Genomic DNA, 44410 nt, shown 5'->3' on the forward strand with positions numbered 1-44410 from the left:
CGCTTTATGGGGTAAGGGGATTTTGTGTCTGCGACATTTCTGTTGTGCAAGAAATATGTACAATAAAATGAATTTTGTCGCTTTGCAAGCAAAATCCCACTAAACCCTATAGGTTGCGGATTTGAGGTTTAGAGACAAGAAAAAGCCCTCCATTTGCAGTTTTGGGCTGAATATTTTACAGAATTGAATAGAGAAGACAATAGAGACAGATGCTGATTGTTAGTATATTTTATTTTTATTGCACTTATAAATGTGTCGCAAACAAAATAGTTTAAATCACATAACTTATTGATAACCAACAATATAAACAATCATAACGATTAAAAATATTCCCTTGTCAAGTAGCATTCTGGTCAAAAAGGTCAATGTCATTGTTGGTCAATTTATAAGAAGTATTGGTCATTTTTTTCTATAGTATAATATAAATAATTATTTATATTATACTATAGGCTTTTTGACCTATCCCCCGAAGGATTTTGACCAACAATGACATTGACCTTTATGACCGCTTTTCTAAAATTCTGAGTCACAAGCCTTCATTTTCTTCAAAATCAGTCTAAATGCAGCAATTGATTTCCGAAATATCGTTATAAAGCACTATCAGTCAGACACTTACAGACACCCCTAAAAAATCTGTAGCGGAAAAATTTGTTTTCAACTCCAAATTGTTGTACCTTTGCACCAGCAATCGAAAGAAAGCTTCTCTTGTACCAGATGTCGGTCTTAATAGACGACAGGCGCCAGTCGTCAATGACAACCGAAATAAGGGCAAGAAACGAGGCTTCTGGGAAATTGAAATATCAACCATCTAAACACACAAAGTATGATTAACTACAGCATTACCATACGCTCAGTGAACAGTAACCTCATTGCCGATGCCGAGTTCAACCTCGTAGCCAGCCGCAGCGCTCAGGCTGCAGTCATCAAGGCCATCAAGGAGGGCAAAGCCAACGTGGACATCAGCACTCCAACTACTTCTGGCGACGGTTCAGATGGTGGTGGCTCTAACCCAAGCGGTGGCACTCCTGCAGGAGGTAACACCGAGCAGAGCGGCGGCACCAGCCAAGGCACCGGTTCCAACCCAAGCGGCGACAATAAGGGCGACGCTGGACAGGACGGCAGCGGCGAGGACAACGAACTGTAGAAGGGAAATTACCCCCCTGTGAAACACACAAAGAATTTAAGTTTAACCTTTAAAATTGAATCAAAATGAGTAAGATGAAAGCAGACACTTGGAAGACCATTCTTCAAATCGCCATCAGCATTCTTACGGCACTTGCCACTTCGCTGGGCGTTACAAGTTGTATGGGATAAAGGAAAGATATTGCGTTCAAGCAAATCATAATAAAAGTTTTCAACTGTTTAAATTAATAGTATGTTTTCATAAAGCAAGCCCTCAGCTGTGATAGCTGGGGAGGTCGTTGTTTTATGACATGATATCCCCTTTTGTCTGAGCATGCTATGATGGCATTGGCTATATATTAAATATCAAATCCCATGTCTCGCACAAGTTGCTTGACTACATTGACTTTGACGGTTGAAGCATCCTCTTTATCATAGAGAAGAAGTAAAACCACTTGACCATTTTCTACATCAGTAAGAATATTGAAAGTAATGACTCTTGCTCCACCTGATTTTCCTTTGCCTTTAGCTTTGATTGCCATACGGATTTTGCGTATGTTTTTTGTAATCTCATCACCTTGCAGAGGGTTGTCCTTAATACTTTCGAGAAATTCCTTGTAGTCTTGTTTAAAACTTGGGTATTTCTTAGCAAGACGTTTTGCTTCTTTTGCAAAGTCGTCAGAAACCGATACTATAATATTACAACTCATCAAGCAAACTATCTGCAGATTGAAGTTTACGCTTTCCAGCAATGGCTTCCTTTACCTCTGTCAAAGCGTTTCTGAGTTCTTTCATCAAGTCGCGCGATGAATCAATACTATGACTTCCGTCATCGGGGAAGATGCGGAAATTTCCTGCACGCGATTTTAGGACTACGTGCTCTCCTGCTTTTGCCAAATTCAGATACTTTGTCTGATTAGTGCGAAAGTCTCTTGTGCTAATTACAACCATAATTCTATATATTTGTTTACGATGCAAAGAAAGTGCTACCTTTCTTCTGCAAAGATACGGTTTTTTATTGAAACTGCAATCAAAATGGTAACCAAATTAACATTATTTGGTTACCAAATAAGCTCTACAAGGGGTAATGGATATGGTTCAAGTATATGAGTCATAATAGGTATCTTCATTATCGCAATCTTAAATGACAAGTTGGACTGAAATCCCGACTTGATGACTGCATATTTCATCATATTTTGTGAAAATTCATATAGAGATGAGCAAAATATATAAATTTCTGAGCACTTTTATTATTTTTTTCTTACCTTTGCAAACAACTATGTGCTCGTTTCTCAGGAAATAGCACATTTAAATATCAACTGAATAACGGAAAAGATGAAATATGCTTTAGTTACAGGAGCGTCAAGAGGTATTGGAAAAGCCGTGGCTTTACGACTTGCCAAACGGGGCTTCTGCACAATTATCAATTACTTGAACAACCATGAGGCGGCGGAACAGGTAAAACGGGAAATTGAACAAGAGGGCGGCTATGCTGAACTCCTGCCCTTTGATGCGTCTCAGCCTCAACAAATAGAGGCTGCTATAGACCAATGGGAATCTGCGCATCCTGACGAGTGGATCTCCATACTGGTAAATAATGCTGGCATCAGAAGGGATAATGTCATGTTCATGATGTCCAACGATGACTGGCACGATGTCCTCGACACCAACCTCAACGGGTTCTTCTACATCACCCGCAGACTCTTGAAACACATGATGCCCCGCAGACATGGCGGTCGTATCATCAATATGGCTTCGCTCTCGGGAATCAAGGGAATGGCTGGACAGGTAAACTATAGCGCTGCGAAGGCTGCGCTCATCGGAGCTACCAAGGCGCTGGCACAGGAGGTGGCGCCCCGCAACATCACGGTGAATGCTGTGGCTCCGGGATTCATCGCTACAGACATGACTAAGGAGTTGCCTGAAGATGAACTGAAAAAGATGATTCCTGCGGGAAGATTTGGCAAGGCAGAAGAAGTGGCTGCCTTAGTTGATTTCCTTGCCTCTGACGAAGCGGCATACATCACAGGAGAAGTCATCAACATCAATGGGGGGCTCTACACATAATATATATATACTACAAGATAAATGGAAAGAAGAGTTGTCATTACAGGAATGGGTATCTGGTCGTGCCTTGGCACAGATCTGGATACTGTCAAGGAATCATTATACGCAGGAAAATCGGGTATCGGAATCCAACCGGAACGATTGGAATACGGCTACCGTTCGGCTTTGACCGGTATAGTGGAGGAACCTGTCATTACCAAACAAATGCTCGACCGCCATACGCGTGCCGGAATGTCTGAAGAGGCTAAATATGCCTATATGGCAAGTGTTCAGGCTTTTCAGCAAGCCGAGATTTCGGATGAGTATCTCCGGGAAAATGAGGTGGGATGTATTTTCGGCAACGATTCTTCTGCCAAACCCGTCATCGAAGCTGCCAAAATCATGGATGAGAAACATGATTCTGCCATGCTCGGATATGGGATCATCTTCCAGTCGATGAACTCTACCGTCAACATGAATCTCAGTACCATCTTCCATCTCCGGGGAATCAACTTCACGGTCAGCTCGGCATGTGCCAGCGGAAGTCATTCCATCGGCTTGGGATATATGATGATCAAACAGGGCTTGCAGGAGATGGTGCTCTGTGGCGGTGCGCAGGAAACCAATTATTACTCCATGGCTTCCTTTGATGCGCTCAGCGCCTTCTCTATCCGCATGGACGAACCTGCCAAGGCAAGCCGTCCTTTCGACCGAGACCGCGATGGACTCATTCCAAGTGGTGGAGCTGCCTCTCTGGTACTGGAGGATTACGAGCATGCCAAAGCACGAGGCGCCAACATTCTTGCGGAAGTGGTGGGATATGGTTTCTCCAGCAATGGTGGGGGAATCAGTCAGCCATCAGACGAGGGAAGTGTCGTCGCCATGAGCCGTGCGCTGAAATCAGCCAACGTGACGGAAGAGGATATTGACTACATCAACGCTCATGCCACCAGTACACGACAAGGCGATATGTATGAAGCTATCGCCCTCGACAGAATGTTCAACGGCAAACATGCGCTGATTTCTTCTACCAAGGGAATGACTGGGCACGAATGCTGGATGGCGGGAGCTTCGGAGATCGTTTACAGTACGCTGATGATGCAGAACCATTTCGTGGCTCCTAACGTGAACTTTGAAAATCCAGACGAATATTCCGAAAAACTCAATATTGCGACAAAGACGGTAGATACGGAAATCAATACCGTACTGAGCAACAGTTTCGGTTTCGGAGGAACCAACTCGGCTCTGGTCATCAGAAAATTCAAGGAATAACTATTTCTGAAAAGAAAAATATGCAATCATTATGAATCTATTCAAGTCAGAAAGCGACCGCTATTCTCAGGAGCAGTTATCTGCCCGGGAAGCTCAGCGACAAGCAGAATTCATCGCATGGGGACCCGTCATCTTCCAGGTTTCCAGACTCATGCTGAAATGGGGTATTCTGGAGGAAATCAGAAACAGTCATGACGGACTGACCCTGGAAGAACTGGAAGGGAAAACCCGCCTCTCCCAGTATGCGCTCAAGATTTTGCTGGAAGCTTCGCTTAGTGCTGGTATCATACTGATAGACAAGGATTCTGACCGCTATACGATTTCGAAGACGGGGTGGTTTCTGCTCACGGATGCTGCTACCCGGGTAAATATCGACTTCAATCATGATGTGAATTACCAGGGATTGTTTTATCTGGATGAAGCCTTGGAGACCGGGAAACCTGCCGGGCTGAAGACTTTAGGCAACTGGCCTACCATCTACGAGGGATTATCTCAGCTTTCTCCGCAGGTACTGGAGAGCTGGCTCAATTTTGATCACTTCTATAGTGACCATTCTTTCGACAAGGCGCTGGAAATCATTTTCTCCAAAGATACGAAACATCTGATGGATGTGGGTGGAAATACAGGGGAATTTGCGCTCCGTTGTGTGGATGGCAACCCACAGGTAAATGTCACCATCGTTGATCTGCCCGGACAGATAAGAATGATGAAGAAGAATATTGAGGGGAAAAAGGGAGCTGACAGAATCCATGGTTTTCCTACGGATATTCTGAAAACAGAAAACCAGTTCCCTACCCTGAAAGAGATGGCTCCTGCAGAACAGGGCGACAACTGGGATGCGATCTGGATGAGCCAGTTCTTAGACTGCTTTTCGGAGGAAGAAATATACAGCATTCTGGCAAGAGTGAGCCAAGTGATGTCGGAGGATACTACCTTATACATCATGGAGACTTTCTGGGACCGGCAGAAATACGAGACGGCTTCGCTCTGCCTGACCATGACAAGTGTCTATTTCACGGTCATGGCGAATGGAAACAGTAAGATGTATCATTCCGACGACATGATCAGACAGATAGAACGTGCCGGACTCAAGGTAGTAGCCATCCACGACGGAATAGGTCACGGCCATTCGATACTGGAAGTAAAAACAAGAAAGTAAACATTCATATAAAATTCGAACTATCACATGGAAAGAAAAGAAATAGAAGAAAAAGTAAGAAACTTCCTCATTGAGGATTTGGAGATTGATGAAGAAAAGATTGCTCCTGAAGCTAAATTGAAGGATGACTTAGGCATAGACAGCCTTGACTTCGTAGATATTGTGGTAATCGTGGAGAAGAACTTCGGATTCAAAATCAAACCAGAAGAAATGCAAGGGGTTACTACCCTCACCCAGTTCTGTGATTATATCGAGAGTAAAGTGGGATAAAAGGGGAAGTGAAGAAGAATACGACTTTCGGTAATGCCTGGATGCATCGCCAACTCATCAACATGCTCAGGTTCGTGGACGAGCGTTTCATCTATGTTTTCGCATGGACGATGATCATGCCCGTCTGTTTACTGCTAAATACCAACCACAGCCGCAGCCATGCTTACCGGTTTTTCCGAAACCGTATCGGTTGGGGCAGATGGAGCTCTGCATGGCACACTTACCTCAACCATTGCCTGTTTGCCACGGTTGTGATAGACCGGTTTGCCATGTTTGCCGGCAAAAGGTTTGATATTGAGCAGGAGGGTACCGAATATCTGAGAGAGCTGGCTTTTCAGGACGATGGTTTCCTGATGTTCAGTTCACACATCGGCTGTTATGAGGTGGCTGGCTATTCTCTGACTCCGCCTGGAAAACGCTACAACGCACTTGTATATGGTGGCGAAAAAGACAGGATTATGGAAGGAAGACAGAAACAATTTTCTGAGCACAATATCACGATGATTCCTGTAAAAGAGGACATGAGCCATCTGTTCAAAATCAACGAGGCTCTGGTCAACCAGGAGATTGTCAGTATGCCTGCCGACCGGGTGATGGGTTCCTCGAAAACCATTCCAACAGAGTTTTTAGGCAAAACGGCTCATTTCCCATTAGGTCCATTCGCAGTTGCTACGATGCGCAACCTGGAAGTTTTAGCCATCAACGTGATTCGTATTTCCAGAAAGAAGTACAAGATCTTTGTGGTGCCCCTCGCCTATGACAAGCAGGCATCCCGGAAACAAAAGATGGAGCAACTTGCCAAGAAATATGCAGAAGAGCTGGAACGTCTTGTACGACAATATCCAGACCAATGGTACAACTTTTACGATTTCTGGGCAGATAAAAATGCAGAACCATCCATCACATGATGTAATCAAGATAAAGATATGAATTCAGATATAGATAATCCGGAAGGATTGGAACTCAGCCAAATAGATATACACGAGCTTCTGCCTCAACAAGAGCCGTTTGTCATGATAGACCGGCTCGTCTATTGCGATAAAACCGTCACACTTGCAGAGACAGAAATCAGGAACGACGATATCTTTGTTGAGAATGGACACCTTTCTGCATCTGGCCTGATAGAGAATATTGCACAGACTTGTGCAGCACGGATTGGATATTACAACTATATTCATAAGAAAGGAATCCAGATTGGTTTTATCGGGGCCATACGCAATATGGACATTCTACAGCTTCCACCTGTGGGGGAAATCCTCACCACCCGTGTAGAAGTGAAAGAAGAAGTCTTCGGAATGACCTTAGCAGAGGCAACCGTTTCCTGGAGAAATCAGGTTTACGTAACGACTGAAATGAAAATTGCCGTTAAAGAGTAAAAAGAAAGAAAGATGAAAGAACTGAAAGAATCCAAAGAATTTGAAATACGTTTCAGCGAAGTCGATTCGATGAACGTAGTTTGGCATGGTTCCTACCCACTCTATTTCGAGGATGCCCGCGAGGCTTTCGGCAAGAAATACGGGCTGGAATACATGACTTTCTTCGATCATGGCTATTTTGCTCCTATCGTAGAACTCAGTTTTCACTATAAGAAGCCTATCAGATATGGAATGCGTCCACGCATCGACATCATCTATCGCCCTACTGAAGCGGCAAAGATTGTGTTCGATTACGAAATCCACGATCAGGAAGACAATTCTCTTATCGCAACAGGTCATTCCGTACAGGTTTTCATGGATTTGAATTACCAGCTCGTCTGGGACAATCCGCCCTTCTATCAAGAATGGAAAGAGAAACAATTGGCAAATGACAAATGACAAATGACAAATGAGGTTGAATCATGGCTTACATTATAGCAGATAATATTATTTCTCCATTAGGGGAAACATCCGAGGAAAATTACCTGTCAGTAAAAGCTGGCAGGTCGGGCATCCGTGCTTATGAGCCTGGAACATGCAATATTCCAGAAGGATTCTACGCCTCTCTGCTATTCGAAGACTTCGAGACTTTGGCCCTAAGATCTGCACAAAAAGCCATTGCTAATGCGCAACTTGAACTGAAAGGAAAGCGCACAGCTTTTATTCTCAGTTCTACGAAAGGAAATATTGAGGAAAATATTTCCTTGGCAGATTCTGAGCAAAGAATAGCCAGCCAGTTGGGAATAGACTCCAAACCTATTGTCGTTTGTAATGCTTGTATTTCCGGACTATCTGCCTTGATTTTGGGCAACAGACTGATAGATTCAGGCCTGTATGATGCTGCCATCGTATGTGGTTGCGATACGCCCCGGCAATTCATCCTGTCCGGTTTCCAATCCTTAAAAGCGCTTTCCCCTGAGCCTTGTCGCCCATTTGACATGGAACGGATGGGACTCAATTTAGGCGAAGCTGCTGCTACCCTTATTCTGAGCAAAAATCCTATCCAGGGAAATTCCTGGCGAATGGGGGATGGTTTCATCAGAAATGACGCTTTCCATATCAGCACCCCCTCCAAAACTGCAGATGGTCTGTATCTGTCCCTCCAAAGAACTTTGGAATCCTTCACGAAAGAGATTTCATCCACTTGCAAACAGATAGACCTGAAAGAGCATCTGGCTTTCATCAATGCTCATGGTACAGCCACGCTTTTCAATGACCAGATGGAATCTGTTGCCATCGGAAGAGCAGGACTGTCAGATCTGCCCGCCAATGCCTACAAAAGTTTCTGGGGGCATACGATGGGAGCTGCCGGCATTCTCGAAACCATCATCAGCATGAAAGCAATTGATGATGATACGATTTTGGGAACCAGAGGTTTTTCTGAACTGGGAGTGTCCGGGAAAATGAATATCTGTGCAGAAAACCGACCGACAGACAAGAAAGGCTTCATCAAGATGTTGTCTGGATTCGGAGGTTGTAATGCTACAATATGGGCAGCCCAAAAACCAGAAAGAGAGAATATCGCTTTATCGCAAATTGAACAACAGAATCGTGAATTCACGACCACTCACACGATAAGGATTACGCCCGAAGAGGTGATATTGGACCAACGGAAACTTTGGGAAGGAAAGAAGGAACTGGGGGAACAGGAAGGACAGGAACATCATTCTCTCCTGACGACTCTCTACAAACAGATGATAGGCAATTATCCGAAATTCTACAAAATGGATGGACTCAGCCGCCTGGGATTTGTGGCTTCTGAAATCCTGTTGAATGCAGAAAAGGGAGATACGGACGTAGAAAGGAGAGAAGAGGAAGGGGAAAGGCTACTGGAGGAAAGGGCAATCATCTTTTTCAACCATTCCTCTTCCATCGCCTCTGACAGGAACTATAAGGAATCTATAAACGATAAAAACAATTATTTCCCAAGTCCATCCATCTTCGTTTATACGTTGCCCAACATCGTAACGGGCGAGATTGCCATCAGGAATCATTTTCATGGTGAAACCTCCTTCTTCATCCTGCCCGATAAAGACGAAAGGATGATGGAGGAAATCCTACAGGCATCCTGTCGGGACGCTCAAAGCAAGAGTTTCCTGACAGGTTGGATTGATTATGAAGACGAAAGGCATTTCGAAGCGGATCTGAAGATCAAGAAAATGAGAAATTACAAATGAGAAATAAAATATTAAAATCATATAAATAAAATCGTATGGAAGAATTGATTAAAGAACTCAAGGAGGAAATCATAGAGGCATTAAACCTCGAGGAAATGACTCCTGAAGATATTGATGAGAACGATGCGCTCTTTGGAGACGGACTGGGGCTGGACTCGATTGATGCGCTGGAACTCATCGTCTTGCTGGATAAAAAATATGGAATTAAGTTGGCTAACCCTGCTGAAGGTAAGGCTATTTTCAAAAGTATTGCCACGATTGCAGACTATGTGAGCAAGAACAGAAAGAAATGAATATTGCTATCACAGGCGAAGGCATTATTTCTGCCATCGGCACCAATAAAGAGGAAGTGTTGCAGTCTCTGCTCGCCCATAAGTCGGGAATCAAAGAGATGCTATTTCTACAGTCGGTTCATCACGAACTGCCTGTAGGAGAGGTCGCTTTGTCTAATGAGCAAATGAAAAAACGGCTCGGCATTCCAGAAAAACAACTGATGAGCCGCACAGAACTCATGGGAATTCTTGCCATCCGGCAAGCCCTGGAGGATGCTGGAATCGACCTTTCTGCTGTCTCTGCTTCCAACAAGAAGATCGTCCTCGTTTCAGGAACGACGGTTGGCGGAATGGACCTTACGGAACAGAGTTTCAACCCACTCTACGAGCAATTTCAGTCACAGCAGGAAACAAAGGTGGAAGAACTGGCTTTTCTCAACCACCACGATGGAGGCAACTGCACACAGAAGATTGCTGATTATTTCAGAAATGAATCGGCAACAGGACAAAGTGGATTTGATGAATTGACCACCATCTCTACAGCCTGTTCTTCTGCCGCCAACGCCATCATGTTGGGAGCCAAACTATTAGAAACCGGTGAAGCAGACATCGTTGTTGCCGGAGGTTCAGAAGCTCTTTCCCGCTTCCATCTCAACGGTTTCAATTCCCTGATGATTCTCGACAAGAAGCGCTGCCGCCCGTTTGATGCAACCCGCGCAGGATTGAACTTGGGAGAAGGCGCTGCATTCGTAGTCTTGGAATCAGAATCTGCAGCCCGCCATCAGGGGAAAACGCCCCATGCTTACCTTACCGGTTATGGCAATGCCTGCGATGCGTACCATCAGACCGCTTCGTCTGAGAATGGAGAAGGAGCTTTCCTGGCGATGAAAGAAGCCTTGAATATGGCACACATAAAACCGGAAGACATCCAATATGTAAATGCACATGGTACAGGAACTCCCAATAATGACCAGAGCGAATCCGAATCTCTCAAACGGTTATTTGGCAGGAAGATGCCTTTAATTTCAAGTACGAAATCATTTACCGGACATACTACCAGCGCCTCGGGAAGCATAGAGGCGGTCATCTGTCTGCTTGCCATGCAGCATCATTTCATCCCAGCCAATCTCGGTTGGGAAAAACAGATGGAAAACGGTATTATTCCTTGCACAGGCATCGAAAACGTAAGGCTGGAAAATGTACTCTGCAATTCCTTTGGATTTGGTGGAAATGACAGTTCGCTCATTTTTTCTACTCATCCGACAGAAGAGGAAACGATACAGACAAAAGGGGAGCCTCAGCAGACTGCCAGCAACATCCGTATTCTTTCAACTGTAGAAATTAACTCAGAAGAGGATTTGTCCGACATCCGCAAATATGTAAAACCGATGGAAGCCAGGAGAATGGGCAAGATCATGAAAAGTTCATTACTCTCCTCTTTAGAGGCTTTGGAAAAAGCAGGAATTGCCACCCCGGATGCCATCATCACGGGCACAACTTATGGATGTTTGGAAAATAGTGAGAAATTGCTTGTCCAACTGAAAGAAGAAGGGGAAGAAATGCTCAAACCTACTTATTTCATGCAGAGTACCCACAACACCATAGGCAGCAATATTGCGATCAAGACCCATTGTCATGGTTACAACATCACCTATACGCAGGGCGAAGATTCTCTTGACTGGGCCATCCGTGATGCGAAAATGCTATTAGCAAGTGGAAAAGCAAAAACGGTTTTGGTGGGCTGCCATGATGAAAGTACCCCGCTATTAAACCAGTTAAGAACACAGAGTGGAGAAAAAGCCTTGCCTTCCATCCATTCTATAGCGATGGTATTATCATGTGGCGAGTAATATTTTTAGCTATCACGCAGAGTATGCTTTTAGCGGCAGGACAGGTATGTCTGAAGTTTGCCCTACAGAAAATGCATCCCTTCGGTTGGACAAGAGATTTCTGGCTAAGTCTCCTGCTCAACTGGCAGTTTGCCTGCTGTGGACTTTTCTTCGGCGCAGCCTCTCTCCTATGGATGTATATTGTAAAACATTTCCCGCTCAGCGTTGCTTACCCGATGGTGAGCATCACATACATCTTCGGAATGTTAGCAGCCATCCTGTTCTTTCATGAACAAGTGTCTGTCTGGAAATGGTTAGGTATTGGCTTCATCATGATAGGTTGTTGCCTCATCGCAAAATGATGCCTCATCAGTATAGGTTCATCGCAAAATAGATTAAACGAATAATAGATAATCAAGATGAAAAAGTTATTGTTTTTAATCATGTTTATCAGCTTATGCCTTTCTTCCATCTCTGCCCAGCAGAAGGTGAACGAGGCACAAGTCAGGCAGCAGATAGGCGCTGTTGCTTCCCGCATGAAGTCGATGCAATGCGATTTCGTACAGACCAAGCATCTCAGAATGCTCAATGAGAAAATGGTTTCGCGGGGCAAAATGTATTACCAGCAGGGCAACAGACTCAGATGGGAATACACCTCTCCTTATGCTTATACATTTGTAATCAACGGATCCAAAGTTCTCATCCGGAAAAATAAGCGGAGCGATGTGATCAACGTGAACCAAAGCAAGATGTTCAAGGAAATAGCCCGCATCATGATGAATAGCGTTGTGGGAAATTGCCTCAACGACAAGAGGGATTTCAAAGTCTCACTTACCGGTTCTTCTTCTGAATACATTGCCACGCTCTATCCTCAACAGAAACAGATGAAAATGCTGTTTCAGAAGATCATACTCCACTTTCATAAAACAAGATCTGTGGTTACTCAGGTGGAACTCATAGAGAAAAAGGGAGACAGAACGATTATTGAACTGAAAAATATCAAGACCAATGCTGCCATCAATACGAAAGTTTTTCAAGTCAATTAGTCTTTGTGGACTCTTTTCTATGAGTCTTTTGGGACTCTTTTCCCTATTTTCCCTCCTACCCATTTCAGCCCAAGACATCGCAGACCAGCATCCTTTACCCGACAGTATCGGGAGCAAGATGAAATATAATGCGACAATTGAGATGAAGAAAGGTTATCTGAGCGGAATTTGCATGCTGATAAGAGATAAGGACGGCTACAAGGGAAGCATTTTCAATGAATTTGGAATCTCTGTTCTCGACTTTACCTACCAGCCGGTCACAGGAAAGGTGAAACTGGAAAATGTCATCCAGTTGCTTGACAAATGGTACATCAAACGCCTGCTCAAGCAAGATCTCTCCCAGGTTATCAAAAACCTTCAAAATGGCATTTCCATATACGATAATAAAAAATACAAAATCCATTATCAATTCTCAGAACTGGAAGAAACAATGGAGGAAAAAGAGGAATTGGAGGATAAAGTGGATAAAAAACAAAAATAAACAGGACGATGCAACTGAAAAATCATCTTTATACAATTGTCGAAGCAGACAAACAGGGAAACTTACAGCAGAAGGAAGCAGCAGGCTTGCAGCAGAAGGAAGCAGCAGGCTTACAGCAGAAATGCCAAGAAGTTCTTTCGAGCAGAAGCAATACTTCCTTTCGCCTTCGCCTCAACCCAGAGCATTTCATCTATCAGGCTCATTTCCCTGGCGAACCTGTTACGCCGGGAGTCTGCATTCTACAAATCGGAAAGGAATTGTTAGCAGAACTTCTCCAGGAATCTTTGGAGATTACCCACGTCAAAAACGTGAAATTCCTCTCGGTTATTTCTCCTCTTAAAGAAAAGGAAATCTCTTATACCTTCAAGAAAATTGAAACTTCAGAAGATTCCCAAGAGGTTAAAGCACAAATCATCGTTGCTTCCGATGAAGAGACAAAAGCTAAAATCTCTTTCACGTGCAGAAACAAATGACAAATGAGAAATGAGAAAGGGAGGAGGAAATTAATAAAGGAATAAATGGAAGATAAGTTGGAACAACAGAAAAGACTTTTAAGAGCAAGAGGAATCTGCGTAATCATCCCTACTTTCAATAATGAGAAAACCATTGGGGAAGTAGTGAAGGAGACGCTCTGCTTTTGTGATGATGTCATTGTCGTCAATGATGGCTGTACAGACAGTACTGCTCAGATCATTGGGGAGATTGACAACATTACTGTTGTCGCTTATTCTCAAAACCGAGGTAAGGGCTACGCTCTCCAGCAAGGTTTCAGAAAAGCCTTGTCCATGGGATTTGCCTACGCCATTACATTAGATGCGGATGGTCAGCATAAACCTGAAGATATTCCGCTCTTTCTGAAAGCCAATCAGGAACATCCGGGAGCTCTCATCATTGGAGCAAGACCACTCCAAGGTGTTGAACGTTCCAAGGGAAGTGATTTTGCCAATCAATTCTCCAACTTCTGGTTCTTCGTACAAACAGGCAAACGATTGGAGGATACTCAGACCGGTTATCGCCTCTACCCTCTGCACAAACTCCACGTTTTATCCCTGCTCACCAACAGATACGAAGCCGAATTGGAACTCTTGGTTTTCGCCTCCTGGCACGGAACGGAGATTGTTTCCATCCCTATCCAGGTATATTATCCGCCACGCAAAGAACGGATAAGCCATTTCCGACCAGGCATGGATTTCGCTCGCATCAGCCTCCTCAATACCCTATTGTGTGTGTTGGCAATTATCTATGGTCTGCCTTGCCGTCTTTACCGCAAGATGGCAACATTTCTGAGAACGGCTTATTCCCTGTTGTTCTTCCTCTTCTTTATGATGGTCATCATCACGCCCTTAGCCTGGCTCTACATCAAAATCGGAAGGATGACCGAAAAGAAACAGGTTCGGCTCCATGAACTGATCTATCATGCAGCCAGATTTGTGATGATTCATCACGGCATCCCCGGCACTAAATTCATCAGAAAAGTAGGCGGTATGATCATCAAGGGAAAAGAACCGGTAAGATTCGATTTTGATAAGCCCCGAATCATCATCTGCAACCACCAGTCGCATTTGGATCTGATGTGCCAACTGGTCTTTACACCCAAGATTGTGTTTCTGACAAACCAATGGGTTTGGAACAATCCTACTTATGGTTTCCTGATTCGTCATGCAGAATATCTTCCCGTAATAGAGGGTCTGGAACCGCTGATGCCGCAACTCCGTTCGCTGACAGATCGGGGTTACAGTATTGCCGTTTATCCCGAAGGAACCCGTTCCAAGGACTGTCGTATAGGCAGATTCCATCAGGGAGCATTCTATCTGTCGCAGGAACTCGGATTGGAAATATTGCCTATGTACCTTTATGGACCAGGCAAAATCCTCCCTAAGAAAACCTACCATCTGCGCAAGGGTATCTTCTATATCGAAGTGGGAAATCCGATAAGCAGGAAGGAATTGCAAGTCATGGGAGAATTGAGAAAACAAGCCTCCACATTGCGCAAACAATATAAGGAGAGATACGAAGAAATCGCAAACGAAATAGAAAAAAGAGTCTGAATTGAAAAGAGTTATTATTATAGGAAGTGGACTGGGAGGTCTGTCATGTGGCATGATTTTAGCCAAGAATGGTTATCACGTTACGCTGTTGGAGCAGTCGCAGCAAATAGGCGGTTGCTTGCAATGCTTCTATCGCCATGGGGCAAAGTTTGAAACCGGAATGCACTTTATCGGAAGTGCTGCAGAAGGTCAGACTCTGTCCAAACTGATGCGCTATCTGGAGATAGACAGGGATGTGCAACTTTCCCAACTGGATCCTTCCGGTTATGATGTGGTAGCCTTGGCTGGCAAGAAATACAAGTTTGCCAATGGCAGAGAGAATTTCATCCGGCAGATGACAGAATACTTTCCCAACCAGCATGAGAATCTCATCAGATATTACAATCTGGTGGAAAAAATCGCCCAAGCTTCTTCCCTGCACGCTCTGAAAGATGCAGAATCAGATTCCGTCATCAACACAGAATACCAGCTGCGCTCCATCAACGAGGTAATTGACGAACTGATTAGCGACCCTACCCTGGCGAAAGTACTGGTGGGCAATCTCCCCCTCTATGCAGCAGAGAAAGACAAGACTCCCTTCTCTACCCATGCCTTCATCATGGATTTCTACAACCAGAGTGCTTACCGCATAAAGGGAGGAAGCGATTCTGTTGCCCAAGCACTTGCCAATACACTCCAGAGATACGGAGGAGAAATACTTACTCTCCATCAGGCAAGGCACATCGTCTGCGACGACAAACAGGCAACGGGAATAGAGGTTTGGAACAAAAAGGAAAAGAAAACCGTATTCTTCCCTTGCGACTACGTGATCTCAGATGCGCACCCCAAACGCACCTTAGAAATGCTCGACACCAAACTGATACGGCCTGCCTACAGAAACCGCATCAACAGCATTCCGCAAACAGCAGGTTGCTTCTCTGTTTTCCTGCGCTTCAAGGAGAATGAGGTGCCCTACCTCAACTACAATTACTATGGTTATCAGGAAAATACGCCATGGAATTGTGAAAATTACTCGGAAGCATCCTGGCCCAAGGGATTTCTGTACATGCATTTCTGTGCAGACTCCACACCAACAACCTACGCTTCATCAGGAGTTATTCTCTCCTATATGAAGATGGAAGAAGTGACCCGCTGGAAAGGTTCTTCCGTAGGAAAGAGAGGAAAGGAATATGAAACTTTCAAGCGCCAGAAAGCAGAAAAACTGCTGGACGTTGTGGAGACTCATTTCCCTGGACTCAGAGATCATATTGCGGAATACTATACTGCCACCCCACTCACCTATCTCGACTATACGGGAACAGAGGATGGAGCCATGTATGGTATTGCCAAAGACATCACGAAGGGAGCTGCATACAGGGTGCCCCAACGCACCAAAGTGCCTAATGTATTTCAGACAGGACAAAACATCAACTCCCACGGAATGTTGGGAGTCCTGGTAGGAACCATCGTAACTTGCTCGGAGTTTCTGACTGCCAGGACCATTTACGAACAGATAAAAAAATGTAACGAATGAAGACGGCTATCATCATAGGAGGAGGTTTGGGAGGACTGTTTACTGGAGCCATCCTTGCCAAGGAAGGCTTACGGGTTACTGTGCTCGAAAAGAACGCTACGGCTGGTGGTGGGCTCCAGAGTTTCCATCGCTTTGGTGAATCCTTTGATACAGGAATGCACGTCATAGGCGGAATGCAACCTGGCGGAAACATCTACCGTATCTGCGAATACTTGGGCATCCTGGACCAGGTGAAAATCAAAGATGTAGATGCAGACTGTACAGACTGCCTTTACTTTGCAGAAGACCAGCAGACCTATCAGCTCCAAAAAGGAAAAGAAGGTTTCATCAACTCATTATCTGCTTATTTCCCGGAAGAACGGGAAAATCTGCAACGCTATGTAGATGCCGTATTTGCCATTAGCGACTCCATCGACCTCTTTCATCTCCGTCCTACGACCGATTTCCTTCAGGTTCATACCGATGTTTTTCTGATGGCAGCAGATGCTTTTGTAGCAAAATACATCCAGAATCCCAAACTCCGGAGCATCGTTTCCTACATGAACCCGCTTTATGGAGGCCGACAGGACGAGACTCCAGCCTTTGTCCACGCCATCATCTCCACTCTCTACATCCAAGGCACCAGCCGGTTTGTGGGAGGAAGTCAACATTTTGCCCAACTGCTTGTTTCTGTAATCGAACAGGCAGGAGGAAAGGTGCTCACCCATACAGAAGTAGAATGGGTGGAAGTCAACAACCGTCATGTGGAGTACGTAAGAACCCGGCAAGGAGAAATTTTTCAGGGCGACTACTTCATCTCAGCCATTCACCCTTGCACCCTCTTGAAACGGATGCCCGAAAAAGCTTTCCCCAAGGCTTATAGAGAGCGCCTGAATCAGATTCCAAATTCCTATTCAGCGTTTTCCGTCTATATCAAACTGAAGCCCGACTGCTTCCCATACATCAATCATTCGGAATATTACATGACCCGATACGATGAAATATGGAAATTCGGCGAGCAGCACGACACCTGGCCTTTAGGCTTCCTGTTGATGACTCCGCCAGACGAAAACCAGGGCAAATACAGTTCAAAAGTCCTCATCACCGCACCTATGCTCTATGATGAAGTGAAGAAATGGGAACAGACCACCGTGGGGCATCGGGGCGAGGAATACGAAACTTGGAAAGCCCAGAAAGCGCAACAGCTCCTCTCTCATGTCGAGGAAATTCATCCCGGGTTCGGAGAATGTATCGACAGAACCATCACAGCTTCCCCGTTGACCATTCGCGACTTTTATGGAGTGAAAGACGGAGCAATGAGCGGATTCAGCAAGGACTACAAAAACATCGCATTATCGCAGGTCCCCGTGGTTACCAAGGTAGATAACCTGTTGCTGACAGGTCAGAACAACAACCTTCATGGTTTCTGCGGCGTTCCCCTGACGGCAATCAATACCGCCGAGGCTATTTTAGGAAGAAATTCCATACTCCATAAAATAAATGAAATCGGAAAGAATGAGAATTAAACCGATGAAGCAAAGACTGATGATCATAATAGGGTTCGTCCTCCTATGTCTCCAGATACTGAAGGCACAGGAGAAAGTCAACATCTGGCAAGGCACAGCATGCAGAAAGAATGTGGAAATGACTGCATATCTGGCAAAAGGTGGCAGCAAGATGGCTGTCATCGTATGTCCTGGTGGAAGTTACCTCTGGCACGATATGAATGGCGAAGGACACGAAGTGGGCAAATGGTTGCAGAACAACGGAATCTCTGCATTCGTGCTCCATTACCGTACTGCCGGGTTCATGGCCTTCTTCCTGCATTACCGCCATCTATTCAGAGGAGTCCGATACCCTGATGCATTGGACGACCTGACCCAAGCCACCTTATATATTAAGGAACACGCAAGGGAATACGGAGTCTGCTCCGACAGCATTGGAGCGATGGGCTTTTCTGCAGGCGGTCATCTTGTACTGTCGGGAGTTACCCTGCGTAAACTTCCCCTGATGTTTGTTGCCCCCATCTATCCGGTCGTCACCATGAACGGAAAATACGTTCACAAGCGGTCGCGCAGAGCCTTGTTGGGCGACAACCGCAAAAACAGCAGACTGCTTCGAGACTCCCTGTCTATTGAGCATCATATTTCAGCCAGTTGTCCACCCGTGTTTCTGGTAAACTGCAAGGATGATCCTATCGTAAAATACCAGAACTCAGAATTGCTCGATTCCGCCCTGACTGTCCATCACATTCCCCATCAATACATCCAATACAAAACGGGAGGACATGGATTTGGAGCCTCCGACACAAAGGGTTCGCCCGAATGTCGGCAATGGAAGAAAGAGTTTTTAGTTTGGATCAGAAAACTTCAGAACCAATAATTACAGCATTAGACTTTTCCTGATTCAAGGATTCCAAGAATGAAAAAATCAAGGATTCCAAGAATGAAAGAACAAAAAAGATTCCAATATGAACATAACAGATTTTGACGATATTCGCCCATACAATCCCGATGAATTTCTTGAGGCCATGCAGCGCATCGCCCACAGTTCATCGTTTCCGATTCTTTCTGCATACGTCTATCCGGAAGAATCGGTCAAGGAAATCCGTCAACGCATAGCCAACTACCAGACGGTTAGGGAATTTCAACAGGACACGATGAGTAAAGTCAACCAGCAGGTGATAGAAAACAGCATCACGGAATTTTCCTGCTCAGGACTCGACAAGCTGAGTCCTGAAGGGCATTATCTCTATGTTTCCAACCACCGTGACATCATGTTAGACTCCAGTCTTCTCCAATATTTCCTGCTCAATCACGGCTTCGACACCACAGAGATTACCTTTGGTGCCAATCTGATGTCCAACCAGTTGATTATCGATATTGGCAAATGCAACAAGATGTTTAAGGTAGAACGCCCGGGCGGAAGTCTGAAGGAATTCTATCGCAGTTCCAGACACCTGTCCGATTACATCCGCTTCGTGATTCAGGAGAAAGGACAGTCCATCTGGATAGCCCAGCGCAACGGCAGGACCAAGGATGGAAACGACACGACAGACCAGGGCATCATCAAGATGTTCTGCATGTCTTGCCCGGATGATAAAATCAAGGCAATAGACCAGTTGCACATCGTACCTGTAGCCGTTTCCTACGAATGGGAATCATGCGATATTCTGAAAACGCTCGAACTCTACGAAAGCCAGTTTGCCAAATACACCAAAAAACCGGGCGAAGACCTGAACAGTATTCTGACAGGAATCTCCCAACCCAAAGGTAGGGTGCACATAGAAATCTGCGAACCGATTTCCCGCATGGAACTGATGAAACTGGAACAGCTTACGAGCAACGAATATCACAAGGCAGTAGCCCGTCTGCTGGACGAGCGCATCAACAAGGCCTATCGCCTGTATCCCAACAATTACATCGCTTACGACCTGCGGTACGGCACCAGAAAATACCAGGATTTCTATACCCCGCAACAGAAGGAAGAATTCTTGGCACACGTCAGAGAATTGGAACATTATGATACTTGCGACATCGAAATGCTGAAAGATATTTATTTAGGCATTTATGCCAACCCTGTAAACAACAAGTAAGCAGAAGTAGAAGAAACAATAAGTAAGAAGCAGAAAAAAGTAAGAAGCAAGAAGAAAATAAGAAGTAAGAAAATGACAGAACTGATTCTGAAAATATACGATTATCTCAAGACGCATCGGATGAGCGGCATCTGCTCATCCGTGGCAATCACGCTCATACTTCTCCTTGCAGTTACCAGACTGAACTACAAGGAAGATATTGCCGACTTTCTTCCGATAGATAGCGAGCACCAGAATGCCATGAAGGTCTATCAGAACATTTCGGGAGCCAGCAAGATTTTCGCCATCTTCCAATACAGGAATGCTGCGCAGTCTGATGATCCGGAAATACTGACCCATACCATCGACGCTTTCGTAGAGAATGTGGAGAAAACAGACTCTGCCCACGTCATCAGAAATCTGATGGCGCAAGTGGATTTGGAAAAGATGAACCAGATAACAGATTTCGTCTATCAGAACATTCCTTATTTCCTGACAGATGCAGACTATCGGAGAATGGACAGTCTGCTCAGTCAGCCCGATTACATTCCCCACCAGCTGAAAGCAGACAAACAAATGCTCCTCTTCCCTACCGGCGGCATTCTGTCTGACAATATTCAGCGCGACCCGCTGAACCTCTTCACTCCCATCCTGCAGAAATTGCAGCATTCCGAATCCAGTCTGAAATATGAAATGTACGATGGCTATATCTTCTCTCCCGACATGAAGAAGGCCATTGTGATGATGGATTCTCCCTTCGGGGCAAGTGAGACAGAAAACAATGCCCGCCTTACCCAAATGCTAAAAGACTGTGCCCGGGAAGCCAGCCAGTCGCAGCCGAATATAGAAATCCACATCATAGGCGGACCCGTTATTGCCGTCACCAATGCCCATCAGATCAAAACCGACAGCATTCTGTCTGTAAGTATTGCCGTTGTACTGATCCTTGCCCTGCTCTTCTTCTCCTTCAGAAGCAGGAGAAACCTTTTGCTCATAGCCCTTTCCATCGGATGGGGCTGGCTCTTTGCCATCGGCGGGTTAGCTCTCTTCCACAATCAGGTTTCGGTCATCGTCATCGGCATTTCATCTATCATCTTGGGTATTGCAGTCAACTACCCTCTTCATTTCATCGCCCACCTTTCTCATACACCCGACAAGCGGAAGGCGCTGAAAGAAATCGTCATGCCGCTCCTGGTGGGCAACGTGACTACGGTAGGTGCTTTCCTGGCATTAGTTCCACTCAAATCCGTGGCCTTAAGAGACCTGGGACTGTTCAGTTCTCTCCTGCTCGTCGGCACCATCGTATTCGTGCTCATCTATCTTCCCCATCTGTCTAAGACAACAGGGGAGGCAAAGCATACATTCCTTGACAAGTGGAGCAACATCTCGCTCGAAAAGAAACCGGTCTTCGTTACCATTGTGCTCATCCTGACCATCATCTTCGGATATTTCAGTCTGCAGACGGAGTTTGACACCAACATGGCACACATTAATTATATGACTCCGGAACAGAAGGCAGACATGGAATATTTCGCCAAAATGATGAAACAGGAAGACGGAATCCAGAAAGTATATGCCCTGTCTTCCGACTCCACTTTGGACGGAGCACTCGACAAAAGCCTCTCCTTGCAGGGAACTCTGCAGAAACTTTCCGACCAGAAGACTATACAGGACTACTCCTCCTGCAACCAGTTTATCACATCGAAGAAAGAACAGGCACGGCGCCTGCAACTCTGGCAGAAATTCCTCGATAAACACCAGTATCTCCTCACTTCCGGCATCAAACCTTATATGACAGAAGAAGGATTTGCCGATGGTTGTTTCGCAGATTTCGAGCGCATACTCCACCAGGATTACCAGCCGCAGGACATTCAGCATTTCAAACCTCTGCTGCAATCCGCATTTGCCTCCAACATCAGTACCGACAGTCTCAACGGCAAATACCACGTCATCAACATCCTCTCTGCCAAAGAAAAGGATGTAGAGAAGGTGGAGGATTGTCTGCAAACACAACATTGCTTCAGTTTTGATGTGAAGAGCATGAACAGCGCCATCGCCAACCATCTGTCAGACGATTTCAACTACATCGGATTTGCCTGCGGATTCATCGTATTCTTCTTCCTCTGGTTGTCTATGGGAAGTATCGAGTTAGCAGTCCTCTCGTTCATCCCGATGGCTATCAGTTGGCTGTGGATATTGGGACTGATGGCCATCTTCCACATGCAGTTCAACATCGTGAACATCATCCTCGCCACCTTCATCTTCGGTCAGGGCGACGACTACACCATCTTCATGACAGAGGGAGCCATGTACGAATATGCTTACCGGCGCAAGATGCTTGCCTCCTACAAGCATTCCATCATCATTTCAGCCCTCATCATGTTTATCGGCATCGGCACGCTGATAGTAGCCCGCCATCCGGCACTCCGCTCATTGGCAGAAGTCACCATCGCAGGCATGTTCTCCGTGGTTCTGATGGCCTATATTTTCCCGCCGCTTATCTTCAACTGGCTGGTGAAGCACAAGGGAGAATACCGGGTTCGTCCCCTTTCCTTACAGATGCTTTTCCGCCGCAGGAAAGAGGGAGTTGCCTATTATCACGACCTGGTTCTCGACCGCTACCGCTACAAGGGTGTGGAAGTTTTCAGCACCGTCAAGCGAAATCTCAGGCGCAACCATGATTATCAGGCGTGGATGAAGCAGCAGGATACTTCCCAACCAGTCATCATCCCGTCTGCCGGCTATGGAGAGAAAGTGCTCCTCTTTGCCCTGCTCCACCCGGAAACAAAAGTGATTGCCGTAGAAGCAGATCCTGACAAATGCAGACTGATGAAATTCAGCATGGAAGGGATTGTTGAAAATGTAGAAATCATCAACCAAGCTGAAATCAGCCGTCAAATGTGATTATAAATAAGAATCAAGATCTCATGAATAAGATTTAAGATGAACTAAAATCAATATGTATAAAAATGAAAATCAATATGAAAGAGAATATTAGAAAAATCCTGGAAGAAGCCCTACCACTGGTAGATTTAGATTCAGATTTCCTGTTCAATGAACTGGATTCCTTAGGCATTACCACCATCCTGATGCTCCTTTCAGACGAATACCAGATAAAACTGGAATCATCAGACGTAACACCTCGGAATTTCCGCAACTTAGACAGCCTTGTGGCAATGGTAGAAAAGAAAAAACAGGCAGGCGTATGAAGACATCAGAGGACTATATGCTGACATCAGAGAATCATCTGTTGACTTTAGAGGACTATCTGGAGAAAGACGCAGCATTATTTCCCGACAAGGTGGCAATCATCTGTGGAGAAGAATCATGCACTTACCGGCAACTGTGGAACCGTGTAACCGATACAGCCGATTCGTTTCATAGCAAGGGACAGGCGATTCCTTTCGTTGCTTCCCCTACGATAGAATGCCTCGTAACATATTTTGCCATTCATCGCTCAGGAAACGTGGCAGTTCCGCTGGAACAGGAATCGCATTTTTCTGAAGAAATGAACAAGACAGAAGAAGCCTCCATTCCAGCAGGAGTAGCCGACATACTTTTCACGACAGGCACAACCGGCAAGTCGAAGGGAGCGATGATTTCCCATTCCACCATCATCGCCAATGCTGAAAATCTGATAGAAGCACAAGGCTTTCATCACGACCTGACCTTCATCATCAATGGTCCTCTCAGCCACATCGGAAGTCTCTCCAAGGTCTATCCCATCATCCTCGTAGGCGGCACCCTACACATCATCGACGGAATGAAAGACATCAACCGTTTCTTTCAGGCAATGGATTCCCCTACTGAAGGAAAGTTTGCCACATTCCTGGTTCCGGCAAGCATCCGGATGCTGTTGACATTTGCTTCCGACCGCCTTGCCCTGTATGCAGATAGAATAGAATTCATCGAAACAGGCGCTGCTCCTATCTCTCAGAATGATATGGAGAAACTTTGCTTTATCCTGCCCCAGAGCCGCCTTTACAATACGTATGCTTCCACCGAGACGGGCATCATCTCCACCTATGATTTCCAGCACGGCGAATGCCTGGTTGGTTGTGTAGGCAAACCGATGAAGCATGCAGGTTTCATCATCGGCGAAGACGGGAAAATCGCCTGCACAGGGAAAACGCTCATGAGCGGTTATTATGGTGATGAACTCCTGACCCACTCTATCATGAAAGAAGGAGTCCTCTACACCTCCGACCGGGGAACAGTTGACGAACAAGGGCGTTTGCGGCTCAAGGGACGGGATGGCGACATCATCAATGTGGGCGGTTATAAGGTAGCGCCAGATGAAGTAGAAGATGCAGCCCTCAGCCTTCCGTTTATCAAGGACTGCATCTGCATTCCTGCCAACCATCGGGTTTTGGGCACCATTCTGAAACTATTAGTTGTGCTCGACGGGGATCATCCGTTCAACAAACGGGAGATAGCCTTAGCACTTCGCGACAAGCTCGAACCCTATAAAATCCCTACCCAATATGAGCAAGTAGAAAGCATCCAGCGCACCTTCAACGGGAAAACAAACCGGAAGGCATATCTTTCAGAAAAGTAGGTATGACTGCTCGTCAAATCATAAAAAAGCAATTAAAGTCGTAAAAAAATAGACAATTCGCTTGGTGTTCTCAAAAAAATACATTAATTTTGCCACCATAAAATATAACATAACCAATTATTATTAGACTATGATGACAATCGAAGAATACAGAGCAGCCATCTTTCAAGCACTGCTCGATGCAAAGAACGAGGACGGGACTCAGCTTCTCAGCGAAAAGGAAGCCAGAGAGGCCCTCAACGGCTTTACCGACGATGAGTTGCAAGATGGAATCCTATGGAATTCACCGGAGGATGTGGCTAACATCATATTGGAAGGATAAGAATACTTCAAAATATTCAGTCAAGAAGCGTATCATGGAATTCATGATACGCTTCTTTCATTTTATACGCTTTATTTTAATAGCTGCAAACGCAATAGAATTGTAGAAAGAAACGTCCTATTTTCCATTTCCTTTAAAAATGAAATAAAAAAATATATAATGCGCAACATTTCTTTGCGTAATTCAATAATTATTTGTAAATTTGCAGCCGCTAAGTCAAAATTATGCTCCATTCGGAGCGATTTGCCCCTCGGATGAGGGCTTTTGATCAGGCATAGAAAAATATTACCGGTAAAAAAGATACATTTAAGATAATGAAGATAGAAAACGAAATCATCAGCTCAGTAATCGCTGCGGTGAAAGAGCTTTATGGTCAGGACGTGCCAGAGAAAATGGTAGCCCTGCAGAAGACCAAGAGTAATTTCGAAGGTAACCTTACCCTCGTCGTATTCCCATTCCTCAAGATATCTAAGAAGAAACCTGAGGATACTGCACAGGAAATCGGTGAGTACTTGAAGAAAAACTGCGCTCATGTTATCGCAGACTTCAATGTGGTAAAAGGTTTCCTCAACCTTTCTATCGCTCCTGCCGCTTGGGTAGGACTCCTCAACACCATCAACGCTGACCCTAAGTTCGGTGAGAAGCCAGTTACAGAGAACAGCCCACTCGTCATGATCGAGTACTCTTCTCCTAACACCAACAAGCCTCTCCACCTCGGTCACGTGCGCAACAACCTCCTCGGCTGGTCTTTGGCTCAGATCATGGAGGCCAACGGCAATAAAGTGATCAAGACCAACATCGTCAACGACCGTGGTATTCACATCTGTAAGTCAATGCTCGCTTGGCTCAAGTGGGGCAATGGCGAAACTCCTGAGACTTCCGGCAAGAAGGGCGACCACCTCATCGGCGACTACTATGTAGCTTTCGACAAGCACTACCGTGAGGAAATCGCAGAGCTCAAGGCTCAGTACCTGAAGGAGGGCATGAACGAAGAAGCTGCCACAGAAAAAGCTAAGGCAGAGGCTCCGCTGATCAAGGAGGCTCACGAAATGCTCGTCAAGTGGGAGAACAACGACCCTGAGGTTCGTGCACTCTGGCAGAAGATGAACAGCTGGGTTTACGCTGGCTTCGACGAGACTTACAAGATGATGGGTGTAAGTTTCGACAAGATATATTATGAGTCAAATACTTACCTCGAAGGTAAGAAGAAAGTAGAGGAAGGCTTGGAAAAGGGTCTCTTCTTCCGCAAGGACGATAACTCTGTGTGGGCAGACCTCACCAACGAGGGTCTCGACCAGAAGCTCCTACTCCGTTCTGACGGCACTTCTGTCTATATGACTCAGGACATCGGTACTGCCGATCTCCGTTTCAAGGACTTCCCTATCGACAAGATGATCTACGTAGTAGGTAATGAGCAGAACTACCACTTCCAGGTACTCTCTATCCTGCTCGACCGCCTCGGCTTCAAGTGGGGTAAGGACTTGGTTCACTTCTCTTACGGAATGGTAGAGTTGCCTAATGGTAAGATGAAGAGCCGCGAAGGAACCGTAGTAGATGCCGATGACCTGATGGCAGAGATGATCAAGGATGCTCGCCAGACAAGCGATGAATTAGGCAAGTTCAAGGACATGAGCGAGGAAGAGCGCCAGGAGATTTCACGCATCGTGGGTCTCGGAGCGCTGAAGTACTTCATCCTCAAGGTAGATGCTCGCAAGAACATGCTCTTCAATCCAGAAGAGAGTATCGACTTCAACGGCAACACAGGTCCTTTCATCCAATATACCTACGCTCGTATCCGCAGCATCATGCGCAAGGCTGCTGCCGAGGGCATCGAGATTCCTGCAGAGTTGGGCGCAGATGCTCCAATCAACGAGAAGGAAATCGACCTCATCCAGAAGATGAACGACTTCGCTTCTGCCGTAGCCGATGCAGGCAACAACTACAACCCTGGAGGTATTGCCAACTACTGCTACGAGTTGACCAAGGAGTTCAACCAGTTCTATCACGACTACAGCATCCTGAATGCTGAGAGCGAGGCAGAGAAGATCACTCGTCTGGTTCTTGCAGCCAATGTCGCTAAGATCTTGAAGAACGGTATGGCCCTTCTCGGCATCGAGGTTCCAGAAAGAATGTAATGATCCTAATGTAGGGGGTTTATTATTATGTAAGAATTCTCTATAAGAAAGGAAATTCAAGATATAATAACCTACAATTTAATAAGAATATTGACTATTGACAAATAATGAGCATCGTCCCAACATTAAGATTGGGACATGCTCATTTACTTTTTTAACCCCAACAGAAATAATAGAAATATGAGTAATATGCCTGTGAATCCTCCATCATGGAGAAACGATACCGTTTTACCATTGCCCAATGAAGTAATGGCAAATGCCTGGGCTGTAGATGCAGCCTGTTCCGGCAATCCTGGTCCGATGGAATACCAATGCATAGACCTGCAGACGGGAGCACAGGTTTTCCACTACGGTCCACTTCACGGCACCAATAATATCGGCGAGTTCCTCGCCATAGTCCACGCCCTTGCCCTGATGGAGCAAAGGGGGATTACTGACAAGGTAATCTACAGCGACAGCGTGAATGCCCAGCTGTGGGTAAAAAAGAAACAATGCAAGACCAAGTTGGAGCATACTCCCCAGACCGCGCAGCTCCATCAGATCATAGCCCGCGCAGAGAACTGGCTCCGCACCCATCAAGTTACCATCCCTATTTTGAAATGGGATACCAAGACTTGGGGTGAAATCCCAGCCGACTTCGGAAGGAAATAATAGAAAACTTCCCCTTACAAGTTTCCTTTTCTAAAAAAATGGTCATGAAAATTATCCTATTACTATAGGTAACTTTCATGACCCTAAAAAACTTTAAACACTTGTCTTTTTTGGTTTGGCTTTCCAAACTATACTTGTCATGAGAACAGACATTAAAGCTGCACCTATCCAGAAATAATTGATATAGGTGAAGTCGTAACAATCCACTCCATTCACAATCTGCTTATTACCCTCTATGAGTAAACCGCTCATGATATCTTGAATACCAGCACCAACATAACTTGCGACACCAACAACACCAAGAGCTGCACCAGAAGCATTCTTAGGAGCAATATCCACAGCCATCAAACCGCCAAGGAAGCAGAGCAATACACCGATACTCAAACCGAAGAGAATCATAGCAGTAACATCTATCCAAAGCTGATGACCAGGAACCAGAAGGAACAGACAAAGAGCTAAAGCATTCAACAATCCGAAGATAACTGCAGGCAAATAGCGGTTGCCCTTAAATACCTTATCAGATAACAAACCAGATGTCACAGTACCAACAATACCGAGAACAGAGTTGATAGAAATGATAAAACTTGCATCAATGGTAGAGTAACCCTTCTCATTTTCCAGATAGAAAATACCCCAGCTATTTACCGCATAACGGCTAATATACATGAAGGCACTACTCAAAGCCAAGACCCAGATCAAAGGATTCTTCAGCACAGCTTTCTGTGCCTTATTATAAGAAGCCGTATCCTGCTGCTTTTTCTCTATCACCTGTGCACCAGGGAGCGAAACACCCTTGCTGGCAGGAGTATCGTGGAAGAACGTCAGCAACAGTACCACACCGGCAATACCCACTACAGCAGCACCAATAAAACCATATTGCCATCCAAATGCACTTACAATAGAAGCCACAAAGATGAACGTCATAGCCTCACCAATATTATGGCTGGCACTCCAAAAGCCGTAGAACGTGCCTCGGTTCTTATCAGTAAACCATCTGGAAAGACCTACCACGCAAGAAGCAGCACCCATAGACTGGAACCAACCGCTCAATCCCCATAATACGGCGAAAAGTATAAAGGAATGGGTAAAGCCCAAAATCAAGTTGACCAAAGCCGTAACCAACAGACCTGTTGACATCAATCGCTTGATGTTGCTTCTGTCAGCAAGAAAACCATTGGTAAACTTACCGATAGCATAAGTGAAGAAGAGAACAGAACCGATAATACCCAACTCTGTCTCTGAGAAAACACCATTATCCACAATTGGCTTTTTGATTACATTCAAGCTCAATCGGCAAACATAGTAAGTACCATAACCGATAGTAGCAGAAAGGAAAGTTGCCCATTGCAATCTCTTGAGTTTCTTGGCACTTTCCTCCTCACTCATGTTTTCACATGCTACTGGTTCGGAAACTTTATAAAAATCAATTATTTTCTTAAACATATTTTTTAGTTATTATAAATGAGAGATGAGTCCACTTGAAAAAGTCAGAGCACTATCAAATTGAAACTTAAATAGGTGATAAGAAGATGAAAACAATACGTTATTTGCCTACTTGCACACTTTTAAAAGTTCAAAATTGAAAAGCTTTGTTCTTTTGCTTACGGACTGTAACTAAAATTTGTTAATTAAAATTTTCAAGCCACTTTTTCAAGTTGGCTCAGAGATTGAATTCCAATACATATCCAAGAAAGCAACATGAGTCAGAGTTTTTTAAGTTGTGCATGACTTACCACCGTAAGCATGCACAACTATCCTAACACAATCAACTATTTGAAATATATAATGAAACCTAAAACTACTTGTGAAGATTCTTCACTCTCAAATATTCGAGAAGCAACGCAGGACGGTCAGTTTGGATAAGTTTGAAACCTTGTTGAACAAGCCATCCCCAGCTCTCATCCGGCTGGCGAAGCTCTACGGCTCTATCATCATCATGTCCCGCATTCTGCGCTGGCCACAAGGCGTTGACAAACACCTGGATGCCATTGTCTCTTAGCTTTTTCACAAGACGTAAAACCTGTTCATCTACCAGAGAGAACCTGACCTCGAAAGCCAAAGGCTTCACATTCTGCAGATAACTGTCTATAATACTTTCTGCATCAGCCCGGCACAAATCAGCCTTAGGCATGAATATTACTTTATCCAGAATATTGCCATGTTGCTCTTTTACGGTCTGGTAAGGCAACCTTTCCTTGACCACACATTGATTAGCAGTACCCGTTTCTTCAAGAATCTTTTGCACATCTTCAAAATACTCGTACCCTTTATCCACATTCACAAGAATCTTTCCCTTGCAAAGTAGCATAGTTTCCCTAAGTGTAGGAATCTGATGACGGGTACGGCAGCCTGCACCATTTTTCAAACGAAGTTTTTTGAGTTCTGCCAGCGTATAATCTTCAGGTTTTCCTGTACCATTGGTTGTACGATCTAAAGTTCCGTCATGCATCAAGATAAGTTCTCCGTCTTTCGTCTTTTTCAAATCCAATTCAACCATATCAACTCCCATGTCAATACAATTTTGGAATGCCTGGAGTGAGTTTTCTGGAGCATTGCGCCAGTCACCACGATGAGAAACGACCAAAACAGACTGCTGAGCAGGAGCCGCTAAATCTGAAAGGATTTCGTCGAGTCGTTGTGCATAACTTACCGCTGTAAGTATGCACAACCAGCCTAAAACAATAAACCTTCTGAACATAGAAGCGTGAAGTTTTTACGTTTTACTTGTGAAGTTTCTTAGCTCTCAAATATTCGAGAAGCAATGCAGGGCGGTCTGTCTGGATAAGCTTAGCACCTTGACCGACAATCCATCCCCAGCTTTCTTCTGGCTGCTTGAGTTCAACAGCACGATCATCATCATGACCACCACAAAGCTCAGGCCAGAGCGTATTGATGAAAACTCTTGCGCCACTATCACGAACCTTCTTGATCAGGCGGCGAGTGTTGGCATCATCAGTTTTGAAAACCAACTCATAAGCCTTTGGCTTCATGTTCTTGATATAACCGTCAATCACCTCTTCAGCACCAGGCTTACCAAGGTTTACTACAGGCATGAAAATCATTTTATCAAGAACATCACCATGCTCAGCTTTTACTACCTCGTAAGGAAGTTCTGCCTTGATTATACACTGGTCAACAGTACCAGTTTCCTTCAAAACCTTCATTGCATCATCGAAGTAATCGTACCCCTTATCCACATTCACCATGATTTTACCCTTGCAGAGTTCCATCACCTCACGGAATGTAGGAATATGATGACGAGTCTTGCAACCAACGCCATTCTTCAAGCGAAGAGATTTCAAAGAATCAAGCGTAAAATTCTCTGGAAAGCCCTTTCCGTTCATGGTACGGTCAATCTTCTTATCGTGCATCAAGACCAGAACGCCATCCTTGGTTTTCTTCAAGTCCAACTCAACCATATCAACACCCATATCGATGCAGTTTTGGAAAGCCTGAACAGAATTTTCAGGAGCATTACGCCAGTCTCCACGATGAGAAACAACCATAACATTTTCCTTAGCAGGCTTATTGAAATTCTTAAGAATCTCTTTTAAATTGCTTTGTGCAAAGCTCACCGAAGTGAGCATGCACAACATTGATAAAACAAATATCTTTTTCATTTTTAATTCAATTTACCATCTTTCCAAACTAATTTTTCTCCCCAGAAAGGAACAAAAGAGTTCTCGCAATTAAGTCTTGCAGCTCTTTCTAAGGCAGAATTCAAGCTCCATCTTGACTCTTCCTCGCTAACGTGAGAAAGTTCAAGAATGTGTGAGAGTAATACATAATCAGGTTTAGTCTGACCTGCACCAGTACCAATGATATTGTTCTCGGTAAGCGCATTAGGAGCATAACGAGGAATCAAAACATTTACATGTGGCAAAATGTTTGTGTACTGAGCAGCCTTGAAGTTTGAGTCGCCAGTATGGAGCATTGTGAAATTGCCACTATCATCACCACATTCAAAAGTAAACACAGAAACGAAGTTTGATAAGCCAGAATTATTATGGTCAGTAATTGACACATGAATCTTGATGTTATTAAACTGATAATCAGTATTTACCTTAGATGTAAATCCACCAGTTACCCAGTTTGAGTAAACAGGCTTACCAGCTTTCAACATTGCATCTATAAGATTTGTGTTGTAGTGATCTTTATGCTTGTGAGTTACACAGAGGAAATCCAAGTAAGGCTCCAATTTCTCGGCCCAACGATGGTTGATATCAATACCAAAGCAAGTGGTTGGAGTCTTTACGACGTAACCCATATTGTAGAGTTGCCAGATGCAAGTAGTACCATTTTCAACAGTAGTAGTCTTAATCGCATCAATAACATGATCTAAAGACAAACGATAAAGAGCCAACATCGGATCATACTTTTCTCTCATTTCTGCAGACTGGTCCAATGCTGTAATATAGCTTTCAAAGAAATCTGAAGGACAATCATCTGCCATCTTCTGGATTTTATTAAAAACTTCAGTTCTTTCAGCATTAAGAGGTTGCTGCTGCAATGGAGTTGTTGCCCACAAAGCTTCTGCAACTTCTTTAGCAGCCTTCATGTCGGTAGTTTCGCCTACCTCGATAGGCTGCGCATAAGTCATTCCATCTTCGTCATTTCCACATGAAAACAGGACGCAAGAGAATAATGCGATGAATAAATATATTTTTTTCATACTGATTCAATATTAATATTGGTTTGTACCATGAATATTTCCACCTCTGCAGCTCCATGTTGATTTCTCTGGACCTGCAAAGATCTTGATTGCTGCAACATTACCACCGATATAAGACACATAGAGAATCTGATTCTCACCGATAGTCATACCTGACATAATCTTGGCATTATTATCTGTACCTTCTGAATCCATGTGCCAAAGTTCCTCACCATTTGAACTGTCAACCGCATAGATGCGACCGGCTCCACTACCGAAATAGACAGTACCCTTATCGTCAAGAACAGGGAAACAATAAGTAGGAGCTGCTTCAATTGTAAACTTCCATTTCAGTTGTCCCGCCTTATCAACAGCATAAAGCGCCTTACCACCCTTATCAGTGAAGTAGATATTACCGCTCTTGTCAACAATAGGAGCATAAATATCGCCCGCAGCTTCAACACTCCACTTAGTAGAACCATCAGATGTGTTCAATGCCAACAAACCAGCACCGCCAATCTGTGCAGCATAAAGGGTCTCCCCATCCAAAGCGAAGGAACCAATTTCTGTAACTTTACCAGCAACCTTCCAAAGCTGAGTACCATCTGCCTTGAAACCGTAAATAGCAGAACGTGTACCCGCATAGATATTACCATTTTTGTCAATAGCAACAGCACCTGCCTTATTCTTTGTACCTGTCAGTTTTACATTCCAATTCTTTACACCAGTTGCAGTATTGATAGAATGAAGAACATTGTCGCCATCAAGTACATATACTGTTTGTCCGTCAGCAGTTACTGCAGGGAAGCAATCCAGGTTCTTGTTAGCAGCACCAGTTGCATAAGTCCATTTCTGTGAACCATCGCTATTGATAGCATACAAGGTTGCATTGCGAGCACCCTGATACAAAGTTCCATCTTTGCCAACAGCAACACCACCACCATAGGTTGTCTTAGGAATAGCAGCAGTCCATTTCACTGCACCAGTCATTGCATCAAAAGCAGTTACATCACCAGTTGCACCAGCTGAAGGCAAGTAGAAAGTATTTCCATCTAAAGAAAATACTGCATTTGCAGTCTTCACCATACCACCATTAGGCATGTCTGTTGACCAAACTTTGAAAGGCTCTGTATCAGAAACAGGTCTTGCCTTTGTTGTAGAAATCATAGAACGCTGGTTGCCATAGATGGCCTGGATGGTGATGGTATAAGTAACCTTGTTAACCAAACCTGTTATAGTATATGAGGTAGTCTTTGCATCCAACTCTGCAGAACCACCTTCGTATGTAGCAACTTCCGGTGTCCAATTGACCAAATAACCTGTTGGGTTGGCTCCCTGCATAGGAGCCCACTCCAACAATACTTTCTCATCCTGCGCCGTAGCGTTAAAGCTACTTACCTGACAAATGTCCCAACTTGCCTTTGGAAGATCATCGCTACAAGAAGCAAGAATTAAGACTGTCATTAATGACAGCAAATATATTATCTTTTTCATGTTATAATCATTTATTATTTATTATCATATCCAGGATTTTGCCAAAGGATAGTCTCATCACCTACCTTCTCAATTTCTTGCTGAGGAATAGGGAATAGTAACTGATAATCACTGATTTCAATACCATTTTCTGCCATTACACTCTTTGCAAATCCCATTCTTACCAAGTCGAACCAACGCTGACCTTCATAAGGGAACTCTCTCTGTCGCTCAACCAAGATGCCTTTGCGGAACTTCTCTTTTGAAGGCAGCTGTCTTGCAGTCAAATTAGAGATGCCTGCTCTTTCTCTTACGGCATTAAGACATTTGAGAGCAAGAGAACCCTCAGATGCATCATACTCGATTTCGTTAAGAGCCTCAGCATACATCAAAAGAACATCTGCATAACGAAGGAGAATCTGATCATTACCTACAGTATTGAAGGTTGTACTCTTTGTATCATAGAATTTTCTCATCAAATACACATTCTTCGCAGCCTGTACATAAGTAATGAGATCTTTGCGAGCATCATCTGTAGGATAAGTATTGAGAAGAGAACTTGTCTGGTTGGTATCATCAGTTGAATTGGTAAGATTGTACCAATAGCTGTGACCTTCTCCCTCTATTTCCTTATTGAAATGTACAGCAAAGATAATCTCTTTATTGTTCTTGTTATCCACATTGAAGACCTGGGCGATAGGGCTAACCAACTGATATTTTCCAATCAGCTGAGAAAGAATATCTCTTGCTTCTTCCCACTTATGGAAAGTAAGATAAACCTTACCGAGCAAAGCCTTAGCTGCTCCAGATGTTGCTCTACCCATATCTGCTGATGAGTAAGATTCAGGAAGATAGTTGTTATCAATAATCTCCTTCAAATCACCAGCAATCAAGTCGAACATCTGCTCATCAGAATATCTTGCCACTTTCAAAGCCTCTGCTGCACTTACAACATGCTTTGTAGCAGGAACACCACCCCAAATACGATACATATTAAAATAGTTCAAAGCTCTGATAAACATCGCTTCACCCTTGTACTGTTTCTTCAAGCCTTCTGCAAAGTTTGCACCGTCAATCTGGTCGAGCAGAAGATTACAACGATAAACGTTGTTATTGAAGTTTGCCCAATAAGAGCTAAGGATTCCATTAGATGGTTTCTCTGCAAAATGGTCTATATCGTAACGATCTTGAGTACCTGCTGTAGGTGCACTCAATGAAAGATTATCACTACGATACTCGCAGCATTCTGTATAGAAATTCACCTGTGACTGCAATTTGGAATAGCAACCTATTACAGCTACATTGTAATCGCTTGCAGTCTTATATACTTTGTCAATGATTACGCTACTTGATGGCTCTAAATCGAAGAAGCTATCTCCACAAGAAGTCATAAGCAGAGCAGCCATTGATGCTAATAATATTATCTTTTTCATGACGTAAAATTCTTTATAATGTGAGATTCAAACCAAACATATATGTTCTTGCCAAAGGATAAGTACCATAGTCCTCACCTGGAGTCAGGTTCTTAGATGGACGGGCATTTACCTCTGGGTTATAACCGCTGTAGTCAGTAATAGTGAAGAGGTTCTGTCCTGAAACATAAACTCTCAACTTCTCTACCTTAAACTTCTGAGTAAGTGCACGAGGCAAAGTATAACCTAATGAAAGGTTCTGAAGACGAAGGTATGAACCACTCTCCAAATGCCAGGTTGAAGTACGGCTATTGTAACCTGTCTGCTTACGGTTTGCCTTATTTACAGAACCGCTACCAGGATTCTCAGGGCTTCTCCAACGATCAAGCGCAATCTTTGTACCATTGGTATTTCCCTCCATGTTGTCAAGGTAACGCTTATTCAAGTTCAGAATCTTGTTGCCATAAACACCCTGGAAGTTGAAGTCCATATCGAAACCTGCATACCAGAGTTTACCGCCGAAACCATAAGTGAACTTAGGCATATAGTTGCCGCAGATTGTACGGTCTTTATCCAAATCTAACTTTCCGTCTCCATCAACATCGACAAAGCGGAAGTCACCTACTTCAGTATTATCAAAGTGAGGATATTTCTTCAAATCTTCTGCTGTCGCAAAAATACCATCCTGCACCAAGAGATAATAGTTACCAATAGGCTTGCCGACTTCTGTTTTATAGAAAGCATGACCTACACTACCAGTAGAAATAATAGGAGCATTACCTGGACCTAACTCTTTTACCTCATTGGTATTCTTGGCATAGTTGGCATTGAAAGAATAGCCGAAACCATTAGCAAATGTATGCTGAGAAGTCAAAGCCAATTCCCATCCGCGGTTGTTTACCTTACCAATGTTCTGAAGAGAAGTACTGTAACCTGTCAAGAGAGGTACTGGTACATAGAGCAACATATTAGATGTGTTGGTGTTATAGTAATCTACAGAGAAACCGATGTAGCCATCGAACATCTGAAGATCAATACCTGCATTAATCATCTGGTTTTTCTCCCAACTCAAATCATCACGCTTGATATTATCTGGCTTATAACCATACTGCAATAAACCACCATTAGCACCTAAGATATAGTTATCTGTTGACATTGTTGCCAAATGGTCGTAGTTACCAATCTCGAAGTTACCAGTAACACCATAGCTGGCACGAATCTTCATGTCATTGATGAAAGACAATTCCTTCACATTCTTGAAGAACTGCTCATCGCTGATACGCCAAGCAACAGAAGCAGATGGGAAATAACCCCAACGGTTGTTCTTACCGAAACGTGATGAACCATCGGTACGAATCGCAGCAGAAAGCATGTAGCGTCCCTCGTAGTTGTACTGAACACGAGCCAAGTAAGAAGCGATAGACCATTGTGTCTTATCAGAACCACCCTTAGTCACAGTACCACCATTTACAGTCTGGATATAATCGTTAGGATAATCTGTAGCTGTCACGTTGTCGGTTTTCTTGGTTTCCTTCTGTGCAGATTGTACAAGAATAGCAGTAATGTTATGCTTCTTGTTGATAGTAGTAGTATAAGTCAATTGATTTTCTACCAACCAGTTGAAGAAGAAAGAAGAAGAACTGTAACCTACTGGGTTTGAAGGAGAATCATAATAATCTTTTCCCTTCAAAGGCAAAGAAGACTGACGATATTTATCATTATGAGCACCATAATAATCACCACCCAAAGACAACTTATAAGAAAGTCCCTTCATCAATTCCAATTCTGCATATACCTTACCAGTAATAGACATACGATCAGTAACATTTGACTGTAAGCGAGCCATAGCAACAGGATTCAACACCTCATTGTGCTCATAGTCTGTACCAATACGCAAGTAACCATTACCCTGATAATTATAAGAACCGTCTGCGTTGTAAACAGGGAAAATAGGAGGCATCATTAAAGCAGACTGAACAATACCACCAGCTCCAGATGCATCTACAGTATTTGAAACAGAATAAGAAGGTGCGAAGTTTACACCAAATTTCAAGCGCTTATGCTGACCTGAAAGATTCAAACGACCACCATATTTTTCAAAATCAGAACCAATGATTGTACCTTCCTTTTTCATATAGTTACCTGATACGAAATAATTGATACTGTTTGACTTTCCTGATAAAGAAACATTGTGTCCAGTAGTCATTGCAGTACGGAAGATAGCATCCTGCCAATCTGTATCTGTCAAGCCTTTAACACCCTGTAAATATGGGAAGAAATCAGCTGCAATCTGCATGTTTCCTTTAGGGCGTACACTATTAGGATCACTTGCTGATCCACCAGGGACTTTAGAAAGGTATGCATTGTCACGTGCGTCCTTTACGAATTCTGCATATTCGTAAGCGTTCATCATATCCAATTTCTTAGATACGTTCTGTATACCTACATATCCATCATAAGAAATTGAGAGCTTATCAGAAGTACCCTTCTTGGTAGTTACGAGAACAACACCATTAGAACCACGGCTACCATAGATAGCTGCTGCAGAAGCATCTTTCAAAACTTCTACAGACTCAATATCATTCGTATTCAAGTTGGCAAAGCCACGCTCCATTGGTACACCATCTACAACATAGAGAGGGTCACTACCTGCATTTACGGTGCTTACACCACGTACACGAATACTTACGCTACCCTCAGGGTCACCACTTGGTACAGTTACCTGGACACCAGGCATCTTACCAGCCAGAGCCTGACGGAAGTCTGTAGATGGGTTATTGGCAAGAGCCTCTGCCTTTACAGAAGACACAGCAGTAGATACGTCACGCTTTTTCTGCACACCGTAACCTACAACCACAACTTCGTCGAGTACTTTGTTATCATCAGCCAGGTTTACATTGATTACTTCGCGACCATTCACTTTGATTTCCTGATCTTTGCAACCGATATAAGATACAGCCAACAAACCATCAGAGGCAATCTCAATCGTATAATTACCATCTATATCGGTAATTACTCCATTATTAGCAGAGCCTTTTTCCATGACTGTTGCTCCGATAACTGGCTCGCCAGTTTCATCTTTTACAACACCCTTTACCTTGATTTTCTTACCATGGCTTTGAGCTTTTCCTTTGTGCTGAGACTTAATGACGATGTAGTTGCCTTCCAATTCATAAGTACAATTTGTACCCTTGAGCAATTGGTTCAACATACCAAATACATCATCACTCTTTTTGGTTAACGTGACTGTGCGGTTAGCATCCAACTGAGAAGAATTGTACGCAACCTTGTACTTGGAAGACTGCTCAATCTTCTCAAAAGCAGACTTGAGCGTTACCTTGTTTGAACCGAAGCTGACGGTCTGAGCAAAAACTGCCATTTGTCCAGCCAACAGCAAACAAAAGCATGACGCTGAAATTCGTTTTAAGTTCATATAATATTTATTTAATTAATAATTTGTCCTAAGACGATTACGCATTGAAGACAATTATATTTTTCGTTGCACCCAATTACAATCCTGTTAAAATGAAATTTTTATTTCACTTTTTTTGTGTGTTCGCAAACAACATAAAATTCAACTAATAATAAATGCACAATATCAACATTTTGAGCTATTATTTAGATTTTTTATCACAATTTTAGAATACACTACTTAGTTTTTTTGTAATTTTGAAATAATAAAATAACATTTTAGAAAGGAGGAAACCTTATGAACCAACTAAAAAAGATTATTTCTGTACTAATGCTTATATTAGTACCAAGTTTCTGCTATGCTCAAAAAGAACATGTAGAAGAAGTTGTAGATATTATCAAACACAGACTACAACATCCCAACTATACTCTCGTTTCCGCCCATAGAGGATATTGGGCTGATTTTCCAGAAAATTCCACCAAAGCTTATGATATGGCTATAGCTATAGGAGCAGACATAGTGGAAATGGATGTACGTGTCACAAAAGATAATATCATGGTTGTATTCCATGATGCTTGTTTAGACAGAATGACAACAGGAAACGGACGACTAAGGGAAGAAAATTGGAGTTATGTAAATACTCTTTTTTTAAAATATGAAGATGGAACAACATCTCCATATAAAGTATTAACTTTAACCGATGCGCTTGATTATTTAAAAGACAAAGCTGTAGCTGCAATTGACATAAAGGAGGTTGGAAAATTGTTTGATACAACAATGATTCGAGTTCTTAAGCTACTTAAGCAAAAAGGTATGCTTTGGCAATGTATTATAAAGGGGAAGATGCGCTTAGCTGATTTAAACAATAAAATCTTAACCAAAGCAGGAGTAACTTTAGATGATTTCATCTATACTCCTATCGCATTTTCCACAACACCTAACCTATCTTCATATATAAACGAATTCCTAAACACTCATAAAATTTATGCCATGGAACTCGTTTATAAACAAACAAATGATCCTATAATAAATTATCTTGTACAAGTAAAAAACTCTGGAGTTTGGTTAGGGCAATATTCTTTTTGGCCAGAAACAGGAGATGGTGTAATTGCAGAAAAAATACCTCTAACTGACACCGACCCTATCATACGTGCATACGATTTCCAAGATAAAGACCCAAATAATTTTTTGGATGATGGTCGTGGAGATTGGGATTGGTTGTTCCTTCATGGTGCAGATTACGTAATAACAGACCGAAGCGAGTTATTAATTGACTATTTAACTAAATGTGGGAGGAGAACAAAATGAAACGTTTTTTATATCTTATAACTATATTACTTGCAGGAACCCAACTGACTTTATCTCAAGTTCCAACTCCTATTAGACATTATGCTTTGAACGACGGAAGCGCAAAAGAAAATATCAATAGAAAAGATGGAACTATACATGGGTTAGCCTTTGGATGTCAAGACAGATTTGGTATTGTAAACGGAGCTACTTGTTTAGCTTCCAATACTTATATTTCAACTCCAAACTTCTTTGAAGGATCGACTTATCAAAATGGATTTACTATTTCATTTTGGACGAAAATCGAGCAAAACTATCCTAAGAAAAAAGGAGCAATACCATGGGAGCCTACAGATGCAGAATACAGATGCTTCTATGCCAAAAATAATGTTGGTAAATATATGTTAGGCTTTTATCACAAAGGAGACCGAGCAGTTATAGACCGATATGTATTAAACAAGGAAGCAGATATTGAGAATTATGGACTTTGGTTTTGGGATCCTATAAACTTTACGAACCGTCTTGGATGGTACCAAGTATTCATTGTACATAGAGGAAACAGTATGAGTCTCTATCTTTTCGAACCTTACGGACGAATGGAAAAAGCTCTCCACTATTTCGGTCTCCAAAGTTTATTACAAGCCACACAATGGGGACTTGGAGGAACGGGAACACCCCAACTTGTGCTTGATGATTTTAAAGTATATAACCAAGCCTTAACGGAAGAACAAGTAAAAATCTTATATGCCCGAGAAAGTATTCCAAACGGAATGTACACAGCAAGTGCTGCTGCAGATGCCAACCTTTGCTGGGCTTCAGAAGAAGCAGGAACTGCAGTAGGCACACTTATTGACATGCAGCCAACCTCTACAGTGGGTAATGAATTTACAAGACAATGGGTAATCTCACCTATTGCAGGTAGTCTAAATGTGTGCAAAATCAGAATGGCTTACAATGAACGTTATCTTTCGGTTGATGATGTTGAAACTGCCCAATATGTCAAACTTGATTTTGCAGAAGGAAATACAAACTGGTTGTTGGAACCTGCTGGTGATGGCTATTTCTTTGTTCATTCAGAAAAGCGTCCTCATTTATACATGAGAGTTGATCAGAAGCCTTTTTCTACTAAGAAAATTCTAAAAGTAGATTACTATAAAGGAGCAGAAGCACCTTATTATAAATGGAGATTCAATCTTCTCAAATTCAAGCACGACTTGGAACGAAACGATTTCATAACCAATATGGGTTATGAAATTGTTGATAACATGAATACTGTATTTGGACTTGTTCCTATAAGGCCATTTACCACGAGTTCATCTCCTTTAGTAGCAGATAGAGACATCTACCCTTCTCTTTCTAATCATTATATTTTCAAAAAAGATTTAGATGATTCCTACAATATCTTCAGCAAAACATATCCTAATAAAGCTATCCATCCTAAGAGCAGAGATTTTTCTGCAAACCAGATAGTGGAATTAAATGATTGGCACAGCGGTTGGGAAAATCACTACAAGTATATTGTAGAGAGACCTAATCCTATGGGCAGAAAAATTAAGATTAAACCTATCATGTCGCAAACTTTAACGGTGTATTCTGGCGACTATCCAACTCAAGCAGGTGTAGTATTCAAAGCAGAAAAACAAGGAACAGAAGATGCTCATCTTTGGCAAGTATTTGCTGATAACGGAAGACTCAACCAGAACAAACAAATTTCAACCATCGTCCCAGGCATTTACACCATAACTACCCAGTTGGATGGTGGTAGAAAACTTTGTCCGCAGAATTACAATTTCACACAAGGAGCAGACATTACATTACGCACTTTTCAAGAAGATTATCGGTCTTCGTTCTATTGGTTGGTTGATTATGAACGAGATAATCATGGGGAACCAGTTAGAGACGGAACTTATACTATTCAACTCATGGGAACAGAAACTTCTCTTATGGGTAGTACTGATGGCAGTATTCCAGAAAGCTCTACCGTCAAAACAACAGAAATGAACAGAGAAAGTTTTGCTCTCACCAAATGGTTCATTACTCCAACAAGAGATGGTACTGGAAGTTTCTATATTCAGTCAGCTTCGGACAAGCTTAAATACCTTCACTGCAAAAATGCTTCTGGAGGCGAAGGAAACACTGTGGAATATTATTATATGCGCCAACAAGCTGAACAGAAAGCATATAAATGGCAATTCGAAAAGGTAACAATTCCAACACCATTAACACCTGGTACATATAGGATTCACCGCGACCCTTATTATGTTCATACTACCAATGACTCTAAAACACCAAATGTTGGTCTTGAATTAGGAAACTCTCCTTATAACGGCACATATACATGGCAAGTGGAACAAAATGCAGACTGTACATACTCCATTTATCTATTAGATGGAAGTACTCGGCTTTATTTCCACACAGAAAATAATCGTGTGGATGCGAGTGCTCCGCTAAAGATCGACCTATATAATAAAGAGCATGCTTATTCATACCGCTGGTTAGTCACTGGATCAGGACAACCTAACACATACTACCTCCAGTTAGTTGCCAATCCTGTTGACGGATACATGCATTTGTATTCTCATCATTTACTCTATGGAACACCATTGGAGATTTACAGGTTTGTCGATGTTGTTGATTATGTTTATCAATGGACATTTGAGAAAGTTGAATAAAACACCCTTAATAAAGTATCCTAAGATTGATGACAAAGTCTCTTAGGATACTTTGCAAAGTTTATTACAGGAAGTAAGCTATACTCTCCACTTGACTTACCGAACCCAGATTTTTATCATATCCTTCGATATATAATGTCCATATTATCTTTAAAGACAAACAAACAATAAAATAATAAACTACTTCTTCTAATAATACAGTCCTATCGGAAGCGTATCAGGTATTACCACTTTCCGTTTATTGGCAATGGCAATGCAAAAGGCAGGTGGGATACAATTTATTTTGGAAATGCAGTAATATTCTACGGATAATTTCATAAAAAGCCGTACATTTTTACATGTTTTCATAGTTCTATTTATATATGAGAGAATAAACTCTAAAAAAAAACTATAATGCAGTATTATCTCTGAAAGATAGCACCACTATCTCTGAGAGTTAGCACTATAGTTCTCTGTGCCCTAAAAGTGCTCCAGTCAGGGCACTTTGGTGCTTCAGCCAGGGCACATTAGTGCCGTAAGCAAGCATTTTGAAATATAGGGGTATTTATCGAATATCAGGATTTTTTTAGAAACGGCACTCGTAAAATCTCGTCACCCTTCATCTTTCCGCCTGAATCCCCTGTGTTTATCGGAGTTTCAGGGGGTGAAGGGTGCATTTCAACCCTTCATCACCCTTCATCATATTATTAATCAGAGGCATTCGTGAGTTTCTCTTTACATTTTCCTTGCTGAGATTTCTGTATTTTCAACTGAATCTTATTTGTGTGTGAATATTGGAAATATGAACAAGGAAAAGAAGGTGCTGAAAATCAGAAAGTTAGGATTTTCGTGAGTGAAGAATAATGTTTATAAGGCTCTCATGTCGTACGACATGGGTCCCTATAAACGTACGATTGCATCACTATTGTCGTACGACATGGGATTATATAGTCGTACAACATGAGATCATAATAAAGCATTACTATTATTCTTTGATGCGAAAAGTTGTAAAAAGAGAATCGTTTTTATGCTGAAATCCATTTCTTGAGAGCTACATCGACTAAAAACGAGTTGGCAAAATATAGAAGGAAATATTTACAATGAAGAAAGACATTCGTTTCTCTCTTATTCCCATCCTGGGTTGACTGCTGGGGCTAATTCAAGCTTCTATTAAGACTAACCATTAGCTCCTATTAAGGTTAATCATCGCCTCCTATTATGCTTATTTTAAGTTCAAATCCCCTTAGGAATCAGCACCCCTATTAAAAACTTTGAATAGAAAAGCCTTGGAATATGAAAGCGGCTTCGATAGTCAATGAAGCCTATTTCGTAGAGCAATGAAAGCGGCTTCGTAAGCAGTTGAAGCCTATTGCATTATTCTGATAGAAACTATAAAAAATACAGTTGACCACTTTAAACTTTATTAATAATACCTGTTGGCGGAATTAAAAAACCGCCTGAAAATTAGTATATTTTTATGGAGAAAAAGTTGTGCATCTCGTTGATTTTTAGTAACTTTGTAGTGTCAAATTATAAAGTTATATATTTCACGCTATGCACAACTTGTATGCAAATTTCGTAAAAATTCTTGAGATATGCAAGGATTTCTCCAAAAATTTAGTTAATGAGCTAGGAAATATTCCTCGCCCAGGAGT

Annotated in this window: 37 protein-coding genes and 2 pseudogenes; 30 read left to right on the forward strand and 9 right to left on the reverse strand. The window is 43.0% G+C overall.

Annotated elements, in window-relative coordinates; all coding sequences use genetic code 11:
• The first annotated feature begins 823 nt into the window (after positions 1-823).
• Together EXN75_RS11290 and EXN75_RS17725 are read left to right on the forward strand one after the other, a co-directional pair.
• Positions 824-1144, forward strand: coding sequence for a hypothetical protein (locus EXN75_RS11290; RefSeq protein ID WP_187349090.1), 321 nt, complete (start codon positions 824-826; stop codon positions 1142-1144).
• Positions 1145-1209: 65 nt separating this feature from the next.
• Positions 1210-1314 carry a smalltalk protein gene (locus EXN75_RS17725; RefSeq protein WP_246031378.1) on the forward strand — a complete coding sequence of 35 codons (105 nt, stop codon included), beginning with the start codon at positions 1210-1212 and terminating at the stop codon, positions 1312-1314.
• A 167-nt stretch (positions 1315-1481) separates the two neighbouring features.
• Here EXN75_RS17725 and EXN75_RS11295 read toward each other — a convergent pair whose 3' ends face one another.
• Positions 1482-1832, reverse strand: coding sequence for an addiction module toxin RelE (locus tag EXN75_RS11295; protein ID WP_134843898.1), 351 nt, complete (start codon positions 1830-1832; stop codon positions 1482-1484).
• Entirely contained in the window at positions 1822-2073 is a 252-nt protein-coding gene (locus EXN75_RS11300; protein WP_118120551.1) for a prevent-host-death family protein, read from the reverse strand. The genes EXN75_RS11295 and EXN75_RS11300 overlap by 11 nt, the downstream gene beginning before the upstream one ends.
• A 384-nt stretch (positions 2074-2457) precedes the next feature.
• On the opposite strand from EXN75_RS11300, the gene fabG reads away from it, so the two are divergent.
• From fabG to EXN75_RS11425, 25 genes and pseudogenes are all read left to right on the forward strand, one after another.
• Entirely contained in the window at positions 2458-3189 is a 732-nt protein-coding gene (gene fabG, locus EXN75_RS11305) for a 3-oxoacyl-ACP reductase FabG (RefSeq protein ID WP_134843899.1), read from the forward strand.
• 21 nt (positions 3190-3210) lie between these two features.
• A complete protein-coding gene (locus EXN75_RS11310; protein WP_134843900.1) occupies positions 3211-4440 on the forward strand; it encodes a beta-ketoacyl-[acyl-carrier-protein] synthase family protein in 1230 nt (409 codons plus the stop codon).
• A gap of 31 nt (positions 4441-4471) precedes the next feature.
• On the forward strand, positions 4472-5599 hold the full coding sequence (locus tag EXN75_RS11315; protein ID WP_134843901.1) for a class I SAM-dependent methyltransferase: 1128 nt from the start codon (positions 4472-4474) through the stop codon (positions 5597-5599).
• A 27-nt stretch (positions 5600-5626) separates the two neighbouring features.
• Positions 5627-5869, forward strand: a complete 243-nt coding sequence (locus tag EXN75_RS11320; protein WP_022110658.1) for an acyl carrier protein — start codon at positions 5627-5629, stop codon at positions 5867-5869.
• An 8-nt stretch (positions 5870-5877) separates the two neighbouring features.
• Positions 5878-6777: a lysophospholipid acyltransferase family protein gene (locus EXN75_RS11325; protein ID WP_342776612.1), complete on the forward strand. Its 900-nt coding sequence runs from the start codon at positions 5878-5880 to the stop codon at positions 6775-6777.
• Positions 6778-6795: 18 nt separating this feature from the next.
• The gene (locus EXN75_RS11330; RefSeq protein WP_118119292.1) at positions 6796-7245 is read left to right on the forward strand and encodes a pseudouridylate synthase; all 450 of its coding nucleotides are present in this window, start codon (positions 6796-6798) and stop codon (positions 7243-7245) included.
• A 12-nt stretch (positions 7246-7257) separates the two neighbouring features.
• Positions 7258-7683, forward strand: coding sequence for an acyl-CoA thioesterase (locus EXN75_RS11335; RefSeq protein ID WP_134843902.1), 426 nt, complete (start codon positions 7258-7260; stop codon positions 7681-7683).
• 23 nt (positions 7684-7706) lie between these two features.
• On the forward strand, positions 7707-9461 hold the full coding sequence (locus tag EXN75_RS11340; RefSeq protein WP_134843903.1) for a beta-ketoacyl synthase N-terminal-like domain-containing protein: 1755 nt from the start codon (positions 7707-7709) through the stop codon (positions 9459-9461).
• Positions 9462-9496: 35 nt separating this feature from the next.
• The gene (locus tag EXN75_RS11345; protein WP_022110663.1) at positions 9497-9754 is read left to right on the forward strand and encodes a phosphopantetheine-binding protein; all 258 of its coding nucleotides are present in this window, start codon (positions 9497-9499) and stop codon (positions 9752-9754) included.
• Positions 9751-11583: a beta-ketoacyl-[acyl-carrier-protein] synthase family protein gene (locus EXN75_RS11350; RefSeq protein WP_134843904.1), complete on the forward strand. Its 1833-nt coding sequence runs from the start codon at positions 9751-9753 to the stop codon at positions 11581-11583. The genes EXN75_RS11345 and EXN75_RS11350 overlap by 4 nt, the downstream gene beginning before the upstream one ends.
• The gene (locus tag EXN75_RS11355; RefSeq protein ID WP_134843905.1) at positions 11571-11924 is read left to right on the forward strand and encodes an SMR family transporter; all 354 of its coding nucleotides are present in this window, start codon (positions 11571-11573) and stop codon (positions 11922-11924) included. Before EXN75_RS11350 ends, EXN75_RS11355 begins: the two co-directional genes overlap by 13 nt.
• Positions 11925-11981: 57 nt before the next feature.
• On the forward strand, positions 11982-12608 hold the full coding sequence (locus EXN75_RS11360; protein ID WP_134843906.1) for a LolA family protein: 627 nt from the start codon (positions 11982-11984) through the stop codon (positions 12606-12608).
• 118 nt (positions 12609-12726) lie between these two features.
• The gene (locus tag EXN75_RS11365; RefSeq protein ID WP_246031379.1) at positions 12727-13089 is read left to right on the forward strand and encodes a hypothetical protein; all 363 of its coding nucleotides are present in this window, start codon (positions 12727-12729) and stop codon (positions 13087-13089) included.
• Positions 13090-13097: 8 nt separating this feature from the next.
• Positions 13098-13562, forward strand: coding sequence for a hotdog family protein (locus EXN75_RS11370; RefSeq protein ID WP_118119302.1), 465 nt, complete (start codon positions 13098-13100; stop codon positions 13560-13562).
• A 45-nt stretch (positions 13563-13607) separates the two neighbouring features.
• Complete coding sequence (locus EXN75_RS11375) at positions 13608-15137, forward strand: glycosyltransferase (RefSeq protein WP_134843908.1); 1530 nt, start codon at positions 13608-13610, stop codon at positions 15135-15137.
• Position 15138: 1 nt separating this feature from the next.
• On the forward strand, positions 15139-16650 hold the full coding sequence (locus tag EXN75_RS11380; RefSeq protein ID WP_187349091.1) for a phytoene desaturase family protein: 1512 nt from the start codon (positions 15139-15141) through the stop codon (positions 16648-16650).
• A complete protein-coding gene (locus EXN75_RS11385) occupies positions 16647-18155 on the forward strand; it encodes a phytoene desaturase family protein (RefSeq protein WP_134843909.1) in 1509 nt (502 codons plus the stop codon). The genes EXN75_RS11380 and EXN75_RS11385 overlap by 4 nt, the downstream gene beginning before the upstream one ends.
• A gap of 4 nt (positions 18156-18159) precedes the next feature.
• The gene (locus EXN75_RS11390) at positions 18160-19011 is read left to right on the forward strand and encodes an alpha/beta hydrolase (protein ID WP_134843923.1); all 852 of its coding nucleotides are present in this window, start codon (positions 18160-18162) and stop codon (positions 19009-19011) included.
• A gap of 88 nt (positions 19012-19099) precedes the next feature.
• The gene (locus tag EXN75_RS11395) at positions 19100-20224 is read left to right on the forward strand and encodes a 1-acyl-sn-glycerol-3-phosphate acyltransferase (RefSeq protein ID WP_134843910.1); all 1125 of its coding nucleotides are present in this window, start codon (positions 19100-19102) and stop codon (positions 20222-20224) included.
• Positions 20225-20296: 72 nt separating this feature from the next.
• Positions 20297-22768: pseudogene (locus EXN75_RS11400) on the forward strand (MMPL family transporter); the annotation flags it as partial.
• A gap of 416 nt (positions 22769-23184) precedes the next feature.
• Positions 23185-23412 (forward strand): acyl carrier protein, encoded by a 228-nt coding sequence (locus EXN75_RS11405; RefSeq protein WP_022110674.1) that lies wholly within the window; start codon positions 23185-23187, stop codon positions 23410-23412.
• Complete coding sequence (locus tag EXN75_RS11410) at positions 23409-24761, forward strand: class I adenylate-forming enzyme family protein (RefSeq protein WP_246031380.1); 1353 nt, start codon at positions 23409-23411, stop codon at positions 24759-24761. The genes EXN75_RS11405 and EXN75_RS11410 overlap by 4 nt, the downstream gene beginning before the upstream one ends.
• Positions 24762-24891: 130 nt before the next feature.
• Positions 24892-25083, forward strand: coding sequence for a hypothetical protein (locus tag EXN75_RS11415; protein WP_118119312.1), 192 nt, complete (start codon positions 24892-24894; stop codon positions 25081-25083).
• 314 nt (positions 25084-25397) lie between these two features.
• Complete coding sequence (gene argS / locus EXN75_RS11420) at positions 25398-27218, forward strand: arginine--tRNA ligase (RefSeq protein ID WP_134843912.1); 1821 nt, start codon at positions 25398-25400, stop codon at positions 27216-27218.
• Between the two features lie 189 nt (positions 27219-27407).
• The gene (locus EXN75_RS11425; protein WP_287845481.1) at positions 27408-27869 is read left to right on the forward strand and encodes an RNase H family protein; all 462 of its coding nucleotides are present in this window, start codon (positions 27408-27410) and stop codon (positions 27867-27869) included.
• A gap of 93 nt (positions 27870-27962) precedes the next feature.
• Here the strand turns inward: EXN75_RS11425 and EXN75_RS11430 are convergent, their stop codons facing one another.
• The 7 genes from EXN75_RS11430 to EXN75_RS11460 all read right to left on the reverse strand — a co-directional run bounded on the left by EXN75_RS11430 (position 27963) and on the right by EXN75_RS11460 (position 38784).
• Entirely contained in the window at positions 27963-29312 is a 1350-nt protein-coding gene (locus EXN75_RS11430) for an MFS transporter (RefSeq protein ID WP_134843913.1), read from the reverse strand.
• Positions 29313-29667: 355 nt separating this feature from the next.
• The gene (locus tag EXN75_RS11435; protein ID WP_134843914.1) at positions 29668-30567 is read right to left on the reverse strand and encodes a glycerophosphodiester phosphodiesterase family protein; all 900 of its coding nucleotides are present in this window, start codon (positions 30565-30567) and stop codon (positions 29668-29670) included.
• A gap of 22 nt (positions 30568-30589) precedes the next feature.
• The gene (locus EXN75_RS11440) at positions 30590-31465 is read right to left on the reverse strand and encodes a glycerophosphodiester phosphodiesterase family protein (RefSeq protein WP_408005956.1); all 876 of its coding nucleotides are present in this window, start codon (positions 31463-31465) and stop codon (positions 30590-30592) included.
• Between the two features lie 26 nt (positions 31466-31491).
• Complete coding sequence (locus tag EXN75_RS11445; RefSeq protein WP_134843916.1) at positions 31492-32541, reverse strand: MBL fold metallo-hydrolase; 1050 nt, start codon at positions 32539-32541, stop codon at positions 31492-31494.
• 12 nt (positions 32542-32553) lie between these two features.
• The gene (locus EXN75_RS11450; protein WP_134843917.1) at positions 32554-34014 is read right to left on the reverse strand and encodes an outer membrane protein assembly factor BamB family protein; all 1461 of its coding nucleotides are present in this window, start codon (positions 34012-34014) and stop codon (positions 32554-32556) included.
• 14 nt (positions 34015-34028) lie between these two features.
• Entirely contained in the window at positions 34029-35426 is a 1398-nt protein-coding gene (locus EXN75_RS11455) for a RagB/SusD family nutrient uptake outer membrane protein (protein WP_167639504.1), read from the reverse strand.
• A gap of 13 nt (positions 35427-35439) precedes the next feature.
• Positions 35440-38784 (reverse strand): TonB-dependent receptor, encoded by a 3345-nt coding sequence (locus tag EXN75_RS11460; RefSeq protein ID WP_134843918.1) that lies wholly within the window; start codon positions 38782-38784, stop codon positions 35440-35442.
• Between the two features lie 330 nt (positions 38785-39114).
• On the opposite strand from EXN75_RS11460, the gene EXN75_RS11465 reads away from it, so the two are divergent.
• From EXN75_RS11465 to EXN75_RS18270, 3 genes and pseudogenes are all read left to right on the forward strand, one after another.
• A complete protein-coding gene (locus tag EXN75_RS11465) occupies positions 39115-40125 on the forward strand; it encodes a glycerophosphodiester phosphodiesterase family protein (protein ID WP_134843919.1) in 1011 nt (336 codons plus the stop codon).
• The gene (locus EXN75_RS11470) at positions 40122-42776 is read left to right on the forward strand and encodes a LamG domain-containing protein (protein WP_134843920.1); all 2655 of its coding nucleotides are present in this window, start codon (positions 40122-40124) and stop codon (positions 42774-42776) included. The genes EXN75_RS11465 and EXN75_RS11470 overlap by 4 nt, the downstream gene beginning before the upstream one ends.
• 1456 nt (positions 42777-44232) lie before the next feature.
• Positions 44233-44410 (forward strand): annotated as a pseudogene (locus EXN75_RS18270) (IS982 family transposase); the annotation flags it as partial.

Origin of the sequence: Segatella hominis (genome assembly GCF_004535825.1) — a bacterium.
In the GTDB taxonomy this organism is placed as follows: domain Bacteria; phylum Bacteroidota; class Bacteroidia; order Bacteroidales; family Bacteroidaceae; genus Prevotella; species Prevotella hominis.

Coding starts and splice junctions, on each gene's coding strand:
- EXN75_RS11375 (WP_134843908.1), top strand. CDS start 13,608: ATGGAAGATAAGTTGGAACAACAGAAAAGACTTTTAAGAGCAAGAGGA.
- EXN75_RS17725 (WP_246031378.1), top strand. CDS start 1,210: ATGAGTAAGATGAAAGCAGACACTTGGAAGACCATTCTTCAAATCGCC.
- EXN75_RS11435 (WP_134843914.1), bottom strand. CDS start 30,567: ATGTTCAGAAGGTTTATTGTTTTAGGCTGGTTGTGCATACTTACAGCG.
- EXN75_RS11295 (WP_134843898.1), bottom strand. CDS start 1,832: ATGAGTTGTAATATTATAGTATCGGTTTCTGACGACTTTGCAAAAGAA.
- EXN75_RS11410 (WP_246031380.1), top strand. CDS start 23,409: ATGAAGACATCAGAGGACTATATGCTGACATCAGAGAATCATCTGTTG.
- argS (WP_134843912.1), top strand. CDS start 25,398: ATGAAGATAGAAAACGAAATCATCAGCTCAGTAATCGCTGCGGTGAAA.
- EXN75_RS11320 (WP_022110658.1), top strand. CDS start 5,627: ATGGAAAGAAAAGAAATAGAAGAAAAAGTAAGAAACTTCCTCATTGAG.
- EXN75_RS11345 (WP_022110663.1), top strand. CDS start 9,497: ATGGAAGAATTGATTAAAGAACTCAAGGAGGAAATCATAGAGGCATTA.
- EXN75_RS11395 (WP_134843910.1), top strand. CDS start 19,100: ATGAACATAACAGATTTTGACGATATTCGCCCATACAATCCCGATGAA.
- EXN75_RS11330 (WP_118119292.1), top strand. CDS start 6,796: ATGAATTCAGATATAGATAATCCGGAAGGATTGGAACTCAGCCAAATA.
- EXN75_RS11310 (WP_134843900.1), top strand. CDS start 3,211: ATGGAAAGAAGAGTTGTCATTACAGGAATGGGTATCTGGTCGTGCCTT.
- EXN75_RS11455 (WP_167639504.1), bottom strand. CDS start 35,426: ATGAAAAAGATAATATTATTAGCATCAATGGCTGCTCTGCTTATGACT.
- EXN75_RS11425 (WP_287845481.1), top strand. CDS start 27,408: ATGCCTGTGAATCCTCCATCATGGAGAAACGATACCGTTTTACCATTG.
- EXN75_RS11390 (WP_134843923.1), top strand. CDS start 18,160: ATGAAGCAAAGACTGATGATCATAATAGGGTTCGTCCTCCTATGTCTC.
- EXN75_RS11385 (WP_134843909.1), top strand. CDS start 16,647: ATGAAGACGGCTATCATCATAGGAGGAGGTTTGGGAGGACTGTTTACT.
- EXN75_RS11470 (WP_134843920.1), top strand. CDS start 40,122: ATGAAACGTTTTTTATATCTTATAACTATATTACTTGCAGGAACCCAA.
- EXN75_RS11360 (WP_134843906.1), top strand. CDS start 11,982: ATGAAAAAGTTATTGTTTTTAATCATGTTTATCAGCTTATGCCTTTCT.
- EXN75_RS11405 (WP_022110674.1), top strand. CDS start 23,185: ATGAAAGAGAATATTAGAAAAATCCTGGAAGAAGCCCTACCACTGGTA.
- EXN75_RS11465 (WP_134843919.1), top strand. CDS start 39,115: ATGAACCAACTAAAAAAGATTATTTCTGTACTAATGCTTATATTAGTA.
- EXN75_RS11315 (WP_134843901.1), top strand. CDS start 4,472: ATGAATCTATTCAAGTCAGAAAGCGACCGCTATTCTCAGGAGCAGTTA.
- EXN75_RS11445 (WP_134843916.1), bottom strand. CDS start 32,541: ATGAAAAAAATATATTTATTCATCGCATTATTCTCTTGCGTCCTGTTT.
- EXN75_RS11460 (WP_134843918.1), bottom strand. CDS start 38,784: ATGGCAGTTTTTGCTCAGACCGTCAGCTTCGGTTCAAACAAGGTAACG.
- EXN75_RS11335 (WP_134843902.1), top strand. CDS start 7,258: ATGAAAGAACTGAAAGAATCCAAAGAATTTGAAATACGTTTCAGCGAA.
- EXN75_RS11430 (WP_134843913.1), bottom strand. CDS start 29,312: ATGTTTAAGAAAATAATTGATTTTTATAAAGTTTCCGAACCAGTAGCA.
- fabG (WP_134843899.1), top strand. CDS start 2,458: ATGAAATATGCTTTAGTTACAGGAGCGTCAAGAGGTATTGGAAAAGCC.
- EXN75_RS11450 (WP_134843917.1), bottom strand. CDS start 34,014: ATGAAAAAGATAATATATTTGCTGTCATTAATGACAGTCTTAATTCTT.
- EXN75_RS11350 (WP_134843904.1), top strand. CDS start 9,751: ATGAATATTGCTATCACAGGCGAAGGCATTATTTCTGCCATCGGCACC.
- EXN75_RS11370 (WP_118119302.1), top strand. CDS start 13,098: ATGCAACTGAAAAATCATCTTTATACAATTGTCGAAGCAGACAAACAG.
- EXN75_RS11440 (WP_408005956.1), bottom strand. CDS start 31,465: ATGTTGTGCATGCTCACTTCGGTGAGCTTTGCACAAAGCAATTTAAAA.
- EXN75_RS11290 (WP_187349090.1), top strand. CDS start 824: ATGATTAACTACAGCATTACCATACGCTCAGTGAACAGTAACCTCATT.
- EXN75_RS11415 (WP_118119312.1), top strand. CDS start 24,892: ATGATGACAATCGAAGAATACAGAGCAGCCATCTTTCAAGCACTGCTC.
- EXN75_RS11365 (WP_246031379.1), top strand. CDS start 12,727: ATGAAATATAATGCGACAATTGAGATGAAGAAAGGTTATCTGAGCGGA.
- EXN75_RS11300 (WP_118120551.1), bottom strand. CDS start 2,073: ATGGTTGTAATTAGCACAAGAGACTTTCGCACTAATCAGACAAAGTAT.
- EXN75_RS11355 (WP_134843905.1), top strand. CDS start 11,571: ATGTGGCGAGTAATATTTTTAGCTATCACGCAGAGTATGCTTTTAGCG.
- EXN75_RS11340 (WP_134843903.1), top strand. CDS start 7,707: ATGGCTTACATTATAGCAGATAATATTATTTCTCCATTAGGGGAAACA.